The following is a 40,934-nucleotide window of genomic DNA, read 5'->3' as shown; positions in this document are numbered from 1 at the left end:
GAGCTCTCCGGCCCGGTGGCACCTCCCGCCTCCCCTGCCGGGTGGGCGGGGAGGCGGGAGGTGCCACCGGGCCGGAGAGCTCCGGGCAGCCTTGAAGGCTATACCCGGGCTATGTGCTCCGTCCAGCGGCCGCCGCGATCCGGCGGTTCCCCCCGCCTCCGCCGTCAGCGGACGCGGACCGAGAGGCAGGTGACGCAGCCCTCGAGCTTCTCGAACTCCGAGACGTCCACGGTGAGGACGCGGTAGCCCAGGCTCCGCAGCAGCTCGGCGCTCCGGGGAGCGGAGGCGGCCATCAGGAGGGTGTCGTCGTCGAGGACGACCACGTGGGCGCCCGCCTCCTCGGGCATCGGCAGGAAGGAGGGGAACAGGCGCGGCTCGTCGACGACCGGCTCCCAGCCGATGACCGTGCCGTCGGGCAGCGCGGTCACGGCGCTCTTGAGGTGCAGCACCTTGGTCAGCGGGACCGCGACGACGTCGTACCCGCGGGGGCGGAGGATCGCGCGCAGCTGGGCTACCCCCGCCGCGTCGGTCCGGCCTCCGCGGCCGACGTAGACCGTCGATCCCACCTTGAGGACGTCGCCGCCGTCGAGCGTGCCCGGCTCCTCGATGCGGTCGACCGTCAGGCCGAGGGCGCGGACGGCCTCCTCGGCGCCTGCCGTCTCTCCGCGGCGGGACTCCGCTCCGGACCGGGCGATCACGGCGTGGTCGCCGAAGACGACGACCGCGTCCTCGAGGAAGACGGAGTCGGCGAGTCCGGGCGCCGGTGCGGCCTCGACCGTCTCCCAGCCGGCCCGCTCGAGCAGGTCGACGTACGCCTCCCACTGCTGCTGGGCGCGCTGCTGGTCGACGGGGACGCGCTCGAGGTGGGTGAGCTCGCCCGCCGAGAGGTCGGCGGCCGGGGCCCGGACGATCGCGATGCGGCGGTCGGTGACGACGGCGGCCGGCGCGCCCGTGGTGCGGAGGCGGTTCCAGAGCGCGCGGCCGACGCTCGCCGCCGAGACGGTGAACGCGAGCAGGAAGACGAGGTTGAGTCCGGCGAAGGTCTGGAAGATGGAGGCCCAGACGGCGCCCGTGACGGCCTCGCCGGTGGCGCTGGCTTGGACGAGCGTGCCGAACACGGCTCCGACCACACCCGCGACGAGTCCCGCGAGGGCGGCGCTCCAGGTGCGTCCGAGCATCCCCGCGACGGCGAGGACGAGGACGACCACGAAGCCGAGCACGCTCGAGAGCAGGAAGTAGGCGTTGACCTGCGGGATGGAGCCGGGCTGCAGCTGGTTGCCGATGAAGAAGGCCAGCAGGTTGGCGAGGTGCGCCACGAGCGCGGTCGCCGCGGCGGCGAGCAGCGCGACGAGGATCCGGCGGCCCGTCCCGGGCGCGCGGTCCCGGTTCGGGGCGATCGTGGTCGCGGCGGTCGGGGTGTCGGGAGTGGACGCGGGCGTCGAGTCGGAAGGCACCCGGTGACCCTACGCGCCCCCGCCCGCGCCTCGCCTGTCGATCCCCTAGCAGCCCCCTAAGAGCCGCCCGCCGCACCGCAGAGCGGTTTCAGCGGCGTCCCGTGCCCAGCGATTCCCGCGATCCACGACGCCCCCGCTCTCTGTAACGCCTCACATCGCGAAGCCGACCGCGCCCCGCAGGATGCGGCCGGGAAGACGAGCACCGCAAGGCAGAGCCGGTTCAGCGGGAATCGCGTGCCAAGCGATTCCCGCGACCGGCGACGCACCCCGCTCCACGGAACGCACACCGTCGCCGAGCCGACCGCGCCCCGCCGCGCAGGGAGCGGCGGGGAAGACGAGCACCGCAAGGCAGAGCCGGTTCGGCGGGGATCGCGTGCCAAGCGATTCCCGCGGTCGGCGACGCACCCCGCTCTACGGAACGCACCCCGTCGCGAAGCCGACCGCGCCCCGCCGCGCAGGGAGCGGCGGGGCGATCGAACACCACTTCTTCCACTGAGTGACGGGCGCGGAGCGCCCGTCACTCAGTGGAAGAAGTGCCGCTCCCCCGTCGTGTACATCGTGACGCCGGCGCGGGCGGCCGCGTCGATGACCTCGGCGTCGCGGACGGACCCGCCGGGCTGGACGACGGCCTTCACGCCGGCGGCGAGGAGCACCTCGAGGCCGTCAGCGAAGGGGAAGAACGCGTCGGAGGCGGCGACGGAGCCGGGGGCGCGGTCGCCGGCGCGGGTGACGGCGAGGTGGCAGGAGTCGACGCGGTTGACCTGGCCCATGCCGACGCCGACGGAGGCGCCGCCCTTGGCGAGGAGGATCGCGTTCGACTTGACGGCGCGGCAGGCCTTCCACGCGAACTCGAGGTCGAGCATCGTGTCGGCGTCGGCGGGCTCGCCGGCGACGAGCTGCCAGCCGGAGCTGACCTCGCCGGGGCCGCCGATGAAGCGGTCCGGCTCCTGCAGCAGCAGGCCGCCGGAGATCTGCTTGAACTCGCGCTCGACGGGGGCGTAGAAGTCGGGGAGCTGCAGCAGGCGCAGGTTCTTCTTGGTCTTCAGCACCTCGAGCGCCTCGGGCTCGAAGCCGGGGGCGACGAGCACCTCGGTGAAGATCTCCTTCACCGTCTCGGCCATGGCGAGGGTGACGGGCCGGTTCGCGGCGATGACGCCGCCGAAGGCCGACACCGGGTCGCACTCGTGGGCGCGGCGGTGGGCGGAGGCGATGGGGTCGATCGCCTTCGAGCTCGCGATCGCGATGCCGCACGGGTTCGCGTGCTTGATGATCGCGACGGCGGGCAGTACGAAGTCGTACGCCGCGCGGACGGCCGCGTCGGCGTCGACGTAGTTGTTGTAGGACATCTCCTTGCCGTGCAGCTGTGTCGCCTGCGCGATGCCGGTGCCGTCGGGAGAGACGTAGAGGGCCGCCTTCTGGTGCGAGTTCTCGCCGTAGCGGAGGACCTGCTGCAGGGTCCCGCGGATCTCGACCGAGCCCTCGACGCCCTCGGCCGCCTCCTGCCCGGCGAACCAGGCGGCGACGGCGGAGTCGTAGGAGGCGGTGTGCGCGAAGGCGCGGGCCGCCAGGGTGCGGCGCGCGGCGAGCGTCGTGCCGCCGTCGGCGAGGGCGGTCGCGATCCCGGAGTAGTCGGCCGGGTCGACGACGATCGCGACGTTCGCGTGGTTCTTCGCGGAGGCGCGGACGAGGGCCGGGCCCCCGATGTCGATGTTCTCGACCACGGTCGCCGGGTCGGCGCCGCCGGCGACGGTCTCGCGGAACGGGTACAGGTTCACCACGACCAGCTCGAACGCGGCGATGTCGAGCTGCTCCAGCTGCTCGCGGTGCGAGGCGAGCCTCAGGTCGGCGAGGATGCCCGCGTGCACGGCCGGGTGCAGCGTCTTCACGCGGCCGTCGAGCGACTCCGGGAACCCGGTGACGGCCGAGACGTCGGTGACCTCGTGGCCGGCGCCGCGGAGGGTCGCTGCGGTCGAGCCGGTGGAGACGAGCTCGACGCCGGCCGCGGCGAGCGCCGCTCCGAGCTCGAGCAGGCCGGTCTTGTCGCTGACCGAGATCAGCGCCCGGCGGACGGGGACCCGGTCGCGGTCGTCGTAGCTGCTGGGATCGTGGGCGGTGATGCTCATGCGCGGGCGAGCTCCTCGAGGTCGACGGTTCCGTGGGCGATGTCGAGCACCGTCTGCACCAGCAGGCGACGCTCGATGGTCTTGATGCGCTCGTGCAGCGCGTCCTCGCTCTCGCCGGGGAGCACGGCGAGGCTCTCCTGGGCGATGACGGGTCCCGTATCGACGCCGGTGTCGATCACGTGCACGGTGACGCCGGTCTCGGTCGCGCCGGCGGCGAGGGCGTCGCGGACGGCGTGGGCGCCGGGGAAGAGGGGCAGCAGGGCGGGATGCGTGTTGATCATCCGCGGGCTGAGCGCGTCCACCACCACGCGCGGCAGGATGCGCATGAAGCCCGCGCAGACGACGAGGTCGGGCTCCCACTCCCGGATGCGCCCGAGCAGGGCGGCGCCCCACTCGTCGCGGGAGGAGAAGTCGCGCGGCGCGACCGTGAAGGCGGGGACTCCGCGCTCCTCGGCGTGGCGGAAGCCCTCGGCGTCGGTGTCGCTGCCGACCGCGACGATGTGGGCGGGGAAGCCCTCGTCGCCGGTGGCGTCCAGCAGGGCGCGGAGGTTCGATCCGCCGCCGGAGAGGAGCACGACCAACTTCAGCACTGCGCAAGTCTAGGGGGACGCCTCCGCCGGCGTCAGCCGCGTCGGCTGCGGCCCGCGGCGAGGCCCAGGCCCGCGGCCAGCGCGAGCTCGAGGGCGGCGACCGCCCCGACGACGAGCGGGTCCGGGCCCACCTGGGCGAGCCGCCCGGGCCCGGCGGCGCCCGCCGAGAACCAGGCGAGGAGCCCGAGCAGCAGGCCGCCGACCACGCCGATCCCGCCGGCCGCGGCGGCGCCCCAGCGCAGCAGCGAGCGTCCGTCGAGCGCCTCGATCACGCCGCGCCGCAGCCGCCATCCCGCGGCGAACCCGGCGAGCAGCGGCACGAGCAGCCCGAGGAAGCCGAAGGCCGAGTCCCCTGCGGGCAGTGCGGCGAGGACCGGGATCGACGGGATCGGTCCGAGCAGCGTTCCGGCCGCGCTCACGGAGGAGCCGGTGCCGAGGGCGAAGCCCGGGCCGATCAGCCAGCTCGCCGCCCAGATCACCAGGTTCGGGAGGAACGCCAGCTGCCCGAGAGTGAGGGCCAGGCCGCCGAGCGCCTCGGCGCCCAGGCTCTCGTAGAGCGCTACGACCGAGGTGTAGTGCACGACCAGCAGCACGGCGATGAGCACCGCCGCGACGCCGACCACGCCCGCCGCGGCGAGCGCTCCCCCGCGCAGCGACGCGAGGACGAGCCCGGGCCCCGGCGCGGGGACGCGGTCGAGCGCGGAGGCGGCCAGCTCGCCGAGGGGGTCGGCCTCGTCGCTGCGGGCGGAGTGGAGCGCTGCTCCGACGAGCACCCCCAGCGCGAAGACGAGCGGCGGCAGCAGCGTCCCCTGCAGGGGATCGACGGTGGCGGCCGGGTCCGCGGATCCGAGCGAGACCAGGAGCGCGATCGCCAGGTAGGTCGCGATCGCGACGAGGACGCCGATGGCCCGGAACGGCGACTCCTGGGCGCGGCGGCCGGTGCGCGCGCCGAGCAGCACGGTGAGGAGTGCGAACGCCAACGGAGCGATCGTCACCGGGAAGGCGTCCGCGCCTCCGGGCAGCGCCACGGCGAGGGCGGAGTCGGGGGCCAGCGCCGCCTGCAGGTCGGCCCCGTGGCCGAGCAGCCAGGCGTCGGCGGCGACCCGCCAGAACACGCCGAAGTCGACCGTCGTGTCGTACTGCACGGCCCAGAGGACGGTCAGCGGGACGAGCGGGATCGCGATCCCGATCAGCGCCGACAGCGCGGCGTCGAAGGCGGCGAGGAGGGCGACGGTGATCCGGTTCATGGGCCTGACGAGCCTAGCGGCGGCGCGCTCGGAGGCGGGTCAGGGGCGCGCCGCCCGGCCCTCTAGTGTCGGAGCCATGACGGGGACCTCGGACGCACGGACGGAGCGCGGCCTGGACCGCCTCGTGAACTTCTCCGACGCCGTCGTCGCCATCGCCATCACGTTCCTCGTCCTCCCCCTGGTCGACGTGGTCGAGGAGGGCCGCGCGGCCGATCTGGGGTCCCTCCTCACAGGTCACTACGGCACCCTCTCCGCCTTCTTCATCACGTTCGCCGTGATCGGGCGGCTGTGGGCGGTCCACCACTCCGTCTTCGAGGGCGTGGCCCGGTACTCGCCCGCGCTCGTCGTCGCGAACTTCGTCTGGCTGGCCGCGGTCGTGCTGCTCCCCTTCGCGGCGAACCTGATCTCGAACGTGCTCGACACCGACGGCAGCGTCATCGCGCTCTACATCGGCACGATGATCGCGGCGAGCGCGGCGACCCTCGCGATGCAGCTCATCGTGCGCCGCGACCCGGATCTCCTGGCCCCGGGGGCGGAACCGCGGCGCTCCCTCTCGAGGTCGCTGATCGTGATCAGCGTCCTCCTCGCGGCCCTCGTGCTCGCCGTCGCCGTGCCGGCCGTCAACATGTTCGCGCTCCTGCTGCTCCTGCTCTCGGGTCCGATCGAGCGCCTGGTGCACCGCGGTCGCCCCGGGGGACGAGCGGCCCACCGCCGGACGGAGCGCGGGCTCGACCGGCTCGTCAACTTCTCGGACGCGACCGCCGCCATCGCCATCACCGTCCTCGTCCTGCCGCTGGTGCAGCTGGCTCCCGAGGTCGCCCGGGAGGGCGGCGGAGTCCCGGCGCTGCTCGCGGAGCACCTGGACTCGGTCCTCGCCTTCGCGCTCTCCTTCGCGGTCATCGCCGTCTTCTGGATCCCCCACCAGCGCGTCTTCGAGATCGCCGGGGACTACGACGGCGCCCTGGTGTGGCTGGACCTGCTCTGGCTGGCCGCGCTGGCGTTCTTCCCGTTCTCGACGAGCGCGCTGGCGCTGTTCCCGGACTCCCGGGCGACGATCGGGCTCTACATCGGCACGATGGCCGCGATGAGCGGGGCGCTGGTCCTGATCGAGCTGCGCCTCTCCCGGCACCCGGAGCTCAGGCGGCCCGGCGCAGGGCCCCTGCCGCTCGCGCCCGCCCCGCTGCCCTTCGCGCTGCTCCTCGTCGCACTGGCGCTGGCGCTGCTGGTCCCGTCGGTCGGGCTCTGGTGGCTGCTCCTGCTCCTGCTGCAGCGGCCCGTCCGGGCACTGCTCGCGCGGCGCTGATCCTCAAGCGCCGGGCGTCCAGCCCAGCTGCGGGGCGATGCGCTCGGCGACGGCGCGCAGGATGCGCCGGTGCGACTCCACCCCGCCGACCGCCGGGAGCGTCACCGTGAGCGCGTCCGCCTCCGCGAGCGCCGGATCCGCGGCGAGCGATGCGACGATCCGCTCCGGGCTCCCGACGTGGAGGGGGCTGAACCGCATCGGGGCGGCGATGATCGACCGGTCGGCCGTGCGGGGGCGGCCCTCGTCGTCCATCCGCGCGAGGTAGCCCTCGATGAAGGGGCGGTGCGCCTCCTCGTCGGCGGCGTCGAGCAGCGGCAGCACGATCCGGCCCGCCGTCACCCTCGACGTGCGCCCCGGGTGCGCTGCGGCGAAGGCCTCGCGGTAGGCGCGGATCTGCACCGCCTGCTGCTCGGCGAACGGCAGGCCCGTCTCCTCCGTGTTGAGCGTGGACACCTGCAGGTGCATGCCCTGCTCGCCTGCCCGGACCGCGGAGGACACCGTTCCCGCCCCGTACCAGAGCCGGTCGGCGAGGCCGGGCGCGTGCGGCTGCTGAACCAGCGGAGCGCCGACCGGGACCGACATCAGGGCCGACTCCGCGACGCCGAGCACGGCGCCCGAGAGCGCCTCGCGGAGTCGCGCGATGCGCTCCTGCGCCTCCTCGCGGAAGTCGCGCTCGGCCTGCCCGATTACCCCGTCGAAGACGGAGGAGAGATGCGCGAAGCCGCTGCTGACGCCGAGGTCGAGGCGTCCGCCCGAGAGCAGGTCCACGGTCGCGGCGTCCTCGGCGAGGCGCACGGGCGACTCGTAGCGGGCGCCGATGACCGCGGTCCCGAGGCGGAGGCGGCGGGTCCGCTGGGAGACGGCCGCGAAGAAGGTCATCGGAGACGCGAGGTAGCGCTCGAAGTGCCGCACGCGGACCCAGCCGGTGCCGTAGCCGAGATCCTCGGCGAGCTCGAGCAGGGCCAGCCCGTCCTCGAGGCTCCGCGCGGCGTCGCCGGGCTGCTCGGGGCCCTCCGGGTACGGCACGAAGGTCAGCAGGTCGAGTCCGAGGCGGCGGGTCACGCTGCGACGCTACTCCGGCCGGACCCGCCCCGACGACGGAACGGACGGCGCCGCCCGCCGGAGCAGGGGCACCGTCCGTTCCGACGGTGGTGCGGGGAGGACGGGCGCTAGAGCGCCGCGTAGACCTCGCGGAGCAGGGCGGCCGTCTCGGAGGGCGTCTTGCCGACCTTCACGCCCGCAGCCTCGAGGGCCTCCTTCTTGGCCTGCGCGGTGCCGGCCGAGCCGGAGACGATGGCGCCGGCGTGGCCCATCGTCTTGCCCTCGGGGGCGGTGAAGCCCGCGACGTAGCCGACGACGGGCTTCGTGACGTTCGCCTTGATGAAGTCCGCGGCGCGCTCCTCGGCGTCGCCGCCGATCTCGCCGATCATCACGATCGCCTTCGTCTCGGGGTCGGCCTCGAACGCGGCGAGCGCGTCGATGTGTGTCGTGCCGATGATCGGGTCGCCGCCGATGCCGATCGCGGTCGAGAAGCCCAGGTCGCGCAGCTCGTACATCATCTGGTAGGTCAGGGTGCCCGACTTCGAGACGAGGCCGATCGGGCCCTTGCCGGTGATCGTCGCGGGGGTGATGCCCACGAGCGACTCGCCCGGCGTGATGATGCCGGGGCAGTTGGGGCCGATGATCCGCGTCTTGTTCCCCTTCTCCTGCGCGTACGCCCAGAACTCCGCGGAGTCCTGCACCGGGATGCCCTCGGTGATGACGACGAGGAGGCCGATCTCGGCGTCGATCGCCTCGATGACGGCGTCCTTCGAGAAGGCGGGCGGCACGAATGCGATGGAGACGTCGGCGCCGGTGGCCTCCATCGCCTCCTTCACGGTGCCGAAGACGGGGAGCTCGACGTCGCCGTGGGTGACGGTCGTGCCGGCCTTGCGGGCGTTGACGCCGCCGACCACGTTCGTGCCGGCCTTGAGCATCAGCGCGGTGTGCTTGGTGCCCTCGCCGCCGGTGATGCCCTGGACGATGACCTTGGAGTCCTTGGTGAGGAAGATCGACATGCTTGTTCTCTGATTCCTTGAGTCGTCGGGTCCGTTACGCGGCGGCGAGTTCGGCGGCCTTGTCGGCGCCCTCGTCCATGGTCGCGGCGAGCGTGATGAGCGGGTTGGCGGCGGCCTGGAGGATCGCGCGGCCCTCCTCGACCTTGTTGCCGTCGAGGCGGACGACGAGCGGCTTCGTGGCCGAGTCGCCGAGGATCTCGAGCGCCTGGAGGATGCCGTTGGCGACCGCGTCGCACGCGGTGATGCCGCCGAAGACGTTGACGAAGACGCTCTTGACCTGCTCGTCGCCGAGGATCACGTCGAGGCCGTTCGCCATCACCTGGGCGGAGGCTCCGCCGCCGATGTCGAGGAAGTTGGCCGGCTTCACGCCGTTGTGCCTCTCTCCGGCGTAGGCGACGACGTCGAGGGTCGACATGACCAGGCCCGCGCCGTTGCCGATGATGCCGACCTCGCCGTCGAGCTTCACGTAGTTGAGGTCGTTCTCCTTGGCCTTCGCCTCGAGCGGGTCGGCGGCGTCCTTGTCCTCGAGCGCGGCGTGGTCCGCGTGGCGGAAGCCGGCGTTCTCGTCGAGCGAGACCTTGCCGTCGAGCGCGACGATGTCGCCCTCCTCGGTGAGCACGAGCGGGTTCACCTCGACGAGCGTGGCGTCCTCGCCGGTGTAGACGTCGTAGAGCTTCACCAGGACGGGCGCGACCTTGGCGATCAGCTCCTCCGGGAACTTCGCCGCGCGGGCGATCTCCTCGGCCTTGGCCTGGTCGATGCCCTGGCCGGGGACGACCTCGACGCGCGCGAGGGCGTCGGGGCGCTCGACGGCGAGCTGCTCGATCTCCATGCCGCCCTCGTAGGAGGTGAGCGAGAGGTAGGAGCGGTTGGCCCGGTCCAGCAGCACCGAGAAGTAGAACTCGCGGTCGATGCGCGCACCGCCGGCGACCATGACGCGCTTGACGACGTGGCCCTTGATGTCGAGGCCGAGGATCGACTGCGCCGCGGCGAAAGCGTCCTCGGGGGTCTTCGCGACCTTCACGCCGCCCGCCTTGCCGCGGCCGCCGATCTTGACCTGCGCCTTGACGACGGTGACGCCGCCCAGCTTCTCCGCCGCGGCGCGCACCTCCTCCGGCGTGTCGGCGACGATGCCCGGGAGCACGGGGACGCCGTACTTCTCGAACAGATCACGGGCCTGGTATTCGAAGAGATCCACGCTGCATTCCCATTCCGCGCCGAGCGCGCTTGCGTTTCGAGTTCGAGGTGGCCCGGACGACGCCGGAGTCTCGGCACTGTCCCTGGGCCGCGCCGAGTCTACTCCGCACCCGCCGCGGGCTTCCCGTGCGGTCGCTCCGCGCCCGCCGGACGCCCGCCGGGGGTCACCGGCCCCTCCTCCGCCCGCCGCTCCCGCGTAGCGTGGAGCCATGTCGTCGGCCACCCGCACCCCGGACGTCTTCCGCGAGGGCGTGTTCCTGCTGGCGGGGGCGCGCGCGATCCTCCTCCAGATCGCGCACCCGGCGGTCGGGCAGGGCGTCGCCGACCACTCCGACTTCGTGCACCGGGCCGTGAACCGCCTGCACGGGACGCTCTCCTACCTCTATGTCCTGCACTACGGCACTCCCGAGGACGTCCGCGCCGTCCGCCGCCGCGTGAACAGGGCGCACGTGCCCGTGCGCGGCCCCGGCTACACGGCCTTCGACCCGGAGCTGCAGCGCTGGGTCGCGGCGACGCTCACCCAGTCGATGCTGCAGCTCTACGAGGGCGCCTTCGGTGCGCTGAGCGAGGAGGAGGCGGGCGACATCGTGCGCCGCTCCGTCGTCGTCGGCGCGGCCCTGCAGATGCCCGCGGACCTCTGGCCCGACTCCCGCACCGCGTTCGACGCCTACTGGGAGCGGGAGCTGGAGCGCCTCGAGGTCACGCCCGCGGCCCGCCGGGTCGCCCACGACCTGCTGGGCCCGAGCATCGCCGCCTGGTACCTGCGCCCGCTCGGCCCCTACCTCCGCCTGATCACCGCCGGTCTGCTCCCGGCGGCGCTCCGCGAGCCCTTCGGCTTCCACTGGACCGCACGGCAGGAGGCGCGGTTCGAGCGGGCGCTCTCGCGCACCTTCGCCGTCTACCGCCTGCTTCCCGCGATCGTGAGGACGGCGCCCAGCCGCTACTACCTCGCCCGGGTCCGACGCGACGCTCAGAAGCCGGCCACGACCTCCCAGCCCGCGTAGGCGGCGAGCTCCAGCCCGAGCGCCTGCGCGGCCGCACGCGCCTCGTCGATCCCGCGCTCGTCGCGCACGTCGACGGTGACCGGCACGCTGTCGCCGAACCCCGCGATCTCGACCCGCGCGCTCGTCGGACCGCTGTAGAGCGGGACGTGCGCGTCCGCGGTCCGCGCGCCGACCACTCGCGAGCCGGTCGCCTCTGCGATCACCGCGAGGGCGAACGGAGCCGTCACCACCGCATCCGTGTAGAGCGTCGCCTCGCCGCGCATCGCGCCTCCCGTCGTCCGACCCGCGGAACCGGGCCGCAGCAGTCCGACTGTAGGCAGCCGCCCGCGCCTCCCGCACCCCCTTCCGCTCGGCGCCGGGATGCGCACTCCCCGCCCGTCCGTGCTGAACATCCGGTGCGGATCGCTCGACGCGGCCGCCCGGCGGATCTACGGTGAAGCACCCGGCATCCGCCGCGGCGGTCAACGACGACTGGAGCCTTGATGAGCATCACCGAACCCCGCACGGCCGAGGCCCCCGCCGCTCCCCCGCCCGCCGCCGGCTTCGGCACCCTCTCCGTCGCGGCCATCCTGGCGGAGGCGGCGCGGCGCACCCCTGACACGATCGCCATCCGCGTCGGCGAGCAGGCCGTCGACTACGCGACCCTCTGGCGGCAGACCCGTGCCTACGCCGGAGCCCTGCGCGCCCAGGGGATCGGACCGGGCGACCGCGTGGCCCTGCTCGTCCCGAACGTCCCCGACTTCCCCCGCGGCTACTTCGCCGTCCTCGCGCTCGGCGCCGTGGTGGTCCCCGTGCACGCCCTGCTCAAGCACGACGAGATCGCCTACGTCCTGCGCGACTCCGGAGCCGTCGCGCTCGTGTGCGCCGCTCCGCTGCTCGCCGAGGGGGCCGCCGGAGCGGACCTCGCCGACGTTCCCGTGCTGAGCGTGATGGTGCCCGACGGCACCGCCTCGCCCCTACCGCGCCTGGAGGACCTCGCCGCGGAGGCGACCCCGATCGACGGCTACGTGCCCCGCTCCCCCTCCGACACGGCGACGATCCTCTACACCAGCGGCACCACCGGCCGCCCGAAGGGGGCGGAGGGGACGCACTTCGCGATCGTCTCGCAATCGGACGTGCTGCTGATGAACACGTTCGACCTGCACCGCGGCGACGTGGTGCTCGGGGCGCTGCCGCTCTTCCACACCTTCGGGCAGGTCTGCGCGATGAACACGGCCTTCCGCACCGCCGCGACGGTCGTCCTGGTGCCGAAGTTCGACGGCGACGCCGCGCTCGAGGCGATGATCGCCCACGGCTGCACGGTCTTCGAGGGCGTGCCCACGATGTACGTCGCCCTGCTCGACGCCGCGACCCGGCGCGAGGACCGGCCGCCGCTGCGCTACGCGGTCTCGGGAGGCGCCGCCCTGCCCGTCGCCGTGATCGAGCGCTTCCGCGAGGTGTTCGGCGTCGAGATCTACGAGGGCTACGGGCTCACCGAGACCTCCCCGGTCGCCACCTTCAACCACGTCGGAGTCCCGCCGCGGCCGGGCACGGTCGGCACGCCGATCTGGGGCGTCGAGGTCGAGGTCGCCCGCCCCGACGTGACCGACCGCGTCGAGCTGCTCCCCCGGGGCGAGCTCGGCGAGATCGTGGTGCGCGGGCACAACCTGATGAAGGGGTACCTCGGCAACCCGGCGGCGACCGCGGAGGCGGTGATCGACGGCTGGTTCCGCACCGGCGACCTGGGCACGAAGGACGAGGAGGACTACATCCGCATCCTCGACCGCACGAAGGACATGATCATCCGCAACGGCTACAACGTGTACCCGCGCGAGGTCGAGGAGGTGCTGATCGGGCACCCGGCCGTGCAGAACGCGGCGGTCTTCGGGATCCCGGACGAGCGCCACGGCCAGGAGGTGATGGCCGCGGTGATCCTCGCCCCGTCGGCGACCGCCACCGCGGAGGAGCTGATCGCCTACGCGAACGAGCATCTCGCCGCCTTCAAGTTCCCCCGCCGCGTCGAGTTCGTCGACGCCCTTCCGCTCGGGCCCAGCGGCAAGATCCTCAAGCGGGAGCTCGTCGCGCGCTACGCCGGCTGACCCCTTTCGCGAGATGCCACTCGGGTGAGCCCGCCACGGCGTGCCTCCCACTCGAGTGGAATCTCGCGGAAGGCGACCAGAGGGCACACGGGAAGGGACGGACGTCAGCCGAGCAGGGACCAGACGGTCCCGGCGAGGACGGTGCCGACCGCGGCGCCCGCGAGGACCTGAGCGGGGGTGTGCGCACCGAGGCGCACCCGCGACCAGAGCACCCAGAGGACGATGGGCACGCTGATCAGCAGGGAGAGCGGTCCGTAGGCGATCAGCACGACGACGGCGCAGGTGGCGACCACCGCCGCGTGCCCGGACAGCTTCCAGACCAGGTTGACCACGCCGACGGCGAGCACCACGGCCACCGTCACCACGCCGAACGTGGTCACCGCGGCAGGAGCGCCGAGCACGGCGAGCAGTACCAGGCCGGCCGCGATCGACACCAGCGCCAGCGCGATCGGCAGCGCCCGCTCGCGCCGGTCGGGCACGTGATGGTCGCCATGGATCCGGCCGGTGCGCATCAGCAGGCGGATGACGAGGTAGGGCACCACGCCGACGAAGAGCGCCGCGAGCGCTCCCCAGGCGACGCCGAGCAGGGGCGGATCCGCGACGCTCGCGCCGACCACGACCGGCACGAGCACCGCGAGGACCGCCGGGGAGAACACCTCCGTCGCGAGCCGCGCGGCCGCCGATCCGGCCGCCACCGGACTAGATCTTCTCGATCGGCGCGACCTTGATCAGCAGCTTCTTCGCGCCCACCTGGTCGAAGAGCACGTGCGCGACGCGCTTCGAGCCCTCGCCCGTCACCGCGTTCACGCGCCCCTCACCGAAGTCGGTGTGCCGGATGCGGTCGCCCGCGATCAGCTCGAGGTCGCCGTTGTCGCGCACCATGCCGGTGATCCGGTTCGGGAACTCGCCCTTGGCCTTCGGCGCCGCGGCGAGCGCCTCCCGGAACTCGGTGTTCGATCGCGACTTGCCGAAGCCGGGCCGCTGAGCGTTCAGGGCCCGGGGCTGCGTACCGCCGCGCGAGGTCGCCGCGCCGGGCGACTGGCGCCACTGGATCAGCTCTCCCGGGATCTCCTGCAGGAAGCGGCTCGGCATCGCGACCGACGTCTCGCCGTACTGCGCGCGGGTCATCGCGAGCGAGAGGTAGAGGCGCTTGCGGGCCCGGGTGATCCCCACGTAGAACAGCCGCCGCTCCTCGGCCGGGCCGCCGGGCTCGTTCGCCGAGATGCGGTGCGGGAGCAGGTCCTCCTCGATGCCGGTGAGGAACACGGCGTCGTACTCGAGGCCCTTCGCCGTGTGCAGCGTCATCAGCGAGACGGTGCCGGAGTCGTCGTCGAGGTCGTCGGCCGCGGCGACCAGCGAGACCTCGGTGAGGAAGTCCACGAGCCCGCCGTCCGGGTTGTTGCGCGCGAACTCCTTGGTGACGGCGATGAGCTCGTCGACGTTCTCGGCGCGGGCCTCGTCCTGCGGGTCGCGGCTGGCGCGGAGCATGTCGAGGTAGCCGCTGCGGGTGAGGAGCGCCGTCAGCACCTCGTGCACCTTCGCCTCGCCGCCCTCCCGTGCGGGGTCGAGCATCAGCGCGCACTCGTCGAGGAGGGTCGCGAGGTCGACGATCGCCTTCGTCACCTTCGGGCCCATCCCGAGTGAGCCGGCGTTGCGCATCGCCTCGCGCAGGGTCACCGCGTTGGTGTCGGCGAACGACTGCAGCTGCGCCTCCGTCGCGGGGCCGATGCCCCGCTTCGGAGTGTTCATGATGCGCCGCAGCGCCAGCACGTCGGCCGGGTTCGCCACCGTGATCAGGTACGCCAGGGCGTCCTTGATCTCGGCGCGCTCGTAGAACTTCGTGCCGCCCAGGATCCGGTAGGGCAGCGCGGAGCGGATGAAGATCTCCTCCAGCGCGCGGGTCTGCGCGTTGGTGCGGTAGAAGACCGCGATCTCGTCGTAGCCCGTGCCCGCCGCGTGCAGGCGGGCGATCTCGTCGACCACGAACTGCGCCTCGTCGTGACCCGAGTAACCGGTGTAGCCGACGATCTTCTCCCCGTCGCCGCTGGAGGACCAGAGGTTCTTCGCGCGACGGTCGAAGTTGTTCGAGATGACGGCGTTGGCCGCCGACAGGATGTTCTGCGTCGAGCGGTAGTTCTGCTCGAGCAGGATCACGCGGCAGCCCCGGAAGTCGCGCTCGAACTCGACGATGTTGCGGATGTCGGCGCCGCGGAACGCGTAGATGGACTGGTCCGAATCGCCGACGACGGTGAGCGAGGCCCCCGGGATGGAGCCGTCGGCCGTGACCGGTCCGCGGTAGGGGCGGTCGAACTGCGCCGCCGCCATCGTCGCCGGCGGCACGGGCCGGGTCAGCTCGTGGATCAGCGAGTACTGGGCGTGGTTCGTGTCCTGGTACTCGTCGACCAGCACGTGGCGGAAGCGCCGCTGGTACTTCGCGGCGACGTGCGGGAAGGCGCGGAAGAGGTAGACGGTCTGCGCGATCAGGTCGTCGAAGTCGAACGCGTTCGCCCCCTCGAGCGCCCGCGAGTAGGCCCGGAAGACCTGGAGGAACATCTCCTCGTTCGGGTCGCTGAGGTTCGCGGTGCGGGCGTAGGAGTCGACGTCGGCGAGCTCGTTCTTGAGCTTGGAGATCTTCGCGGAGGCGCTCGCGACGGTGATCCCGAGCGAGTCGGCCTCGAGGTCCTTCACGATGCGCTTGAGCAGGGCGCGCTGATCGCCCGAGTCGTAGATCGTGAACGACTTGGTCATGCCGAAGTTCTCGGCCTCGCGGCGCAGGATCCGCACGCACGCGGAGTGGAACGTCGAGATCCACATCCCCTCGGCGCTCTGCCCCACCAGCTTCTCGACGCGCTCGCGCATCTCGGCCGCGGCCTTGTTGGTGAACGTGATCGCGAGGATCTGGCTCGGCCAGGCCTCGCCGTTGCCCAGGAGGCTCGCGATGCGCCGGGTGAGGACGCTGGTCTTGCCCGAGCCCGCACCCGCGACGATGAGCAGCGCGTCTCCGCGGTACTCGACCGCCTCGCGCTGCTGGGGGTTCAGCCCCGCGACGAGCTGCTCGTGCGCCGGGTCGGTGCGGGGCGCGTCCCCGGGGCCGCCGGGGGGACCGACGATGACCGGGGTGGCGCGGGAGTCGCTCGGATCGAAGAGGAAGCTCATGTCCCTCCGAGTGTAGATCGCCCCTCCGACACCGGGAGCGGTCAGGCGGTCCGCTGACGCGGCGCGGGCGAGGTGAGCGCCCCGCCGACGTCCAGTCCGCGCCACGCGAGGGAGAAGCCGAGCACGGCGAGCGCCGACGTCGACACCGCCAGGAGCTGCAGGAGCGCGAAGGCGGTGAGGTCCTTCGTGTCGTCGGGGTAGTACTGGATGCCCTGGACGGCGAGAGCCGCGAGCAGCACCACCACGATCACCGAGCACACCAGGAGCAGCCGGTTCACCCCGCGCCGCGCGGGCCTCTTCGGCGCTCGGCCCACCTGGGCCCTGGTGGTCAGCCACGCGCAGGCGGCGGAGGCGGAGGCGAGCGCGACGAGGTCGGCCCCGAGGACGTCGCTCGCCCGGTGCCAGGAGGCGGCCATCGTCAGGTTGCCGACCAGCACCACGACCGCGCCGCCCAGCGCGAGCACGACGGTCCGCGCGCGCCCGGGGACGACCATCGCCAGGGCGAAGACCACCGAGACGGCCGCCGCGGTGTGCCCGCTCGGGAAACTGCCGCCGGTGTACCAGGAGTCGGTGTCGACCAGCTCGGGCCGCTCGAGGACCACGTTCTTGAGCAGCTGGGTGAGCCCGGCCGTGACGACGATCGAGCCGACGGAGGCGACGGCCAGCGCCGGGCGCCTCCGGATCAGCGCGATCGCCGCGACGAGCAGGGCGCCGACGACCATGGAGAGCGGGGTGACGTCCGCGAGCGCCCCCGCGGCGGCGCCGGTGGCGCGGCCGAAGACGAGGTCGGCGCCCCGGAGCCCCGAGTTCTCGACGCCCTGGCCCTGAGGGGTGAGCACGGCGAGCCAGTAGACGACGGCGACGCCGATCACGGCGAGGACGGCGGTGGTGATCCAGCGGCGGGTGATGCGCTCTCGGGTGGACACGGGGCCTCCTCTCGAGGGTCGGGCGGGCGGTGGTGAGCCGATGATGCCAGCGCAGCCTCCGCGTCCGCTCGGCACGCGCCGGACGAGCACCCGATCGGCGGACCGGTCAGCCGCGGAGCAGGCGCTCCTGCTCGGCCGCCCGCGCCTCGATCGCCAGATCGGGCTGGTCGGCGAAGACGCCGTCCACTCCCGAGCGGAGGATCATCGCGAACTCCTCCTGCCAACCGCCGTACTCCGCCGGGTCCTTCCCGCGGCGGTGCACCTTCTCGAGGAACCGGTTCTCGGCGCGCAGCGTCCAGCAGTAGACCTCGAGCCCGGCCGCGTGCGCGTCCTCGACGAGCGGACCGGTCCCCGTCGCCCGGCCGGCCGCGTCCCGCGAGAAGAGCATGCTCTTGTCGACGCTGATCCCGTCGACGGCTCCGGCGAGGTTCCGCAGTCCCGCCGGCGTGGTGAAGGCGGAGTAGGGGGCCGCGTCGGCGCCGTGGGCGGCCACGAGGTCGGGCGGGGCGCCGCGCGACTCGAGCAGGTAGATCCGGCGGGTGCCGACTCCGCTCACCGCGAGCCGCTCCAGCACGGTCTTCTCGAAGCTCTCGATCGTGAGCCGCGGGTCGCGCGGACCCCAGCCCGCGGCGGCGAGCTCCTCGCGCAGCAGCACGTCCAGCGGCAGCCCGATCCCGGCGAAGTACGTCGCGTGCTTGATCTCGGCGACGAGCCCCGGCGGAGCGAGCGGATCGTCCTCCGCCGCCCGGTCCAGCAGCGCCAGCAGCTCGCTGAAGCGCAGCAGCGGGAACTGGCCGTCGAACGTGGCGCTGGAGCTGCGCACCGCCGGCAGCCGCTCGCGGGCCCGCAGCTCCGACAGCTCGTCCCAGGTGAAGTCCTCGGTGAACCAGCCGGTGATCTCGCGGCCGTCGATCCGCTTGGTGGTGCGGCGCGCAGCGAACTCCGGGCGCTTCTCGACGTCCGTCGTGCCGGAGATCTCGTTCTCGTGGCGGAGGACGAGCACGCCGTCGCGGGTCGCCACCAGATCGGGCTCGAGCGCATCGGCGCCCAGCGCGATCGCCAGCTCGTAGGCGGAGCGGGTGTGCTCCGGTCGGTAGCCGCTCGCTCCGCGGTGGCCGATGACGAGCGGTGACTGACGCGCGGGCATGCCGCGATCCTACGGGCGGCACTGCGCGGCTCGCAGCGGAGTCGAGGTCCGCTCGAAGAGAACAGCCAGACTCTGAGAGGTGCTCTCAGATAAGGTGGTGTCCATCGTCGCAGTCCTCTCGGATCCGCGGCGCACCCCGCACCCACAGCGACTCAGATCCGCGAGTTCCCTCGGAGACCAGCGCACCTGAGAGAAGAGGAACCATGGCAAGCAACAATCCGGCCTTCGGACGCCCGGAGTTCAGCAACCGCGGCTACGCCGGCCGCGTGCAGGACCTCCCGGACGTCTCCCCCGGCACGCTCGACCAGATGTACTCCCGTCCGGCCGCCGGCTCCGTCGAGACCGACCGGATGACCGTCGAGGACACCCTCGCCAAGACCGCCCTCGCCTTCGTCGTGCTCCTCGCGGGTGCGGCCGTCGGCTGGTTCGTCCCGGGCCTGATGCTCCCCGCCGTGCTCGTCGCGCTGGTGCTGGGCATCGTCAACGCGTTCAAGAAGCAGCCGTCGCCCGCCCTGATCCTCGGCTACGCCGCGACCCAGGGCATCGCGGTCGGCGCGATCTCGAAGTTCTTCGAGAGCGCGTACGCCGGAGCGGTCGTCCAGGCCCTCATGGCGACCGTCATCGTGATCGGCGTCACCCTGGCGCTGTTCATGAACGGCAAGATCCGCACCTCGCCGAAGCTCAACAAGATCTTCTTCATCGGCATGATCAGCTACGCGGTGTTCTCGCTGGTGAACCTGGGCCTCGGCCTCTTCGGCGTCGGCGGCGGCTTCGGTCTCCGCACCGGCTTCATCGGCATCGTGATCGGCCTCATCGCCGTCGCGCTCGCCACGTACTCGCTCGTGATGGACTTCGAGTTCATCCAGCAGGGCGTGCGCAACCGCCTCCCCCGCATCTACGGCTGGACCGGCGCCTACGGCATCCTGGTCACCGTCGTCTGGATGTACCTGGAGATCCTGCGCCTCGTCGCGATCTTCCGCGAGTAGCACGGCGCACCACGTCCGACGGGCGCTCGACCTCCGGGTCGGGCGCCCGTCATCGTTCCCGGCCCCAGCGTCGTTCCCGGTGCACTGCCGGGAGCGCCTGGCACGATGGAGGGATGAGCGCCGCAGACTTCCGGATCGTCGGCCTCGACGTCGCACGCGGCCTGGCCGTCCTCGGCATGTTCGCCGCCCACCTCGCCCCCGTCGAGAGCGAGATGCTCTGGAACGGCCGTAGCTCCGTCCTCTTCGCCGTGCTGGCGGGAGTGTCGATCGGGCTGATGACGGGCGGCGCGCAGCGCTCCTCGCGGCCCTGGCACGACACGGGATCGATCCTGCTCCGCGGGCTGTACCTGCTCGTCATCGGCGTCGCCCTCACCCTGCTCGGGACGCCGATCGCGGTGATCCTGCCGCACTACGGGGTGATGTTCCTCGTCGCGGCGCTGCTGCTCTTCCTGCCGCGGGCGGTCCTCGCCCTGCTGGTCGCGGTCGCGGCGATCGCCGGGCCCCTCGCGGTCGACGCGCTGACGAGCGCCGGCGGCTCCTGGCTCTCGACCCTGTCGCCCGACGAGGCGCTCCTGGCCGCGCAGCCCCTCACCTGGCTCACCCAGTACTACCCGGTGCCGTCGTGGCTGGCGTACGTGGTGCTCGGCCTCCTGATCGCGCGCTGCGACGTCCGGTCCGCGACCACCCAGCGCTGGGTCGTCGTCGGCGGCGCCGTCTCGGCCGTGCTCGGCTACGGCGGCGGGCTGCTGCTCGGGGGTCCGGAGGCGGTGGAGGCGCACGCCAGCACCACCGCCGAGCTCCTCGGGGCGGGCGGGGTCGCCTGCGTGGTCCTCGGCGCGCTGACGGCTCTGCTGCAGCGGCTGCCGCTCCTGGCACGGGCGGCGACTCCGATCGCGGCCGTCGGTGCGATGCCGCTGACGATCTACTCGCTGCAGCTCGTGGCGCTGGCGGTGTACCTGGTCCCGTACGAGCCGTTCGACTTCGAGGCGTGGCGCAGCTGGACGCTGCTCGGCGTCTTCGTGGTCGGCTCGATCGTCGCCGCTCTCCTCTGGAGGCGGCTCGTGGGGCAAGGCCCGCTGGAGTGGCTGCTCGCGCGCGCGTCGCTGCGGCCTCGGGGTCCGCGCGCGGCGCTGGGTTAGGGTGGCCGGATGATCACGCGTCGCGAGGCCGCTCAGCGCCTCGACATCCCCCTCGAGATGGCGACGCGGCACGGCATCCCCACCCGTCTGTCGGAGGAGGAGCTCGCCGCCCTCGAGCAGGATCCGCCCGCCTGGCTCGTCCAGTCGCGCGCGAACCGCACCGGCAGGCGTCCCGTGTGGGTGACCCTCGACTGCGCCGTCTGCGGCCGCTCCGAGGCCGCCCGCCCGAAGAAGTGGTGGCCCGAGTTCACGTTCCTCGTCTGCGAGGACCACTCCCCCGCCTCCTGGCCGCACCACCCCGAGGGCCACCGCCGCGACGAGTACGACGGCATCGGCACCCGCTTCATCGGCGTGCTCGACACCCCCGCCTGACTCGCGCTCGCGAGCCCGCCGCCTCCGCCTGCACCACGGCCCCCGGACCAGCGCAGACCCGCGTTCCCCGACCACCCGGCAGGAGCTCGCCTCTCGGCCGGCACCCCAGGAACATCCCCGCAGGGCCTCGAACCCCTGACCGCCACTCGGTACACCTCGCGAGGAACCGGTCGCCCCTGACCGATCCCCCGACCTCACCGCGGCCACCCGTTCCCTGAACAGCCACCGGAGCTCGTTCCCCGACTTTGCACCCCGGGAACGGCCCGCAGGGGCTCGTTGCTCACTGCCTGCACCCAGGAACGGCCCCGCAGGGGCTCGTTCCCCCACATTCTCCCCTCAACAAGGAACGGCCCCCTCGACGGGAGCCGTTCCTGACGTTCCGCGGGTCTCCGCGCGGTCAGCTGCAAGGCGGAGAAGAGCGCGATACCGGAGGTATCGCAACCGCCGACAACGCCGCAGATGACCGTGCGGAGACCCGCGGAATCACTCCCACTCGATGGTGCCGGGGGGCTTGGACGTCACATCCAGCACCACCCGGTTCACGCCGCTCACCTCGTTCGTGATGCGGTTGGAGATTCTGGCGAGGAGGTCGTAGGGCAGGCGGGTCCAGTCGGCGGTCATCGCGTCTTCCGAGGAGACGGGGCGCAGGACGATGGGGTGGCCGTAGGTGCGGCCGTCGCCCTGGACTCCGACGGAGCGGACGTCGGCGAGGAGGACGACGGGGCACTGCCAGATCTCGGTGTCGAGGCCGGCGGCGGTGAGCTCGGCGCGGACGATGGCGTCGGCGTCCTGGAGGAGGTCGAGCCGCTCCTGGGTGACCTCGCCGACGATGCGGATGCCGAGGCCGGGTCCGGGGAAGGGCTGGCGGCCGACGATGACCTCGGGGAGGCCGAGCTCGCGGCCGATCGCGCGGACCTCGTCCTTGAAGAGGGTGCGGAGCGGCTCGACGAGGGCGAACTGCAGGTCCTCGGGGAGTCCGCCCACGTTGTGGTGGGACTTGATGTTGGCGGTGCCGGTGCCGCCGCCGGATTCGACGACGTCGGGGTAGAGCGTGCCCTGGACGAGGAAGTCGATCGTCTCGCCCTCGCCCTGCGCTTCGAGCACGAGCGCTTCGGCGGCGGCCTCGAAGGTGCGGATGAACTCGCGGCCGATGATCTTGCGCTTCTGCTCCGGGTCGCTGACGCCGGCGAGCGCGTCGAGGAACTGCTCGCGCGCGTCGACGGTGACCAGGCGGACGCCGGTCGCGGCGACGTAGTCCTCCTCGACCTGGCGGCGCTCGTCCTTGCGGAGGAGTCCGTGGTCGACGAAGACGCAGGTGAGCTGGTCGCCGATGGCACGGTGCACGATCGCAGCGGCGACGGCGGAGTCGACTCCGCCGGACAGGCCGCAGATGACGCGTCCGGTGCCGACCTGCTCGCGGATCACGGCGACCTGGTCGTCGATCACGTTGGAGGAGTTCCAGTCGGCCGGGATGCCCGCGGCGCGGTGGAGGAAGTTCTCGATGACGGCCTGGCCGTAGGCGGAGTGCTTGACCTCGGGGTGCCACTGCACGCCGTAGAGGCGGCGCTCGTCGTTGCCGAAGGCGGCGACCGGGGTGTTGCTCGTGGAGGCGAGGACCTCGAAGCCCTCGGGCGCCTGTGCGACCGAGTCGCCGTGGCTCATCCACACCGTCTGGTCGGCGGGCTGCTCGCCGAGGAGCACGCCACCGTCGGTCGAGAGGGCGGCGTCCGTCGCTCCGTACTCGCGCAGCCCGGTGTTGGCGACCTCGCCGCCGAGCGTCTTCGCCATCACCTGGAAGCCGTAGCAGATGCCCAGGACCGGGACCCCGAGGTCGAAGATCGCAGGGTCGAGCTGCGGGGCGCCCTCCTCGTACACGCTGGAGGGGCCGCCCGAGAGGATGATGCCGACGGGCGACTTCGCGGCGATCTCGGCGGCCGTGGCGTTGGAGGGCACGATCTCGGAGTAGACGTTCGCCTCGCGGACTCGGCGGGCGATCAGCTGCGCGTACTGCGCGCCGAAGTCGACGACGAGGACGGGCTGCGCGGCCAGGTGCGGCTGGGGAGCGGTGGGCTGCTCGCTAATGGGGGGCCTCCACGGAGTCGGTCGGGGTCTTCGGGTCGGTGCCGGCGGTCCGGCGCTCGAGGTACTGCTCGACCTCGCGGGCGATGCGGGTCTCGACGAAGAAGGAGAGGGTGGGCACCACGCCGCCGAGCGCGATGAGCACGAAGCGCGTGAACGGCCAGCGCATGAGGCTCCACAGGCGGAAGTCGGCGAAGAGGTAGACGACGTAGAACCAGCCGTGCGCGATCAGGATGCCGGTGGACAGGTTCGCGCCGGTGCCGCTCGACCTGAACTCGCCTCCGGGCACCTCGTACATCGGGGCGAAGTGCAGGACGCCCTGCTGGCCGAAGGCGAACAGCTCGAGGTGGAAGACGTACTTGAGGAGCATCTCCGCGCAGAGCAGGAGCAGCATCACGCCGGTGATGATCGAGGTCACCCGGTAGAAGCGCAGCGCGCTCCGGATCGCAGGGAACTGCGCGGGCTTGGGCTCGAGGGGCATGACGACCAGTTTACGGTGCGGGGGCGGGGGCCTCGGCGCGGTCGCCCAGGTCGGCGCGGGCGCGCTCCTCGGCGTCGAGCGCCTCCTCGGCCTCGCGCTCCCACGCGTCCTTGACGAGGCGGAACCAGAGGTAGAGGGCGAAGCCGGCGAAGACGACCCACTCGATCGCGTAGAAGACGTTGAGCCAGTTCAGCGAGACGTCGCTCACGCGCGCCGGGGAGTCGATCGCCCCGAGGCCGGCGACCGGCTCGTCGACGACGACGTAGCCCTGGTAGACGTCCTGCGGCGGATCCGGCCAGCGGTTGATCAGCGCGGGGACGGAGAGCGCGGTGAGGGTGGCGGGGTCCAGGCCCTCCGCCGGCACCTCCGCCGCCTCGTTGGCCACGAGGCGGCCGGTGAAGGAGGAGGGCGCCTGCTCGCTCCCGCTGTTGAGGGCGTCCGCGACGGACTGCGCCTGCGCCTCGTCCTGCGTCCAGCCGTAGGCGAGCACCAGGTCGGCGTCGGCGGTGCGGGTGCGGGCGATGACCCACCAGCCCGGCTGCTCGCCGTTCAGGCGGCCGCCGAGGATCTCGGCACCGCCCGGCACGAAGACGGACGAGCCCTCCACGCGCTGTCCGTCGGCGGTCGCCGTGATCGAGCGGGAGGGGGTCGCGACCTCGGCGAGCGGGAGCGTCGTCTCCGACACTCCAGAGTCGGGCGCGGCGGCTTCGACCGCGCGGCCGACCTGCCACTGCCCGAGCGCGGCGAAGAGCCCGGCGATCAGGAGTGCGAGCGCCAGCGCGGCGATCCAGCGCGGGCGCCGGGCCACCTGCCCGACCGTGCTCTGCGTCATTCGTCCCTCGTCCGCCCTCGATCCGTGCGGTGTCCCGCGGGCCGGATCGAGCCTAACCCGTGAGTGTGGGAGCTCCGTGGGATCAGTAGTCGGGCTCCCTCGGGCGGCGGGGCCGGGCGTCGTCGGCGCCGTCGGACTGCTGCATCGCCTGGTCGATGAGCGCCTGGCGCATCGGATCGGGGAACTCGTCGTCGAGCTCGTCCGGCTCCGCGGGGCGCCTCGGAGGAGCGGGGGCCTCCTCCGCGGAGACGGCGGGCGCGGCCATCGCCGCCTCCACGAGCGCGAAGTCCTCCTCGTCCATGGCCGTGGCCGCTGCGGGTGCCGGGCGGTGCCGCCGCCGCGAGAGGAACGCGCCGATGCTCTCGGAGCGCGAGGCGAGGATCGGCCCGACGATCGCCATGATCAGCACGTAGAGGCCGGCGAAGGGCTGGATCCGCTCGTCGAGCCCCGCCGAGAGCGAGAGCGTCGCCAGGATGAGCGCGAACTCGCCGCGGTTGTGCAGGATGAACGCCGCGTTCAGGCCCGCGCGCGGTCCGAGCTTGTTGAGCCACGCGACGAACTGCCCCGCGCCGAGGTTCAGGACGATGGTCATCACCGCGGCGATCAGCACCGGGACCACGACGCTCGGGAACGCGCCGGGATCCAGCCCGAGACCGAAGTTGACGAAGAAGAAGGCTCCGAACACGTCGCGCAGCGGGATCGCGATGTGCTCGACCCTCGACCGGAACCGCGTCGCTCCGATGACCAGTCCGATCAGGAACGCGCCGATGGCGTCCGTCACTCCGAGGACCTCGCCGATGCCGCCGAACAGGATCGCGAGACCGAAGAACAGGATCGTGAACAGCTCGTCGTCGCGGGTGCGGAAGAAGCGGGAGACGACCTTCCCGCCCCAGCGGGCGATCGCGAACATCACCACGAGGAACGCGAACGCGATGACGAGCTTGAGCACCACCGGCCACGGCTCCGTCTCGCCCGAGAGCACGACGGACACGATCGCCAGGTAGACCGCGATGAAGATGTCCTCGACGACCGTGACGCCCAGGATCATCGGCGTCTCGGGGTTCGCCAGGCGCTTGAGCTCGATCAGCAGCTTGGTGACGATCGCGCTCGAGCTCGTCGCCGTGATGCCGGCGATGATCAGCGCCTCGCGGCTCCCCCAGCCCAGCGCGAAGCCGAAGCCCAGGCCGACGGCCATGTTGACCGCGATGTAGGAGCCGCCGGAGAGGATCAGGCGGCCGGCGTTCCCGAAGAACTCGTCCTGGTCGAACTCCAGGCCGAGGTTGAACAGCAGGAGTATCAGCCCGAAGACCGCGGTCAGCTCGATGTAGCTCGACTCGAAGTCGAGCGGGAAGAGGTGGAAGTTCGGGCTCGCGAGGAGCCCGACGACCATGTAGATCGGGATGGCCGGGAGCCCGATCGTCCTCCCCAGCCGGCCGAGGACGTAGGCGACGACGAACAGGACGCCGAGGACGATGAGGTCTTCGCCGTGGTGCATCCTCAGGCTCCGGGCGGGGCGTCGACCGTCTTGGCGAAGCTGCCGGTGCGGAAGAACGCGAACGCCTTGGCGACCTTCTCGGGGCTGCCGGCGACCACGAGGGTGTCGCCGGGGAAGACGCGGAAGTCGGGGGCCGGCGCCGGATTGGCGGCGTCGCCCCGGACCACGGCGACGACGGTCAGCCCGACGATCCCGCGGTCGGCGGGCTTGCCGAGCTGCTGTCCGGCGATGTGGTCGTCGTAGTCGACGGTGAACCAGTCGATCGAGAGGCCCGGGATCTGATCGAGCGCGGTCAGCGACTCCGTGATCTGCGTGCCGCCGAGGAGCTCGGCGAGGGTGTGCGCCTCGTCGTCGCTCAGGCGGAGGGACACCTTGGCGCCGTCCTGGTCGCCCTCGGCGAACGTGATCAGGTCGCTGTGGCCGGAGCGGTGGGCGATGACCCCGACCTTGCCGCCGTCGGCCGTCAGGAACGTGTGCAGAACGCCGACACCGGGCAGTTTGACCCTGCGGACCTCGACCATGCGTGCTCCCTCCGCGCCGTGCGGCGCTCCCACTCGGGACTTCCAGCTTAGGCGCGTGCGGAGCCCTCCTGCCGAGGGAACCCCGACCCGTCGAGGGATCCCGCGGTTCCCGGCCGGCTCGGCGGTCCTGCGTTCCCTCGCTGCCCACAGGTGGTGGGGGGAGTCTCCACAGAGGGAGCAGCGCGGGAAGCGGGCGGAGGGCGGGAGGGGAAGGTGGGCGGATGCGTGCAGTGGGGATCTGCAGAGACGAGGCGTGCGACCGGTCGGAGGAATCCGCGCGGCTGCGCCGCGGGATGCACGCGCGGACCGGAGAGTGGGCGGACGCCTCCGTAGACGAGCGGCAGCGGGAGCGGATCGACGCCATGGCGCGACCTGAACCGCGCCCTTCTTCCCCCGCGTGTCGGCGGCGGCGGTCCGGGGACTCCCCCTGGTCGAGCCGCTCGCGGAGACCGTGCATGTCGAGGGGCGACGGACCTGGGCAGCCGGACGTGGTACGGCGTCGCGGAGCGCGCGTCCGCCCCCACCCGCAATTATCGACGGACTCGCCGTCTCGGATCTGGCGCAGGCCGTCGTCGACCTGGACCGACACGGCGTCCTCCGGGACCGCTCGCCCGAGCACGTGCTTCTCGACGAGAAGCGCCGGGAGGACCGGATCCGCGCGTGGGTCCGCAGCGTCGTCCGCCGGGCTGGCGCGAGGCCTACGACGCCAGCCCCCTGATCGTCCAGCCGGCCCGGGCCGGCGTCCGCCGCGCCGAGGGACCTTCCGGCCGTCGAGGGCGCCCGCTGTTCCTGGCGGCCTCGACGGTCCGGGAATCCCTCGGTCGGTGAGCGTCAGCTCGGCTGGTACGGCGCGACGACGACCTCGACCCGCTGGAACTCCTTGAGGTCGGAGTAGCCGGTCGTCGCCATCGAGCGGCGCAGGGCGCCGATGAGGTTCGCCGTGCCGTCGGCGCCGGTGGCCGGGCCGTAGAGGACCTGCTCGAGGGTGCCGACGGTGCCGACCTCGACGCGGCGGCCGCGCGGCAGCTGCGGGTGGTGCGCCTCCGCCCCCCAGTGCCAGCCGCCGCCCGGAGCGTCGGTCGCGCGCGCCAGCGCCGAGCCGAGCATCACGGCGTCCGCGCCCACCGCGACGGCCTTCACGATGTCGCCGGAGGTGCCGAGGCCGCCGTCCGCGATGACGTGCACGTAGCGTCCGCCCGACTCGTCGAGGTAGTCGCGGCGAGCGCCGGCGACATCGGCGACCGCGGTCGCCATCGGAGCCTGGATGCCGAGCGTCGTGCGAGTGGTGGAGGCGGCACCGCCGCCGAACCCGACGAGGACGCCCGCGGCGCCCGTGCGCATGAGGTGCAGGGCCGCGGTGTAGGTGGAGGCGCCGCCGACGATGACGGGCACGTCGAGCTCGTAGATGAACTTCTTGAGGTTCAGCGGCTCGGTGTCGCGCGAGACGTGCTCGGCCGAGACGGTCGTGCCGCGGATGACGAACACGTCGACCCCGGCGTCGACGACGGTCTGGTACAGCTCCGCGGTCCGCTGGGGCGACAGGGCCCCGGCGACGGTCACGCCCGCGGCGCGGATCTCGGCCAGGCGCGCGGTCACCAGCTCGGGGCGGATCGGAGCGGAGTAGATCTCCTGCATCCGCTGCGTCGCGGTCTCGGCCGGAAGCCGGCGGATCTCCTCGAGCAGCGGCTCCGGGTCCTCGTACCGCGTCCACAGACCCTCGAGGTCGAGGACGCCCAGCGCCCCCAGATGCCCGAGCCGGATCGCCGTCGCCGGCGACACCACCGAGTCCATCGGCGCGGCGAGGATCGGCGTCGCGAACTGGTACGCGTCGATCGACCACTTCACCGACACGACCTCGGGGTCGCGCGTCCGGCGGCTCGGGACGACGGCGATGTCGTCGAAGGCGTACGCGCGGCGGGCGCGCTTGGCGCGCCCGATCTCGATCTCCATGACGCAGAGTTTACTGCGGCTCGCTCCTCGCTCCGCTCGCCGCTCGCCCGCGGTCGGCCCGAGCGGGCGGTCGCGTTCCGCAGAGCGTCCCGCGTCCGCGCTACGACGATCCGCTCGCACGCGGACCGCCGGTCACCGCTGAGCGGTATCAGCCGTGGCTCGCTCCTCGCTCCGCTCGCCGCCCGCCCGCGGTCGGCCCGAGCGGGCGGTCGCGTTCCCAAGAGCGTTTCGCGTCCGCGCTACGCCGATCCGCTCGCACGCGGACCGCCGGTTACCGCTGAGCTGTATCAGCCGCGGCTCGCTCCTCGCTCCGCTCGCCGCCCGCCCGCGGTCGGCCCGAGCTAACGGTCGCGTTCCACAGAGCGGCCTACGTCCGCGCTACGCCGATCCGCTGGAAAGCGGATAGCCGGTCATCTCTCCCACCTTGCACGGGACGCCCTGATCGCTTGCCCGCGATCGGCCCGGGCGAGTGGCCACTTTCCGCAGAGGCGTACGCCCGCGCGTCGACGATCCGGCGGAACGATCGCCGGTCACCGCTCCTACCGGGCTCCGCACCAGGCCGCGATCGACGCGAGCGGGCGCACACCACCAGCAGGTGGAGCCAGCGCGGCCGCCACCACGATTCGCTGCAACGCGGGAAGCCCGTCCCCACTCCGTCGCGCTCGCGCGCGGCACACGACCACTCCCCCGTCGGCACAGGCGGAAGCCTCCCCCCGCAGTCGCGGCGGCGCCCCGCGCCGCTCGCGCTGCGTCCCCCGCCCCTCAGCCGAGAATCGGTGCTCGTCTCCCGGAGGGAGGCGGCGGATCGGGATCGCGGCCCCTCCGGCGTGGTGGGCGTATGGGCCGCAGGCCCATCGGGCAGAGGGGCCTGCGATCCCGATCCGCCGCCGGCCCCCACCAGACCCCTCAGCGCCGGTAGTTCGGCGCCTCCACCACCATCTGCACATCGTGCGGGTGCGACTCCTTCAGCCCGGCCGCCGTGATGCGCACGAACTTCCCGCGCTCCTTCAGCTCGGGGATGGTGCGCGCTCCGACGTAGAACATCGACTGGCGGAGCCCGCCGGCGAGCTGGTACGCCACGTTCGCGAGCGGGCCGCGGTACGGCACCTGGCCCTCGATGCCCTCGGCGATCAGCTTGTCGTCGGTGGGCACGTCGGACTGGAAGTAGCGGTCCTTCGAGTAGGAGGTCCGCTCGCCGCGGGTCTGCAGGGCGCCGAGGGAGCCCATCCCGCGGTAGGTCTTGAACTGCTTGCCGTTCTGGAACACGAGGTCGCCGGGGCTCTCCTCGCAGCCCGCGAGGAGCGAGCCGAGCATCACGGTGTCGGCGCCGGCGACGAGCGCCTTGGCGATGTCGCCGGAGTACTGGAGGCCGCCGTCGGCGATCACCGGCACGCCGGACTCGCGCGCGGCGAGGGACGCCTCGTAGACCGCGGTGACCTGCGGGACTCCGACGCCGGCGACGACGCGGGTGGTGCAGATCGAGCCGGGGCCGACGCCGACCTTGATGGCGTCGGCGCCCGCGTCGACGAGGGCCTGCGCCCCGGAGCGGGTCGCGACGTTGCCGCCGATGACGTCGACGCCGGCGAAGGCGGAGTCGGACTTCAGGCGGCGGATGATGTCGAGCACGCCGGCGGAGTCGCCGTTGGCGGTGTCGACGACGATCACGTCGACGCCCGCGTCGAGCAGGGCGGTGGCGCGCTGCCAGGCGTCGCCGAAGAAGCCGATCGCGGCGCCGACCCGCAGGCGGCCCTCGTCGTCCTTCGTGGCGTTGGGGTACTGCTCCGACTTGTCGAAGTCCTTGACCGTTATGAGGCCGGCGAGCTTGCCCTGCGCGTCGACCAGCGGCAGCTTCTCGATCTTGTGCTGCGCGAAGAGGGCGATGACCTCGCTGTCGGGGATCCCGACGCGGCCCGTGATCAGGCCGGTGCTGGTCATCACGTCGCGGACGAGCGTGGTCGCCTTCTCGAACGGCGAGACGAAGCGCATGTCGCGGTTGGTGATGATGCCCACGAGCACGCCGGTGGAGTCGACGACGGGGAGGCCGCTGATCCGGTACTGGCCGCAGAGGTCGTCGACCTGGGCGACGGTGGCGTCCGGGGTGGTGGTGACGGGGTTCGAGACCATGCCCGACTCGCTCCGCTTTACCCGGTCGACCTGGTCGGCCTGGTCGGCGATGGAGAGGTTGCGGTGCAGGACGCCGAGGCCGCCCTGGCGGGCCATCGCGATCGCCATGCGCGCCTCGGTGACGGTGTCCATCGCCGCGGAGAGCAGCGGGGTCGCCACGCTGATGCGCTTGGTGAGACGGGAGGCCGTGTCGGCCTCGCTCGGGATGACGTCGGTGTGCCCTGGGAGGAGCATGACGTCGTCGTAGGTGAGTCCGAGGAATCCGAAGGGATCCGGCTGGTCCATCAATGCCCCTTAGCAGGTCGAGTGCGGGAGCCCGGAGAGGACGGGAGGAGTCCGCTCACGAGCGCCACGGTTGTTCGATCTTAAGCGCCGGGAGGCTCGCGGTATTCCTCGACGGCGCGGCCGCCGGGCCGCGGATGGGCGCTGGAGCGCTCTCCTCTCCCTCATAATGTCGTCACGCGTAAGTGCGGACGGTGAAACACCGCCGACACATGCGGAACGTATGGTCAACCAACGTTGTTTGACGACGGCGATTCGGGCGTGCCCGGAGACCCCATCCGTCTGTGCACCCTGACGAGAGGTAGACGTCTTGCTCACAGCCAGCCGTTCGATGCGCCGCCAGCGCTCGACGACCCTGCATCCGACGGACCGGGAGGCGCCCCGTGGATAGGAGACGCCCGAGGCTCCGAGACCGGCTCCTGGCCCTGGGTCTGCTCGCCGCGACCCTCACCGGGATCGCCGCGGCGGCCCCCGCCGCACTCGCCGCCACCACCGCCGACCAGTCGATCATCGCCTGGGTCCGCGTGCAGGGGACGAACGAGAACCTGACGGGGGTGACCGTCGAGATCGGCGGCGACGCCTCCGCGACCGTGACCACCGGCGAGGACGGCCGGGCCACGTTCCCCCTCGACGCCGCGGGCACCTACACGGTGACCGTCGACGAGGAGTCCCTGCCCGCCGACAAGGGCTACCCCGCCGCGGGTCAGAACCCGAAGCAGGTGAAGATCGTCGCCTCGCAGAACCAGATCGTGAACTTCATCGTCTCGACGGCCAACCCGAAGGGCTCCGGAGCGACCGTCCCGGTCCCGACGGACTCCGCGGCTCCGACGAGCCCCGCGACCGAGGGCACGACCGGCAACGACGCGACGAACCCCGACGGCACGTCCAATGCGGTGAACCAGCCGGTGTCGGCCGACACGTTCTGGATCATCTTCTGGCCGAAGGTCGTCACCGGCCTGATCTTCGGGCTCCTGATCGCCCTCGCGGCGATCGGCGCCTCGCTGATCTACGGCGTGACCGGCCTGAACAACTTCGCCCACGGCGAGCTGGTCACCTTCGGCGCGCTGATGGCGTACCTCTTCTCCGGGGTCTTCGGACTCCCGGCGCTGCTGGCCATCCCGATCGCGGTGATCCTCGGCGGGGCCTTCGGCTTCGTCCAGGACGGACTGCTCTGGAAGCCGCTGCGGAAGAAGGGCATCCAGCTCATCCCGCTGATGATCGTGACGATCGGCCTCTCGCTGGCCCTGCGCTACGTGTTCGTCTTCTTCTTCGGAGCCGACCGCCTCTCGCTCCCCAACAGCACCGCTCCGTTCTTCACGGTGCCAGAGCTCGGGATCAGCCTGAAGTTCACCGACATCGTCGGCGCCGTCGTCGGCGTCGTCTGCATCGTCGCCGTGGCCTACGTCCTCACGAAGACGAAGATCGGCAAGGCGATGCGGGCGGTCTCGGACAACCGGGCCCTCGCCTCCGCCTCGGGCATCAACGTCGAGCGCGTCATCCGCGTCGTCTGGGTGATGTCGGGCGCTCTCGCCGCGCTGGCGGGCGTCTACATCGGCTACTACCAGTCGCTGCGCTGGGACACGGGAGCGTCGATCCTGCTGCTGATCTTCGCGGCGATCACGCTCGGCGGACTCGGCTCCGCCTACGGCGCGCTGGTCGGCTCGCTCATCATCGGACTGATGATGAACATCTCGACGATCTGGATCCCGGAGAACCTCAAGTACGTGGCTCCGCTCGTTCTCATGATCATCATCCTCCTGGTCAGGCCGCAGGGAATCCTGGGCCGCAAGGAACGGATCGGCTAGGACACCATGAACCTCAACTTCATCTGGCTGGCGATCGGGCAGATCGTCGATCCCACTGTCGCCGCGTACGCGCTGGCGACCATCGGCCTGGTCATCCACTTCGGATTCACGGGGCTGCTCAACTTCGGACAGGCCGGCTTCATGGCAGTGGGCGGCTACGCCTTCGCCATCACCTCGGTCAAGTTCGAATGGCCCGTCTGGGGCTCCTTCCTCGCGACGATCGTCGCGGCGACCGTCTTCGCGCTCATCCTGGGCATCCCGACGCTCCGGCTGCGGGCCGACTACCTCTCGATCGTGACGATCGCGGCGGCGGAGATCATCCGGCTCTCGGTCAAGACCCCCGAGTTCTCGGCGATCACCGGCGGCTCGGAGGGCATCAACGGCGCGGCGAAGGCGTTCAACGACCTCAACCCGCTCCCCGAGGGCCGCTGGGGCATCGGCGTCCTCACCTACAGCCAGGACCAGTGGTGGGTGCGGATCGTCGGCTGGGGCCTCGTGCTCCTGGCCTGCCTCCTGGTGTTCCTCCTGATGCGCAGCCCCTGGGGCCGCGTCATCAAGGGCATCCGCGAGGACGAGGACGCCGTGCGCTCGCTCGGCAAGAACGTCTTCTCGTACAAGATCCAGGCGCTCATCCTGGGCGGCGTGCTCGGAGGCCTCGCAGGAGCGCTGTTCATCCTCCCCCGCTCGCTCCAGCCCGACAACTACGGCACCCAGCTCACGTTCTTCCTCTACACGATCATGCTGCTGGGCGGCGCCGCGACGGTCTTCGGACCCGTCGTCGGCTCGATCATCTTCTGGGTCGTCCTCGGTCTGACCGACGGACTGCTCACGCTCGGGATCGACACCGGGGTCCTCAACAACGACCTCATCCGCCTCACCACCGTGCAGACCGGACCCATCCGGTTCATCGTGGTGGGGGTAGCCCTCATGCTCCTGGTGATCTTCAGACCCCAGGGGATCTTCGGCAAGAAGAAGGATCTGCACTTTGCCTAAGACGCCGGTCTCGGACATCACCGAGGAAGCAATCGTCCCCGGGGTCAGGAAGAAGGACCCCATCGTCGTCGCCGACAACGTCAGCCGCCGCTTCGGCGGCCTGACCGCGGTCGACGTCGAGCACCTCGAGATCCCCCGCGGATCCATCACCGCCCTGATCGGCCCGAACGGGGCCGGCAAGACCACGTTCTTCAACCTGCTGACGGGCTTCGACAAGCCCAACACCGGCAAGTGGAACTTCAAGGGCAAGAACCTCGCCAACGTCCCGGCCTACCGGGTGTCGCGGATGGGCATGGTGCGCACGTTCCAGCTCACCAAGGCGCTCGGCGGCATGACGGTGCTCGAGAACATGCTGCTCGGCGCGAAGGGGCAGAAGGGCGAGAACATCTTCACCTCGCTCATCCGCCCGCTGTGGTCGAAGGAGGAGGACTCGATCGAGCAGCGCGCGATCCGCCTGCTCGAGAAGTTCAAGCTGGACACCAAGCGGGACGACTACGCGTCGAGCCTGTCGGGCGGCCAGAAGAAGCTGCTCGAGATGGCGCGGGCGCTGATGTCGGAGCCCGAGCTCGTCATGCTCGACGAGCCGATGGCCGGCGTGAACCCGGCGCTGACGCAGTCGCTCCTGGGTCACATCGTGAACCTGAAGGACGAGGGCATGACCGTGCTCTTCGTCGAGCACGACATGCACATGGTCAACACGATCGCCGACTGGGTGATCGTGATGGCCGAGGGCAAGGTCGTCGCCGAGGGCCCGCCCTCGACCGTGATGAACGACCCGGCCGTCATCGACGCGTACCTCGGCGCGCACCACGACACCGACCTGGGCACGATCGAGGGCCAGCTCGAGATCGCCGAGGAGATGGACTCCGACCTCGTCCGCGAGGACGTGGAGCGGCAGGCGGAGCAGGCCGGCATCCCGACGCCCGGCCACGACGCTCCGGCGGCCGGAACGGCGTCCCCGTCGGCCTCCGCGCCGACGAGCGTCGCCCCGACGACCGACGCCCCGGCCGTCGAATTCGAGAAGGACGAGAGATGACCGCCGACACGACGACTCCGAACACCCTCGAGACGCACGATCTGCACGCGGGCTACGTGCCGGGGGTCAACATCCTCAACGGCTCGAACGTCTACGTGAAGCGCGGCGAGCTCGTCGGGATCATCGGCCCGAACGGTGCAGGCAAGTCGACGCTGCTGAAGGCGATGTTCGGCCTGGTCAACATCCGCCAGGGCACCGTCCTGCTGAACGGCGAGGACATCACCGGCCTCAAGGCCGACAAGCTGGTGTCCAAGGGCGTGGGCTTCGTGCCGCAGAACAACAACGTCTTCCCGTCGCTCACCATCGAGGAGAACCTCGAGATGGGCATGTACCAGAAGCCGAAGCTGTACAAGGAGCGGCTCGAGTTCGTCACCGAGCTCTTCCCGGAGCTCAGCAAGCGGCTCAAGCAGCGCTCGGGGTCGCTCTCGGGCGGTGAGCGCCAGATGGTGGCGATGTCGCGGGCTCTGATGATGGACCCGTCGATGCTGCTGCTCGACGAGCCCAGCGCCGGCCTGTCCCCGATGCGGCAGGACGAGACCTTCGTCAACGTGCAGCGGATCAACCGCGCGGGCGTCTCGATCATGATCGTCGAGCAGAACGCGCGGCGGGCGCTGCAGATCTGCGACCGCGGCTACGTCCTCGACCAGGGCCGCGACGCCTACGAGGGCGCGGGCCGGGAGCTGATGAACGATCCGAAGGTCATCGAGCTCTACCTGGGCACGCTCGCGACGACCAACGAGGTCACCACGAGCACCCCGACCGTCGGCGGCTGACCCCCGCTGCGAAGGGCCCGTCGTCTCCGGACGGCGGGCCCTTCGTCGTTGCCGGGGCGCGGAGCGGGCGCGAGCGGGCCGAGGGGCCGGTGCGGCTCCGGGGCGGAGGCGGGGCCGCTTGCGCAGGGCGCCGGGCGGCTCGGAGACCACTCCGAGCAGGGCGGGAAGGCAGGCGGCTCGGTGCCCGGAGACGCGCCGGCAAGGGGTGCCGCAGAAGGGAGGCGGGGGGCCGCTCTCCCGGCGCGGACAGGCCTTCACCGGTCTCTCCGCGATGCCCGCCGAACCCCCGGGAAGTCGGCGGAACGGCGGGCCGGACCCTCGGTCTCCTGTCCGCGGGACGAGGGCAGGACAGCGAGAGTCTCTCCGCACCAGCGACACCCACGAGGGGGACAGGATATCGCCCTGCCTGCCGTAGTTTTGGGGACACGGGACAGCCCTGCAGGGGGACGTCCCGCTCCCCTCTCCCCCGGTAGGGACCGCGATCGGCCGCCGATCTCCTCCCCTCCCCGCAGCGCCTCGAGCGCCGCGTCGTCCGCCTCGAAGGAGCCGACCATGAAGAGATACACCCCCGCCCCTGTGGAACTCGGAGCCGGCTTCGGCACCGGTGCGATCGGCGACTACGAGCGCTGGCGCGTCGTCGGCGTCTACGCCCAGGTCGTCATCGCCGAGACCACCGGCGGCAAGCGCCGCAACTACAGCCGTTCCTTCGTCACGTACCGCCTGGCGCAGGAGGCGGAGCTGCTCCGCGCCTCCTAGGCCCTCCGCACTCCACGAGCGCGCGTCCTCCCACTGGAGGGCGCGCGCTTCTGCGTTCCCGCTCGACGTCGTCGCTCCCGCCCGCGGTTCGGCAGGGCGCCCCCTCGAGGCCGGGAGAGGCGCTCGGAGGCGCGTACAGGCCGTCAGAGCCGCTCCTCCTCCCGGGTGGCTCCTCGACGCCACGCCGGGCCCTGGACGCCGCGGAGCCGTCCGCCCGCACCCGACAGCGGCCACCCTCCCGGACGACCGCCGCGCCTCGCTGCGTCCGCACGACCGGCGCGTCTCCTGCTCTCCGCTCCGGGAACGGCGGAGGGGCCCGGTCCGAAGACCGAGCCCCTCAGGGATGCGGCAGGAGCCGCGTCACCGCGTCGTCAGTTCAGCGAACCCTCGACGGTCTCCTCGAAGGAGGTGGTGTTGCCCGTGCCGTACTTGTAGATCGAGACCGAGGCCTCGCTGGTGTCGCCGTTCTCGTCGAACGAGATCGGGCCGGAGAGGCCGTCGTAGTCGACGTCCTCGCCGTCGGCGATGAGCTTCGCGCAGTCGGCGAAGGTCGTGCACTTGGTGCCGCCCTCAGAGACCGACATGAGGTTGTCGCGGATGGTCGCACCGTCCGTCGCCTTGCCCTGGAGCGCGGCGAGAGCGGTCAGGACCGTGGCGTCGTACGACTCCGGCGCGTAGCTGAACACGGTCAGCGCGTCGTTGCCCTGCGACTCGACGAGCGACTGCAGCTTGCCCTGGAAGTCCTCGGACGCCTGGACGCCCGGGTTGGTGAACTGGGCGCCGGCGATGTCGACGTTGGTGTCGGACTCGCCGATGACGCCGTAGTTGCCGTCCGTGCCGTAGAGCTTCGAGAAGTCGAAGCCCTTGGCCGAGAGCTGCTCCGCGATGGTCTTGATCTCGTCGAACGAGATGACGACCAGCGCGTCGGGGTTCGGGGCGAGGACCGAGGTCAGCGCCGAGTTGAAGTCGGTCGAGGCCGGCTCGAAGATCTCCTCGGCCGCGACGGATGCTCCGCCCGCCTCGAGGGTCTCCTTGATGTTCTTCTCGAGGCCGGTGCCGTACGCGTCGTTCATGTACAGGATCGAGACGTTGGTCTTGCCGTCGCCGAGGATCTTGTTGCCGAGGATTCGGCCCTGGAGCACGTCCGAGGGAGCGGTGCGCCAGTAGTAGCCGTCGTCGTCGTAGGTCGTGAAGTCCGGCGAGGTGTTGGCCGGCGAGATCTGGACGACGCCCGCCTGGGTCACCTGGTCGATGAAGGTCTTCGAGACGCCCGAGGACGCCGCGCCGATGATGGCGGAGACGTTGTCGGCGATGAGGGACGTGGCCGACTGCGTCGCGATGTCGGTCGTGGTGTCGCCCGAGTCCTTCTGCTCCACGTCGATCGTGATGCCGGCCTTGGCGTCGTTGATGTCGACGACCGCCTGGTCGACGCCCGCGATCTCGGGCGGGCCGAGGACGGCGAGGGTGCCGGTCTGCGGGAGGATCGTGCCGATCTTGAGGGACAGGTCGCCCGAGCCGCTGTCGCCGCTCGATCCGCTGTCGCCGCCGCCGGCGCAGCCGGCGAGGACGAGAGCGCTGGCGCCCAGAATGGCGACGCCGCCGAGGGTTGCCCGGAGGGACCGCGCGCGGGCCGAGCCGGCCTTCGCGTAAACGCCCATGTTGCTCCTTGAGAGGTGTGTGTCAGTGGGAGCGGCGCCGGTGGCAACCGCTCGGCCAACCTAACCTTCGAAGCAGCCGTGAACAATACAGGGGTGTTACCAATACGTTTCGCGACCGGATCGTTACCATTCCGCTGTCGCGCCGCGCCAGGACGACGCGTTCCGCAGATCAGACGGAGGATCGGCGCCGTCTGCGCTCCGCGGCGACGAGGTCGCCTGAGAAGATCGCCAGGGCGGCCCACACCAGCGCGAAGCCGATCCAGCGCTCGAGCGGCATCTCCTCGTGCAGGACGAAGGCCCCGACGAGGAACTGCAGGAACGGCGTCAGGTACTGCACGAAGCCGACGATCGACAGCGGGAGGCGCCGGGCGGCGCCCGCGAACAGGAGCAGCGGGACGGCCGTGACGATCCCGGCCGAGGCGAGGATGAGGGCGTGCCCCGTCCCCTCCGTCGTCAGGGTCAGCCCCACCGTGGAGCCGACGACCGCCAGCTGCACCACGGCGAGCGGCGTCAGCCAGAGCGTCTCGAGCGTCAGCCCGCCGACCGCGTCCACCGTGCCGCCGACGCGGCTCTTCACCAGGCCGTAGAGGCCGAACGAGAAGGCGAGGGCGAGCGAGATCCACGGGAAGGATCCGTAGCCCACCGCGATGACCAGCACCGCGACCGCGCTGACGCCCATCGCGGCCCACTGCAGTGGCCGGAGGCGCTCGCGCAGCACCAGGACGCCCAGCAGCACCGTGACCAGCGGGTTCATGAAGTAGCCCAGGGCCGCCTCGATGACGTGGCCCGTGGTCGTGGCGATCACGTAGACCTGCCAGTTGACGTAGATGAGCACGCCCGCGATCGCCATCACTCCGAGCAGGCGGGGGCGGCGCAGCAGCGCGCCGAAGGAGCGCCAGCCACGGAGGACCGTGAGCAGGATCACGCAGAAGACGAGCGAGAAGAGCACTCGGAACGCGACGATCTCGAACGGCGAGGCCGGCGCCATCGCGATGAAGTAGAGGGGCATCGCACCCCAGAGCAGGTAGGCCGAGAACGCGAACAGCAGCCCCGTGCCGGACATCCCGCCCGGGCGTCCCGCCGCTCCGAGCGCCTCCACTCCTTCGCCGACGGGCACGTCCGAAGGGGACGGCGAGACGGACTCGGCAGGGGTGCGGGAGCTGGTCACTCCCCCGATGCTACGCAGGCGCGGGGTGGGAGGACGGCCCCGCAGCGGGCGGATCAGGCCACTGGTCGCGAGGAGGACCGGGAACGACGGAAGGGCCCGCCGACCGAGGTCGACGGGCCCTTCCGAGGGATGCTGCCTAGCGGACGACGACCGCGAGGACGTCGCGAGCGGAGAGGACCAGCAGGTCCTCGCCACCGAACTTGACCTCGGTTCCGCCGTACTTGGAGTAGATCACCTTGTCGCCGACGGCGACGTCGAGCGGCACGCGGTTGCCGTTGTCGTCGATGCGACCGGGTCCGACGGCGACGACCTCGCCCTCCTGCGGCTTCTCCTTGGCGGTATCGGGGATGACGAGACCGGAAGCGGTCACCTGCTCCGCCTCGACCTGCTTGATGACGATGCGATCTTCGAGCGGCTTGATGGACACCGACACGGTTGACCTCTTTCTTGACGACGATGTGGGCGGAACGCGGCTCTGGCACACACGCTCCGAGAGTGCTAGATCCATCGTAGGGGCTCCGCTGGCACTCGTGCAATCAGAGTGCCAAGCGGGGCGGCGGACCCGCGGGGAGGCCGTGGCCTACCATGGCCGGATGCGACGCGACGAGCTGGTCGAGCTCCTCTCCCCCGAGGGCCTCCGGCTCCTCGACTCCCTCGACGGCTACCGGTCCGACGACCTGGTGCGGGCCGTGGCACGCCTCCGGGCCGCCGGCCACTCCCCCGTCCTCGTCGCCGCGGTGCTCACCCAGGCGAGGCTCCGGCAGAAGGCGGAGGCGAAGTTCGGCGAGTTCGCCCGCTCGATGCTCTTCACGGACGCGGGACTCGAGCAGGCGACGCGGCTGCGCGTCGCCGCCCTGCACGCCGGCCGGTTCGCCGCGGCGGGAGCGGCGCGCGTCGCCGACCTCGGCAGCGGGATCGGCGGCGACGCCCTCGCGATGGCCGCGATCGACCTGGCGGTCACCGCCGTCGAGGCCGACGAGGTCACCGCGACCCTGGCCAGCTTCAACCTCGCCCCGTTCCCCGCGGCGAGCGCCGTGCACTCGACGGCCGAGGCCTTCGACCTCGACGGCTTCGACGCCGTCTACCTGGACCCGGCACGCCGCACGGCGGGCCACCGCGAGACCCGCCGGCTCGACGATCCGGACGACTACTCCCCCTCGCTCGACTTCGCGTTCGGCCTGGCCGAGCATCGTCCCGTGGGCGTGAAGGTGGGTCCCGGCTTCGACCGCGAGCGCCTGCCGCGGGACGCCGAGGCGCAGTGGGTCTCGGTCGACGGGGAGCTGGTCGAGACCGGGCTCTGGTTCGGTTCTCTGGCGCGCGCGGGCGTGCGCCGCTCCGCTCTGCTGCTCGGCGCGACCGGCTCCTCCGAGCTCACCGCGGCGGGCGACAGCGAGGACGAGGAGGTCGGCCCCCTCGGCGCGTTCGTGCACGAGCCGGACGGCTCCGCGATCCGCGCGCGCCTCCTGGGCGAGCTCGCGCGCTCCAGCGGCTCGCGGATGCTCTCGCCCGGCATCGCCTATCTGACGGGCGACGATGCGGCCGCCTCGCCCTTCCTCCGCAGCTTCCGGGTCCTCGCCGAGCTGCCGCTGGACGAGCGCACGCTGGCGAAGGAGCTGCGCACCCGCGGCATCGGCGTGCTCGAGATCAAGAAGCGCGGGGTGGACGTCGACCCCGCCCGCTTCCGCAAGCGGCTGGGCCTCTCCGGCACCGGCAGCGCGGTGCTGATCCTGACGCGGATCGCCGGGCGCCACCGCGCGCTGCTCGCGGAGCGCGTCGAGCGGCCCGCGCCGGCTCAGTAGCCGGAGGTGCCGGCGGCGAGGGCCACCACGACGAAGACGAGGAAGACCGCCAGGTAGATCAGCGAGACGGCGATGCCGGCGAACCCGGTGATGATCGCGGTCAGCGCGAATCCGCGTGCGGCCGGCTCGCGCCGGCGTCCGAGGAAGCCGAGCACGACGGCCGGAGCCGACAGCAGGAAGCCGAAACCGGCGGCGAAGAGCGTGATGACCAGGCCGACGATGCCGAGGATCATCCCGACGAGGCTCAGCGTGCGGGGGACGACGGGCGCCGGAGCGGCCGCGTAGGCGGCGGGGTGGCCGGGCGCGGAGGAGTAGGCGGGCGCCGAGGGGTACGCGGGCGGCGGCGGCGGCGACCCGTAGGCCGGCGGTGCGGAGTCGGTGAGCGGCACCGACGGCCTACGGG

Annotated in this window: 34 protein-coding genes and 1 pseudogene; 12 read left to right on the top strand and 23 right to left on the bottom strand. The window is 71.9% G+C overall.

The window, feature by feature from the left end; all coding sequences use genetic code 11:
* Positions 1–164: 164 nt before the first annotated feature.
* The 4 genes from ddaH to C5C71_RS13990 form a co-directional block, all read right to left on the bottom strand.
* Positions 165–1,454 (bottom strand): dimethylargininase, encoded by a 1,290-nt coding sequence (gene ddaH / locus C5C71_RS18085; protein ID WP_308470801.1) that lies wholly within the window; start codon positions 1,452–1,454, stop codon positions 165–167.
* 521 nt (positions 1,455–1,975) lie between these two features.
* Positions 1,976–3,577: a bifunctional phosphoribosylaminoimidazolecarboxamide formyltransferase/IMP cyclohydrolase gene (gene purH, locus C5C71_RS14000; RefSeq protein WP_104251068.1), complete on the bottom strand. Its 1,602-nt coding sequence runs from the start codon at positions 3,575–3,577 to the stop codon at positions 1,976–1,978.
* Positions 3,574–4,167 carry a phosphoribosylglycinamide formyltransferase gene (gene purN, locus C5C71_RS13995; protein ID WP_104337901.1) on the bottom strand — a complete coding sequence of 198 codons (594 nt, stop codon included), beginning with the start codon at positions 4,165–4,167 and terminating at the stop codon, positions 3,574–3,576. The genes purH and purN overlap by 4 nt, the downstream gene beginning before the upstream one ends.
* Before the next feature lie 32 nt (positions 4,168–4,199).
* Positions 4,200–5,414, bottom strand: a complete 1,215-nt coding sequence (locus C5C71_RS13990; protein WP_104327992.1) for a DUF6350 family protein — start codon at positions 5,412–5,414, stop codon at positions 4,200–4,202.
* A gap of 76 nt (positions 5,415–5,490) precedes the next feature.
* Here C5C71_RS13990 and C5C71_RS13985 point away from each other — a divergent pair, with 76 nt between their 5' ends.
* The gene (locus C5C71_RS13985) at positions 5,491–6,717 is read left to right on the top strand and encodes a TMEM175 family protein (RefSeq protein WP_181065716.1); all 1,227 of its coding nucleotides are present in this window, start codon (positions 5,491–5,493) and stop codon (positions 6,715–6,717) included.
* Between the two features lie 3 nt (positions 6,718–6,720).
* On the opposite strand, the gene C5C71_RS13980 is transcribed toward C5C71_RS13985, so the two are convergent.
* From C5C71_RS13980 to sucC, 3 genes are all read right to left on the bottom strand, one after another.
* A complete protein-coding gene (locus C5C71_RS13980) occupies positions 6,721–7,779 on the bottom strand; it encodes an LLM class flavin-dependent oxidoreductase (protein WP_104337899.1) in 1,059 nt (352 codons plus the stop codon).
* A gap of 107 nt (positions 7,780–7,886) precedes the next feature.
* Positions 7,887–8,774, bottom strand: a complete 888-nt coding sequence (gene sucD, locus C5C71_RS13975) for a succinate--CoA ligase subunit alpha (protein ID WP_104224929.1) — start codon at positions 8,772–8,774, stop codon at positions 7,887–7,889.
* 34 nt (positions 8,775–8,808) lie between these two features.
* Positions 8,809–9,972: an ADP-forming succinate--CoA ligase subunit beta gene (gene sucC / locus C5C71_RS13970; protein ID WP_104224928.1), complete on the bottom strand. Its 1,164-nt coding sequence runs from the start codon at positions 9,970–9,972 to the stop codon at positions 8,809–8,811.
* 208 nt (positions 9,973–10,180) lie between these two features.
* Between sucC and C5C71_RS13965 the strand changes: the two genes are divergently transcribed.
* Positions 10,181–10,975, top strand: a complete 795-nt coding sequence (locus C5C71_RS13965) for an oxygenase MpaB family protein (RefSeq protein ID WP_104337898.1) — start codon at positions 10,181–10,183, stop codon at positions 10,973–10,975.
* Here C5C71_RS13965 and C5C71_RS13960 read toward each other — a convergent pair.
* Positions 10,942–11,238 carry a hypothetical protein gene (locus C5C71_RS13960; protein WP_104224926.1) on the bottom strand — a complete coding sequence of 99 codons (297 nt, stop codon included), beginning with the start codon at positions 11,236–11,238 and terminating at the stop codon, positions 10,942–10,944. The genes C5C71_RS13965 and C5C71_RS13960 overlap by 34 nt on opposite strands.
* Positions 11,239–11,457: 219 nt before the next feature.
* Here C5C71_RS13960 and C5C71_RS13955 point away from each other — a divergent pair, with 219 nt between their 5' ends.
* Positions 11,458–13,053 carry a long-chain fatty acid--CoA ligase gene (locus tag C5C71_RS13955; protein ID WP_104234174.1) on the top strand — a complete coding sequence of 532 codons (1,596 nt, stop codon included), beginning with the start codon at positions 11,458–11,460 and terminating at the stop codon, positions 13,051–13,053.
* A gap of 104 nt (positions 13,054–13,157) precedes the next feature.
* Here the strand turns inward: C5C71_RS13955 and C5C71_RS13950 are convergent, their stop codons facing one another.
* The 4 genes from C5C71_RS13950 to C5C71_RS13935 form a co-directional block, all read right to left on the bottom strand.
* Positions 13,158–13,748 carry a phosphatase PAP2 family protein gene (locus C5C71_RS13950; RefSeq protein ID WP_104337897.1) on the bottom strand — a complete coding sequence of 197 codons (591 nt, stop codon included), beginning with the start codon at positions 13,746–13,748 and terminating at the stop codon, positions 13,158–13,160.
* Between the two features lie 4 nt (positions 13,749–13,752).
* Entirely contained in the window at positions 13,753–16,209 is a 2,457-nt protein-coding gene (locus C5C71_RS13945; RefSeq protein WP_104337896.1) for an ATP-dependent helicase, read from the bottom strand.
* Between the two features lie 41 nt (positions 16,210–16,250).
* Positions 16,251–17,135 carry a phosphatase PAP2 family protein gene (locus tag C5C71_RS13940; protein WP_104224743.1) on the bottom strand — a complete coding sequence of 295 codons (885 nt, stop codon included), beginning with the start codon at positions 17,133–17,135 and terminating at the stop codon, positions 16,251–16,253.
* 106 nt (positions 17,136–17,241) lie between these two features.
* Complete coding sequence (locus tag C5C71_RS13935; RefSeq protein WP_104224742.1) at positions 17,242–18,282, bottom strand: glycerophosphodiester phosphodiesterase family protein; 1,041 nt, start codon at positions 18,280–18,282, stop codon at positions 17,242–17,244.
* Between the two features lie 203 nt (positions 18,283–18,485).
* Between C5C71_RS13935 and C5C71_RS13930 the strand changes: the two genes are divergently transcribed.
* The 3 genes from C5C71_RS13930 (at position 18,486) to C5C71_RS13920 (ending at position 20,779) form a co-directional block, all read left to right on the top strand.
* A complete protein-coding gene (locus C5C71_RS13930; RefSeq protein ID WP_104224741.1) occupies positions 18,486–19,268 on the top strand; it encodes a Bax inhibitor-1/YccA family protein in 783 nt (260 codons plus the stop codon).
* A 113-nt stretch (positions 19,269–19,381) separates the two neighbouring features.
* Positions 19,382–20,407: a DUF418 domain-containing protein gene (locus tag C5C71_RS13925; protein WP_104337895.1), complete on the top strand. Its 1,026-nt coding sequence runs from the start codon at positions 19,382–19,384 to the stop codon at positions 20,405–20,407.
* A gap of 9 nt (positions 20,408–20,416) precedes the next feature.
* A complete protein-coding gene (locus C5C71_RS13920; RefSeq protein ID WP_104224739.1) occupies positions 20,417–20,779 on the top strand; it encodes a DUF5997 family protein in 363 nt (120 codons plus the stop codon).
* Between the two features lie 483 nt (positions 20,780–21,262).
* Here C5C71_RS13920 and guaA read toward each other — a convergent pair whose 3' ends face one another.
* From guaA to guaB, 7 genes are all read right to left on the bottom strand, one after another.
* Positions 21,263–22,828: a glutamine-hydrolyzing GMP synthase gene (gene guaA / locus C5C71_RS13915; RefSeq protein ID WP_104337894.1), complete on the bottom strand. Its 1,566-nt coding sequence runs from the start codon at positions 22,826–22,828 to the stop codon at positions 21,263–21,265.
* A 28-nt stretch (positions 22,829–22,856) separates the two neighbouring features.
* Positions 22,857–23,339, bottom strand: coding sequence for a DUF3817 domain-containing protein (locus C5C71_RS13910; RefSeq protein WP_104256110.1), 483 nt, complete (start codon positions 23,337–23,339; stop codon positions 22,857–22,859).
* A gap of 10 nt (positions 23,340–23,349) precedes the next feature.
* Positions 23,350–24,171: an SURF1 family cytochrome oxidase biogenesis protein gene (locus C5C71_RS13905; RefSeq protein ID WP_104337893.1), complete on the bottom strand. Its 822-nt coding sequence runs from the start codon at positions 24,169–24,171 to the stop codon at positions 23,350–23,352.
* 82 nt (positions 24,172–24,253) lie between these two features.
* Complete coding sequence (locus C5C71_RS13900; protein WP_104234167.1) at positions 24,254–25,666, bottom strand: cation:proton antiporter; 1,413 nt, start codon at positions 25,664–25,666, stop codon at positions 24,254–24,256.
* A gap of 2 nt (positions 25,667–25,668) precedes the next feature.
* Positions 25,669–26,187: a cation:proton antiporter regulatory subunit gene (locus tag C5C71_RS13895; protein ID WP_068256939.1), complete on the bottom strand. Its 519-nt coding sequence runs from the start codon at positions 26,185–26,187 to the stop codon at positions 25,669–25,671.
* Positions 26,188–27,018: 831 nt separating this feature from the next.
* Entirely contained in the window at positions 27,019–28,137 is a 1,119-nt protein-coding gene (locus C5C71_RS13890) for a GuaB3 family IMP dehydrogenase-related protein (protein ID WP_104224734.1), read from the bottom strand.
* 906 nt (positions 28,138–29,043) lie between these two features.
* Positions 29,044–30,546, bottom strand: a complete 1,503-nt coding sequence (gene guaB, locus C5C71_RS13885) for an IMP dehydrogenase (protein WP_104224733.1) — start codon at positions 30,544–30,546, stop codon at positions 29,044–29,046.
* A gap of 380 nt (positions 30,547–30,926) precedes the next feature.
* On the opposite strand from guaB, the gene C5C71_RS13880 reads away from it, so the two are divergent.
* The 5 genes from C5C71_RS13880 to C5C71_RS13860 all read left to right on the top strand — a co-directional run bounded on the left by C5C71_RS13880 (position 30,927) and on the right by C5C71_RS13860 (position 35,906).
* Positions 30,927–32,348 (top strand): branched-chain amino acid ABC transporter permease, encoded by a 1,422-nt coding sequence (locus tag C5C71_RS13880; protein ID WP_104224732.1) that lies wholly within the window; start codon positions 30,927–30,929, stop codon positions 32,346–32,348.
* A gap of 6 nt (positions 32,349–32,354) precedes the next feature.
* The gene (locus tag C5C71_RS13875; protein ID WP_104224731.1) at positions 32,355–33,341 is read left to right on the top strand and encodes a branched-chain amino acid ABC transporter permease; all 987 of its coding nucleotides are present in this window, start codon (positions 32,355–32,357) and stop codon (positions 33,339–33,341) included.
* On the top strand, positions 33,334–34,377 hold the full coding sequence (locus C5C71_RS13870; protein ID WP_104251056.1) for an ABC transporter ATP-binding protein: 1,044 nt from the start codon (positions 33,334–33,336) through the stop codon (positions 34,375–34,377). Before C5C71_RS13875 ends, C5C71_RS13870 begins: the two co-directional genes overlap by 8 nt.
* A complete protein-coding gene (locus C5C71_RS13865) occupies positions 34,374–35,150 on the top strand; it encodes an ABC transporter ATP-binding protein (protein ID WP_104224729.1) in 777 nt (258 codons plus the stop codon). The genes C5C71_RS13870 and C5C71_RS13865 overlap by 4 nt, the downstream gene beginning before the upstream one ends.
* A gap of 552 nt (positions 35,151–35,702) precedes the next feature.
* Entirely contained in the window at positions 35,703–35,906 is a 204-nt protein-coding gene (locus C5C71_RS13860; RefSeq protein ID WP_146076626.1) for a hypothetical protein, read from the top strand.
* A gap of 371 nt (positions 35,907–36,277) precedes the next feature.
* On the opposite strand, the gene C5C71_RS13855 is transcribed toward C5C71_RS13860, so the two are convergent.
* From C5C71_RS13855 to groES, 3 genes are all read right to left on the bottom strand, one after another.
* Complete coding sequence (locus C5C71_RS13855; RefSeq protein ID WP_104234163.1) at positions 36,278–37,564, bottom strand: ABC transporter substrate-binding protein; 1,287 nt, start codon at positions 37,562–37,564, stop codon at positions 36,278–36,280.
* Positions 37,565–37,733: 169 nt separating this feature from the next.
* A complete protein-coding gene (rarD, locus tag C5C71_RS13850) occupies positions 37,734–38,627 on the bottom strand; it encodes an EamA family transporter RarD (protein WP_104224726.1) in 894 nt (297 codons plus the stop codon).
* A gap of 241 nt (positions 38,628–38,868) precedes the next feature.
* On the bottom strand, positions 38,869–39,165 hold the full coding sequence (groES, locus tag C5C71_RS13845) for a co-chaperone GroES (RefSeq protein WP_097167691.1): 297 nt from the start codon (positions 39,163–39,165) through the stop codon (positions 38,869–38,871).
* 160 nt (positions 39,166–39,325) lie between these two features.
* On the opposite strand from groES, the gene C5C71_RS13840 reads away from it, so the two are divergent.
* Positions 39,326–40,531 carry an SAM-dependent methyltransferase gene (locus tag C5C71_RS13840; protein ID WP_104337892.1) on the top strand — a complete coding sequence of 402 codons (1,206 nt, stop codon included), beginning with the start codon at positions 39,326–39,328 and terminating at the stop codon, positions 40,529–40,531.
* Here C5C71_RS13840 and C5C71_RS13835 read toward each other — a convergent pair.
* Positions 40,525–40,934, bottom strand: a pseudogene (locus tag C5C71_RS13835) (hypothetical protein); the annotation flags it as partial. The gene C5C71_RS13840 and the pseudogene C5C71_RS13835 overlap by 7 nt on opposite strands.

The sequence above is a fragment of the Rathayibacter sp. AY1C1 genome (assembly GCF_002932105.1).
Lineage (GTDB): Bacteria > Actinomycetota > Actinomycetes > Actinomycetales > Microbacteriaceae > Rathayibacter.
The sequence above is the reverse complement of the archived record's forward strand: the minus strand, read 5'-3'. Positions and strand labels throughout refer to the sequence as shown.

Bases quoted from the DNA above. Each gene is read 5' to 3' on its own strand.
- C5C71_RS13890 (WP_104224734.1), bottom strand. From the start codon at position 28,137: ATGGAGATCGAGATCGGGCGCGCCAAGCGCGCCCGCCGCGCGTACGCC.
- C5C71_RS13875 (WP_104224731.1), top strand. From the start codon at position 32,355: ATGAACCTCAACTTCATCTGGCTGGCGATCGGGCAGATCGTCGATCCC.
- C5C71_RS13910 (WP_104256110.1), bottom strand. From the start codon at position 23,339: ATGCCCCTCGAGCCCAAGCCCGCGCAGTTCCCTGCGATCCGGAGCGCG.
- C5C71_RS13840 (WP_104337892.1), top strand. From the start codon at position 39,326: ATGCGACGCGACGAGCTGGTCGAGCTCCTCTCCCCCGAGGGCCTCCGG.
- rarD (WP_104224726.1), bottom strand. From the start codon at position 38,627: ATGTCCGGCACGGGGCTGCTGTTCGCGTTCTCGGCCTACCTGCTCTGG.
- C5C71_RS13920 (WP_104224739.1), top strand. From the start codon at position 20,417: ATGATCACGCGTCGCGAGGCCGCTCAGCGCCTCGACATCCCCCTCGAG.
- C5C71_RS13990 (WP_104327992.1), bottom strand. From the start codon at position 5,414: ATGAACCGGATCACCGTCGCCCTCCTCGCCGCCTTCGACGCCGCGCTG.
- C5C71_RS13955 (WP_104234174.1), top strand. From the start codon at position 11,458: ATGAGCATCACCGAACCCCGCACGGCCGAGGCCCCCGCCGCTCCCCCG.
- C5C71_RS13925 (WP_104337895.1), top strand. From the start codon at position 19,382: ATGAGCGCCGCAGACTTCCGGATCGTCGGCCTCGACGTCGCACGCGGC.
- C5C71_RS13945 (WP_104337896.1), bottom strand. From the start codon at position 16,209: ATGAGCTTCCTCTTCGATCCGAGCGACTCCCGCGCCACCCCGGTCATC.
- C5C71_RS13905 (WP_104337893.1), bottom strand. From the start codon at position 24,171: ATGACGCAGAGCACGGTCGGGCAGGTGGCCCGGCGCCCGCGCTGGATC.
- C5C71_RS13960 (WP_104224926.1), bottom strand. From the start codon at position 11,238: ATGCGCGGCGAGGCGACGCTCTACACGGATGCGGTGGTGACGGCTCCG.
- sucD (WP_104224929.1), bottom strand. From the start codon at position 8,774: ATGTCGATCTTCCTCACCAAGGACTCCAAGGTCATCGTCCAGGGCATC.
- C5C71_RS13865 (WP_104224729.1), top strand. From the start codon at position 34,374: ATGACCGCCGACACGACGACTCCGAACACCCTCGAGACGCACGATCTG.
- C5C71_RS13930 (WP_104224741.1), top strand. From the start codon at position 18,486: ATGGCAAGCAACAATCCGGCCTTCGGACGCCCGGAGTTCAGCAACCGC.
- purH (WP_104251068.1), bottom strand. From the start codon at position 3,577: ATGAGCATCACCGCCCACGATCCCAGCAGCTACGACGACCGCGACCGG.
- C5C71_RS13900 (WP_104234167.1), bottom strand. From the start codon at position 25,666: ATGCACCACGGCGAAGACCTCATCGTCCTCGGCGTCCTGTTCGTCGTC.
- C5C71_RS13860 (WP_146076626.1), top strand. From the start codon at position 35,703: ATGAAGAGATACACCCCCGCCCCTGTGGAACTCGGAGCCGGCTTCGGC.
- guaB (WP_104224733.1), bottom strand. From the start codon at position 30,546: ATGGACCAGCCGGATCCCTTCGGATTCCTCGGACTCACCTACGACGAC.
- C5C71_RS13855 (WP_104234163.1), bottom strand. From the start codon at position 37,564: ATGGGCGTTTACGCGAAGGCCGGCTCGGCCCGCGCGCGGTCCCTCCGG.
- C5C71_RS13985 (WP_181065716.1), top strand. From the start codon at position 5,491: ATGACGGGGACCTCGGACGCACGGACGGAGCGCGGCCTGGACCGCCTC.
- C5C71_RS13935 (WP_104224742.1), bottom strand. From the start codon at position 18,282: ATGCCCGCGCGTCAGTCACCGCTCGTCATCGGCCACCGCGGAGCGAGC.
- C5C71_RS13965 (WP_104337898.1), top strand. From the start codon at position 10,181: ATGTCGTCGGCCACCCGCACCCCGGACGTCTTCCGCGAGGGCGTGTTC.
- C5C71_RS13895 (WP_068256939.1), bottom strand. From the start codon at position 26,187: ATGGTCGAGGTCCGCAGGGTCAAACTGCCCGGTGTCGGCGTTCTGCAC.